This window comes from Burkholderia sp. AU33423 (assembly GCF_002223135.1).
GTDB lineage: Bacteria > Pseudomonadota > Gammaproteobacteria > Burkholderiales > Burkholderiaceae > Burkholderia > Burkholderia lata_D.
Window position 1 is genome coordinate 1 of sequence record NZ_NKFH01000009.1, and the last position, 56,019, is coordinate 56,019.

Genomic DNA, 56,019 nt, shown 5'->3' on the forward strand with positions numbered 1-56,019 from the left:
CAGTATCCACAGTTCGTCGTCAATGATCGGCGCTTCCATCCTTGGGCTTCCGTTGTTCTGGTGCCCAAGGTTAACAGCTCGCCGAGGAAGTAAACAGCCCCCTCACGGGGTTTTTGAACTGACCTCTTAACGCGGTATGCGATCCGCAATATGCTGTGGTCTTTCATTTTTATTCCCCATATGCTGCCATGCCAATTTCTTATTGCCCTGACGCTACCGGGTCTCATGGGTCATTCGACGTAGTCTTGCTCGCTTGATCGACCTGGAGCTGCGTGTTCCCCGTCGCGCTCCGGCCCTCCTTTCCGCAGGTGATTCCGAAGCGGGTTCCGTCCGTTCTTTGCCGAAACCGCCCGGTCGTCACCTCGTCGACTGCCGTGCCAACGCTTACGCAAAGAGCAGGCCATCCCGAACGAAATCCAGGCGCATCAAGCGTTCCAGCGATGCCCGTCCTCCCCGGTCCGAGGCCCGATGCGCGAAATGTTTCAAAATTGATATATCCGCCCGCGCGAGCGTTGCACGCCTGAAGGCCTGTCGCCGCGCTGCACCAAGGGTCCAAATTTTTTCTCGGGACTTTCCCGAACGCGTCAGGCCGCTCGCGCGCCGTGGTATCGGCGGCACGCTAACCCGGTAAAAAACGCGGAATGTTTCAAGCCGGATACATGAAATCCGGCCGCGCCGTTTTCTCATACGTGAAAACGCGGTTTTCACGCGCATCGCTGAACAATTTAAATACCCGACGTCCGTACGCGGTTTGCGTCGCGCGATTTTTTCTCCAACAATGAATTCACCGGACAACGCGATTTCGGCGCGATTCGATCCGTAGGCACGACAACATGAAAACGGCTGTGAAAGACCACGCAGCCTTCACGACAGACGGGGAATCATGTACACAGCCAACCGTGAAATGCGCGGGCGTGCAATACGCCGCATCCAATGGCTGACAGCCGATCGGATCATTCCGTACAGCTGCATCATGCTGATGCTCTTCGCCGCTTTTCTGATCCTGTGGGGCATCGTGACCGACGGCTTCACGTCGTCCGCCACGGTCCGCCCCGGCACCGACTTCTCGGTCTTCTGGACCGCATCGCATCTCGTGTTGCAAGGCCACGCCGCATCGGCCTACGACATTTCATTATTCAAGCAGGCCGAGTTCGCGCACTTCGGTGCGTCTCTGCAGCAACAGCCGCTTCCCTGGCTCTATCCGCCGACGATGTTGCTGTTCATCGCGCCGCTTGCCCTTGTGCCTTTCCTGCCCGCGTATTTCCTCTTTTTGGCGGGCAGTCTTTTATGCTACGCGTTCGCAGTCTCGCGGTTGTCGGGATTGCGCGCGCATCTTCCCCACCCGCGCGCCGCCATGCTCGTCGTGGTCGCGTATTCGGGCGTGTGCATGTCCGTGATGTTCGGCCAGAACAGCGTCCTGACCGCCGGCCTCGCCGCGCTCGCGCTGCATCTGCTGGGCAAGCGCCCGGTCGTTGCCGGCGTGCTGATCGGGTTGCTTGCGATCAAGCCGCAACTCGCCGTCGTGTTCCCGTTCGTGCTGATCGCGGCGCGGGCATGGCGCACGTTCGCGGCGGCCGCGCTGAGCGCGACGCTGTTCGCGGCGGCCGGGATTGCACTGGCCGGCCCTGGCGCGCTGCACGGTTTGAGCCAGGCCATGTCGACGGTACGCGACATGCATTTCATGCTCGCGTCGTACTGGTTCGCGTCGCCGACGCCGTTCGCCGCGTTGCGGCTCGCGGGTGCACCGGTGGCCGCCGCGCTGGTCGCGCAAGCGGCAATCGCACTGATCGCCATCGCCGCGGCGGTCGATGTATGGCGCCGTACGCCCGACATGCGCCTGCGCGGCGCGGTGCTGGCGGTCGCCACGCTGCTGACGACGCCCTATCTGTGGCATTACGAACTGACGTGGCTCGGCATTGCGATCTTCTGCCTGATCGCGCACGGCCTCGACAAAGGCTGGCTGCCCGGTGACCAGGGCATCCTCGTGCTCGCGTGGCTGCTGCCGGTCTTCGAGCTGTTCAACCGGTTGACGAAGCTGCCTCAGATCGGGCCGGTCGTGCTGCTCGCGGTGCTGCTCGTCGTCGTGCGTCGCGCGGCCCTCGCGTCACGGAGCACGCCATGAAAGCGCCTTCGTTCGCCCGCCACGCGCATGCCGCCGCCGATGTGCATCCGGAACTCCCGATCGCGGGCCCGCGCCGCTATCCGCACTGGCTCAATTGCGAACGCGTGCGCCTCTATGCGGCCGCCGTGCTGATGACGGAACTGCTGTTCGTCGTCATCTACTCGATCCGCGTGTTCCTGTCGCACCACGGTGCACCGGAACCGCTGTCGCCGGATTTCTCGCCGATCTGGAGCGCGGCGTGGCTCGCCGCGCACGGGCACGCGGCCGATGCATGGCATTTTCCCGCGCTGTTCGCGGTCCAGAAGCTCGCTGTCCCGGCGATGAATCTCGCGGACGGCACGCTGCCGTGGCTCAATCCGCCCTCCATGCTGCTGCTCATGCTGCCGCTCGGCTGGCTGCCGTACACGCTGGCGCTCGTGCTGTGGCTCGGGCTCACGTATGTGCTGTTCGCGGCAACGATCCGCGCCACCGTGCAGCGCGATGCCGCGTGGCTGTGCGCGCTCGCGTTCCCCGGCGCGTTCGTCACGGTGATCGTCGGACAGACCAGCCTCTTCACCGCGTTGCTCGCCGGTGCCGGCCTGCTCGCGCTGAACCGCCGCCCCGTGTACGCCGGGATCTGTTTCGGTTTGCTGACGATGAAGCCGCAGCTCGCGGTGCTGTTCCCGCTCGCGCTGCTGTGCGCGGGTCAATGGCGCGCACTGGCCGCGTGGGCTGCGACGATCGCGTGCAGCGTCGCGCTCTCGACCCTCGCGTTCGGGTTCGGTCCGTGGCTCACGTTCGCGCATGTGATCGACAACGTCTACGTGATCGTCGGCTCCGGCCAGGCCAAGCTCGTGCGCATGCCGTCGGTGTTCGCGCTCGCCACGATGGCAGGCTGGCCCGCCATCGTCGCGAACGGCCTTCAGCTGCTGTCGATCGCGACCGCGGCCATCGCCGTCATCTATGCATGGCGCGGCGCCTGCTCATACGCGCTGCGCGCCGCAACCCTCGCCTGCGCCTGCCTGCTCGTCAGCCCCTATCTGTACGACTACGATCTGACCTGGTACGGCATCGTGATCGCGTGGTACGCCCGCTATGCGTGGACGCACGGCTGGCGGCGCTTCGATCGCGAATGGCTGATGCTGCTGTGGCTGATGCCGCTCGCGGGCCTCGCGGTCGTGCCGCATCTGTCGTTCCAGTTCATGCCGCTCGTCACGCTGGCGTCGCTCGGGCTGCTCGTCAGCCGGATCGCCCGGGAACGACACGACGTGCCGTCGATGCCGGACGCACGCGACAACTCGACCGAAACCGCCTTCACGCATCAGGCCAGAACGCACCACCGCCCGGCGTACGGAATGCGCCGCACCGGCCGACCGACCATCGGCACGCATCGGTGAAACGACATCACAAGGGGAATCATCATGCGGGAACCACTCTATACGCCGCTCATCTCGCTGGTTGTGCCGTTCTATAACGAAGGCGAGGCCGTTGAGCACTTCTTCGACGTCGTGATTCCGCTGATGACGTCCATCGACGCGATCCGTTTCGAGATCGTCTGCGTGAACGACGGCAGCCGCGACGACACGCTCGACCGGTTGATCCGGATCAGCACCGACGAGCGGCGCGTGCGCGTGATCGATCTCACCCGCAACTTCGGCAAGGAAGCCGCGCTCACGGCCGGCCTCGACGAAGCCCTCGGCGACGCGGTGATCCCGCTCGACGCCGACCTGCAGGATCCGCCGAGCCTGATCCCCGTGATGATCGAGCACTGGCGCGACGGTGCGGAAGTCGTCGCCGCGAAGCGCAGGAACCGCGCGTGCGACTCGTTCGCGAAACGCACATCGGCCGCGATCTACTATCGCGTGCACAACCTGCTGTCGGACGTGAAACTGCCGGAGAACGTCGGCGATTTCCGGCTGATGGACCGCAAGGTCGTGAACGCGCTGCGCAATCTGCCCGAACGGCATCGCTTCATGAAGGGGCTGTTCGCGTGGGTCGGCTACCGCACCGTGATCGTCGAATACCAGCGCGACGCGCGCAGCGCCGGGCACTCGAAGTTCTCCGGCTGGAAGCTGTGGAATTTCGCGCTGGAAGGCATCACCAGCTTCAGCACCGTGCCGCTGCGCAGCTGGACCTACATCGGCGTCGGCATCGCCGCGCTCGCGTTCCTGTACGGCACGTTCATCATCTTTCGCACGCTGCTGTTCGGCAATCCGGTGCTCGGCTACGCGTCGCTGATCTCGGTCACGCTGTTCATCGGCGGGATCGAGCTCATCGGGATCGGTGTCGTCGGCGAGTATGTCGGGCGGATCTACGACGAGTCGAAGCAGCGGCCCGTCTACCTGATCCGCCGCCGCTACCAGGCGCATGGCAAGGTGATCGAACTCCCGGTCGCGCGCGATGCGCGCCGCCAGATCGCCCGCCGGCGCGTGCAGCCGACCCGTGCGCGGGTCGGCGCACGCTGACCCGCACCGACGGCCATGATCGGCCTGCTCCATGCCGAGCGCACGCGGCTCGTGCGCTTCGGCGTGTCCGGGCTCGGCTCGACCGCGATCCACACGCTGGTCGCAACGGCGCTGTTCGCGCGGTTCGATGCGACGCTGGTGACGGCGAACGCGATCGCCTTCCTCTGCGCGACGGCGTTCTCGTATCTCGCGAATACGTTGTGGAGCTTCTCGTCGACGGTGGGCACGCGCAACGCGGTGCGCTTTCTCGCGGTCACGCTGGCCGGCTTCGTCGAAACGATGCTGCTCGCGCGTGCGGCCGAAGCGCTGGACGGGTCCCGCGGGATGAGCATCGTCGCGATCGCGCTGCTGGTTCCGCCGACCACGTTCGCGCTGCACCGGCTGTGGACCTACCGGTAAGCGGTCTTGCCCCGCCCCGCGATTCCCGCACTCAGGTGCGCGGCAGCCCCGGCGGATTGGTCTGCGACCGGTCGACCGCTTCAGCGTCGAGGCTCCAGCGGCCGAGCACCTTCCGGTAGCTGCCGTTCGCGATCAGCGCATTGATCGCGATCGTCAGCGGATCGGCGAGGCCGCTGCCCTTGCGCGTCGTGATCGCGATGTCCGCGGTGCGCGGCCAGCCGCCGCTCACGGTGCCGATCAGCTTCGCATCGCCGCGCAGCGACGCCTGGTACGCGAGCATCGAATTCACGCTGAAGATCGTGTCGACGCGCCCCGACTGCAGCGCGACCCAGCGCTCGGCCGCATCCGCGTAGTACTGGATCTCGACCGGCGCGAGGCCGCGCGCGACGTTCTGCCGGTTCCACTCGAGCAGGATCTTTTCCTGGTTGGTGCCCGAATCGGTCACGACGCGCAGCCCGGCAACATCTTTCGGCTCGCGGATCGCGGCAATCCGGCTGCCGTTCTTCACGTAGAAGCCGAGCTGATCTTTCCGGTAGGTCGAGAAGTCGAATTTCTCCTTGCGCTGCTCGGTCACCGTCACGTTCGAGATCACCGCGTCGACCTTGCCGGACTGCAGCGCGAGCGGCCAGTCGGCCCAGGAAAGCGGCACGATCTTCAGCTTGCGGCCGATGCTGTCCGCGACGAGCTGCGCGAGATCGGGATCGAAGCCGACCACCGTTCGCGCATCGGTCGCATAGGTGCTGAGCGGCGGCAGGTTCGGCGCGATGCCGATCGTCAGTGTGTTCGCCTCGGCAAACCGGAAGCCGGCCGGCAAAGCCTGTTCGACCGCCGGGTTCACGGTGCCGCGCTGCCGGCCGGGCTGCTCGGGGCTCAGGTCGAACGTCGCGGCCTGCGCGGCCACGCTGCCGCCGATCAGGACGGCGGCCAGCACACGAACGACGCGCGCAACGGGAAATGCTGTTCTTCTCATGTCTTCCGGATTCCTTTGTTTATCGATGACGCGTGCGCGGAACTCGGGCGGGGCCGAACGATTTTCACCGTCCGTCGCCGCCTGGCGTTCCCGGCCCGCTCAGGCGGGCGTCGCTTCGAGTTCGGCGGCGGCTGCGCGTTGCGTCACCGGCTGGGCAACCGGCGACGGGCGCGTTGCGTGCGACTCGCCCGCATACAGCGCCTTCGGATCGAACACGCGCGCCTGCAGCGGCGTGAACGCACGGAAGTTCCACAGGCTGCGCGCGACGAACACGCGCTGCACCCAGCGGAATGCCCGGTCGTTCTCGTCGTATTGCGGATCGAAACGGTCGCGCGAATGCAGCGTGAAATGATTGTTGATCAGCACCAGCTTGCCCGGTTGAATCTGCACGCCGAACGACACCTCTCGCACCGCGCGATACAGGTTGGCCAGCGCCTCCTGTGCGCGCGTGTTGACCGCCAGCACCATGTCCGGATAGAACGCGACCGTCACGCGTGGCGCATCGAGCGGCCCCGACAGCACCGCGCTCAGGTCGGTGTTGTCGCGCGGCGTCGGCGCCGCCCCGCGCCACCGGTACGGCACGCGGATGATGTAGTGCTCGCCGTAGAGCTGCGCGATATCGTCCGGCGACAGCAGCTGCAGCGCGCGACGCGCATCGGCGAGCCGCGTGTACGGGCCGCCGCCGGCTTCGCTGCGCACGCCGAGCAGCAGCAACGCGAACGGCGACGTATCGCCTTCCGGCATGTGCGCCTGCGCGGCGTTCTCGATATGGAAATCGAGCTCGACCTCGGAGCCCAGGCCCGTATAGTCGCGCGCGGTCGCCTTGTGCGGCGTGAGGTTGTTCACGAGCTCGCGGCCTTCGTGCGCAATCGAATACGGTTCGCCGGCCAGCGTGCTCAACGCGACCAGGACGTTCTCGCTCAATACACCGGCCTTGAACGAGCGGCCGGTTTCCTCGAACCTCGGGCTGCCCGTCACGTCGTCGTCGATCGGCAGGTTGTCGATCTCGATCGAGCCGTGCGCATCGGCGGTCGGCGCCTTCGCGCGATCGAACGCGTCGACGACCCGGTCGGGAAACGCGGTGTAGGCAAGCTTGCGCACCGCGCTGATGTAGCCCGCGCCGCCAGCCGGATCATAGGCCAGTGCGCCGAGCGTCGTCCGGATGTGACTGGATTCCGCTGCCGTCAAAACGATGCGTTCATCTGCGAGATAGGTCATAGGTCTCTCGTATAAAGATCGGGGGTCGATAAGCGGTATGGCACTACCGCCGCGCGTTGCCGTCCTCGGGGCCCGGCGCTCGACAAGACTAGGAGACCGTCATTGCATTGCGAAATGATATTAATTCGATTGCAAACAAAAATTTTCGATATAAGTTCAGCAACGCGGCAGCGGCGGGCCGCGTCGTTCGCACCGTCGCTTAACACGAATGGTTGTTAAATAATCGCGGCTTATTATTTGTATTCGCTAACGGGTCAATGCTAGTTTTCTGTCGGATTCGACGATGCGCCGGCCGTCGATCGGCAGCCGGCGCCCTTCCTCCGCCCCATGGAAACCCGTTAGATGAACCGATTCCACCTGCTGCGCAGTTCGCTCGGAAACGACGCGCCGTTGGCTGCGTGCCGCCCCACCCGCCACGCGGCGCGGAGGACACGATGAGCGATCGCGCACCGGCACTCGAGCGCACGCTGACCGCCGGTGTGCCGCCGCACCTCACGTCCCTGCGCGCGATCCTCCCGACCGTCGCGGCCGCGAGCCTCGGCTTCGCGATCGTCCAGCTCGACGTGACCGTGGTCAACGTCGCGATTCCGAGCCTCGGCCATTCATTCGGATCGAGCGTCCACGGGCTGCAATGGATCGTCGATGCGTACACGCTGTCGTTCGCCGCGCTGCTGCTGACGTCCGGCACGCTGGCCGACCGCTTCGGCAGCCGCCGGCTGTTCGCGTACGGCCTCGCGCTGTTCCTCCTGGCATCGCTCGGCTGCGCGCTCGCGCCGTCGCTGGCCGCGCTGATCGCCGCGCGCGTCGCGCAGGGCGTGGGCGCCGCGATGATCCTGCCCACGTCGCTCGCACTCATCACGCACGCGTGCGCCAACGATGCCGCCGCCCGTGTGCGGGCCGTCGCGTGGTGGAGCGCGACGGGCGGCGCGATCAGCGCGGCCGGGCCGACGCTCGGCGGCCTGCTGATCGATTCGCTCGGCTGGCGTGCGATCTTCTTCATCAATCTGCCGATCTGTGCGGGCGGCCTGTGGCTCACGCTGCGCCATGTGCGGGATTCGGCCGCCGCGCGCACGCGGCTGTTCGATCCGGCCGGCCAGATCGTCGCGGTGCTCGTGCTCGCGCTGCTGACGGGCGGGATCATCCGGGCCGGCGCGCACGGGGTTGGCGATCCGTATGCGGCTGGTGCGCTGGCCGCGTCGGTCGTGCTCGGCGCGCTGTTCGTCGCGATCGAGCGGCGCGTGGCCGCGCCGATGCTGCAGCTCGCATTCTTCCGGATCGCGCGCGTGCCGGGCGTGCTCGCGATCGGCGCGGTCACGAATGCCGCGTTCTACGGGCTGATCTTCTCGCTGAGCCTCTATTTCCAGAACGCGCGCGGCTTCACCGCGACCGAGTCGGGGCTCGCGCTCGCACCGCTCACGATCATCATGCTCGCCAACATCGCGAGCGCGCGTCTCGCCGTCCGCCATGGATTCCGCGCGACCGTCATCGTCGGCCTCGCCGTGTCGTTCGCGGGCTACGTGTGGCTGTGGCAGACGCTCGGCGCGCACACGCCGTATGCGCTGCTGGCGCCCGGGCTCGCGGCGATGGCGATCGGCGGCGGCATCGCGATTCCCGCGCTGACGTCGACGATGCTCGGCAGCGTCGAGGCCGGCCGCTCGGCCACCGCGTCGGCGATCCTCAATACCGCTCGCCAGGTGGGCGCAGCGGTCGGCGTCGCGGCGCTCGGCGCGCTGGTCGCGGGCCAGGGCGCGGTGATCGTGGCCGGTGCGGCGCGCGGGTTCGCGATCGCGGCCGCGCTCGTCGCCCTGTGCATCGTGCTGGCCGCGCGCTGGCCCGGCGATGCGCCCGATAGCGGCCCGCGGGCCTGAGCCCGTGCCCCCTTCAACCGATCCCACAAGCCCAGCGAGGCATCCATGCCGCATCGTTTCATCGATACCGTCCTGATCGTCGACGGCGCGTCGACAGCCGCCTATCTGGCGCCCGCGTTCCGCGCCTACGGCATCCGTTGCGCGCACGTGATCAGCGACCCCGATCTGCCGGAAATCTACCGGAACCAGTTCGTCCCGTCCGACTATATCCGCCAGGTCCAGCATCGCGGCGACGTCGACGCGACGCTCGCGCAGTTGAGCGACCTGCGGATCGGCGCGGTGCTGCACGGCCTCGACGCGGCGCTCGAACTGGCCGACACGCTCGCCGAACGGCTCGACGTGCCGACGCGCAATCCGCTCGCGACGTCGGCCGCGCGGCGCGACAAGTACGCGATGAACGAGCGCATTCGCCAGGCCGGCCTGCGTGCTCCGGCCCACTTCCACAGCACGTCGGTCGACGCCGCGCTCGAATGGGCGCGCGCGTACGGCACGCTGCCGCTCGTGGTGAAGCCGGCGCGCAGCGCGGGCGTGGCCGGCGTGAAGATCTGCCGGACGCTCGACCAGGTCGAGGCCGCCGCGCGCGACGTGCTGGCCACCCGTTCGCTGTACAACCAGCCGAACGACGACATCGTGATCCAGAGCTATTCGGAGGGGCAGGAATACATCGTCGATTCGGTGTCGTTCGAAGGCCGCCATCGGGTGGTCAGCCTGTGGGAAGTGCACCGCGACCGCACGCATGCGCCGCGGCTCGACAAAATGCTGGTGCTGAATCACGCCGATCCGCGCTATGCACCGCTGCTCGACTACGCGGCCGCGGTGCTCGACGCGCTGGACGTGCGCTTCGGGCCGACTCATCTCGAACTGTTCGATACGGCGGACGGCCCGACGATAGTCGAGCTGAACGCGCGGCTGCACGGCAGCCTCGATCCGCGGCTGACGAGCGCGGTCAGCGGCGAGAATCACGTGTCGGCTGCCGTTGAAGCGGTGCTGCATCCGGAGCGGCTGTTCGGTGACGCCGCCGCGGCGACGGATTTCCGGGGTTACTGCGGGCACGTGCTGCTGCTGTCGTCGCGCAACGGCGTACTGCGGCAGGACTTCACGTGGCAGGCGATCCAGGCGCTGCCGTCGTTCGTCGGGCTCAAGCAATGGGCCAAAGTGGGCGACACGCTGCGCGTGACGACCGACCTGCGGACGGCGCTCGGCACGGTCGGTCTTTACAGCCCGACGTTCGAGCGGCTGCTGGAGGATTGCCGGCGGATTCGCGAGATCGAGGCTGAATTCTTCGCGGACGAACGGGCGGTTGCGCCGGCGTAGCGCGACCGGCGCAGCGCTTGCGGTGCGGTGTGCCGAGGTACGCTCCGCTAACGCCCAAGCAGCGCCCCCGCCTGCCGCCCCAGCACCGCGCGCAATGTATCGAGCTCGGGCAGTTCAGGCGCTTCTTCGGACGTGACAAGATAGGTCGTCATACTGTCGAGATCGTCGAACGCGTGCGCCCGCAGCTCCTTGCGCGCCACGTGCTCGGTCGTGATCCGCTTCGGCAGGATCGCGACGCCCATGCCGGCCGCCACGCAGCCGAGGATCGCGCCGAACGTGCCGAACGACGCCACCGACTCGATCGCGATGCCGCGTGCCTTCAGCCAGTGCTCCGCGACCGCGCGATACGGGCAGCCGTCGTGAAACGCGAGCAGCCGCACCGGGTCGCCGGCCAGCACCTGCCGCCGCGTGGCCGTGGCCGCGCTCACCAGCACCATCTCTTCGGCGAACGCCGGCTCGTAGCGCAACCCGGGCCGGACGACCGCGCGCGCCGTGAGCGCGGCGTCGATCCGGCCGCGCAGCAGCGCCTCGGCCAGATCCGGCTCGCTGCCGATCTGCACCGCGAGGCCGAGCACCGGGTCGCGCGCCTTCAACGCGGCGGCGAGCGCCGGCAGCCGCGTGGCCGCCGTGCTTTCCATCGAGCCGAGCCGAAAGCTGCGCGCGACCGGTGCTTCACGCACCACCTGCGTCGCTTCGTCGACGAGGCGCAGGATGCGATCGCAATACGGGATCAGCCGGCGCCCGGCGTCGTTCAGCACCAGCCGCTTGCCGTGCCGGTCGAACAGCGGTGCGTCGAGCGACGCTTCGAGCTGGCGCAGCCGCGCGGTGACGTTCGACTGCGTGCAGCCGAGCCGTTCGGCCGCGCGCAGCGCGCTGCCTTCCTGGACGACTGCCCGGAAGGTTTCGAGCAGAGGGATGTTCATATCACTTTCTCTTGTTACCGATCGTGTTTATATCATTTTACTTCGCCAAAAATCCGGATTAGCCTTGCGGATACCCGGTGCCCGACGGCCCGCTTCCGAGGAATCCGCATGCCCGTCTCCGCCTGCCCTGGTCGCACGACCGTCCGCCGTCGCCCCGAGGCTCGCCCGTGCGCACGCTGATCGCCGCGCTGGTGCGGCGTGGCCCGACCGTGCTCGCGTGCGGCGTGGGTCTCGGGTTGCTGGTGCCGCCGCTCGCCGACCTCGCGCGGCCGCTGATGCCCGTCACCGTGTTCCTGTTCGTGCTCGGCACGCTGCTGCGCGTCGAGCCCAGCGCGGTGCGCGCGGTCGCGCGGCGGCCGGCCGTGTCGCTGCTGCTGCCCGCCGCGACGATGATCGCGTGCCCGGTCGCGCTCGGCATCGTCGCGCGGCTCGCCGGCATGCCGTATGACTGGGTCGTCGCGCTGGTGATCGCGTACTGCGCGCCGCCGTCGAGCGGCACGTCGACGATCGCGCGGATGCTGTCGCTCGACGCCAGCGTCGCGCTCGTCGCGACCCTCGCGTCGATGGTGTTCGTCCCGCTCACCGCGCCGCTGCTGACGGCCTGGTTCAGCCACGATGCGGCCGTGTCGATTTCGCCTTTGACGCTCGCGTTGCGGCTCGCGCTGCTGATCGGCAGCGCCGAGGGCGTCGCGCTGCTCGTGCGGCGCTTCGCCGGCTCCCGGCTCGACCGCTATGCGACGCCGATCGATGCGACCGTCGTCGCCGCGCTGCTGGTGTTCGCGCTCGGCACGATGGCCGGCATGCAGCAATCGATCATCGACGCGCCGCACCGCGCGTTGACCGCGATCGCACTCGCATTCGCCGTCAACGCGGGCTTCCAGGTGATCGCGTACGGGCTCACGCCCGGCGACGTCCGCACGCGGCTCAATGTCGCGCTGATCGTCGCCAATCGCAACGTCGGCCTCATGTGGGCCGCGCTCGGGCTCGCCGCGACGCCCACCATGGCGCTCGTGTTCACGTGCGCGCAGTTGCCGATCTACACGCTGCCGCGCGTCGTCCAGCATCTGCTGCCGCGCCTCGAAGCACAGCGCCTGCGCCGCCGTGCACGCTAGCCGGCACGCGATGCCGTTCCACTCTTCCGCCTTCGATCAAGGATCCAGCATGAAGCGACTCATCGTGATCGGCGCCCGCGCCACCGGCAGCAGCCTCGCGCTCGTGCGCGGCGCGCTTGCGCGGCAAGCGGCAGTGACCGTGATCACCGCCCCCGGGCACCGTCTCGACGGCGTCTTTCCGGCGGGCGTCGAGACGATCAACCTCGAACCCGATGCCGGACAGCTCGTCGGCTGGCTGCGCGCACGCTATCCGGACGAGATCGACACGCTGCGCGTGACGACCGCGCACGACACCTATGCGCGCACCGCCGCGTGGGTCGCCGACACGCTCGGCCTGCCCGGCCCCGATGCGCACCGCGTCACGCACGCGGTGTCGAAGTCGAACCAGAAGGCGCTGCTCGCCGCGCACGGCATCCCGGCCGCGCAATTCGTCACGGGCACGCTGGCCGCGCCGGCGGCGCTCGCGGCCGCGGCCGACCCGCTGCGTTTCCCGGTGGTCGTCAAGCCGTCGGAAGGCTCGGCGAGCGACGGCGTGCGGCGCTGCGAGGACATCGCCGAGGTCCGTGCGCAACTCGACGCCCTCGCCGCCGGACACGCCGACGCGCAAGCGCTCGCGACCGAGCGCGTCGTGATCGAGGAATTTCTGAGCGGCAGCGAATACTGCGTCGAGTATTTCGACGGCCGGTACGTCGGCGCGCTGCGCAAGCTGAAACGGCATGGGGCAGGCTTTCTCGAGCGCGGCTATACGTCCGAACTCGACCTCGATGCGGGCACGCTGCGCGCACTGATCGACGTCGGGTCGCGCGCCACGGCGGCCGCCGGGCTGACCTGGGGGCCCGTGCACCTGGACTGCATCGTGCACGACGGCGTGCCGCACGTGATCGAACTGAATCCGCGCATCGCGGGCAGCTTCATCTGCGACATCGTGCGCGACGGCTATGGCTTCAACGTGGTCGAAGCGTTGCTCGACAAGCTCGACGGACGCCCGGAGGACATTCCCGCGCTGTTTGAACCGCATGCGTATGCGCGCGCCGAATTCCTGCTCGACAGCGATCCGCGCGCGTGGCGTTTCGCGCAGGCGGGTGAGATTCACGACGGCACGGTCACGATCAGTTACGGACCGCAGGTGCTGCCCGATCGCGAGCGGCGTGCGTTTCTTTATGTGCGGGTTGCGCTGCCGGTCGCGCACGGTGTGGAAGGCGCGCCCGCGCAACCCGGTTCGTCGGCCCACGGGAATCCCGTCGGGCAGCCCGCCGTTTCCGGCTCGCCGTGAAACGATCGACTGAACGCCGTCCCGGGCTCGACCGAAAGCCGTCGTGCCGCGCGGCTTCGGTCAGGCACGGTCACAAACGACGCCCCAACAACTGCCCCGGCCACCCGTCCACGTCGAAGGGTGAAATTCGCTCATAGCCGCACGACTCGTAGAAACGCACCAGCGCGCCGGTCCCGCCGCCATAGCAGTCCACCCGCAGGCGCTCCACCCCGGCCGCCCGGGCGCGCTCGTCCGCGAAGGCCATCAGGCGCCGGCCGACACCCCGCGCCCGTGCGTCGCGCGACGCAACCAGCACGCGCACATAGATTTCCGGCTCGGTCGCCGGCGGCACGTAGGGCATGGACTCGCCGAGGATCAATGCGCCGAGGACGCGGCCGTCCTGATCCTCTGCCACCCACGCATCGGGCAGCGCACAGGCTTCGGTCACCAGTGCAATCCGCCTGGGTTGCGTCGACCAGGGCTCGCGGCCCCATTGTCCGTCGTTGCCGATGGCGACGAACCACGCAATCACGTCGTCGAAGATCCCCAGCACGGCCGGGGCATCGAGTGTGCTGGCACGACGGATCCTCACCTTGTCCACGCCTGTCGACGTCACGTTCAACACTCCTTCGCCTGTCATCGACCGGCGCGCAATGGGATGGCACGCCGGGCTGCCCAAGGACACGCGATGGAAGCCCGGCGATCGAGCCTGCTACGGTACTGAAATTCCACCCGGTTGATCAAGGTGTGTCGGCCCGCGATTCGACATGACGGGTGGTCTTCGTGAAAACCCGGGAGATCAGCGCAAGGCGGGGTGTCGATCGACCTTTGCATGCACGGGCGTGGCCGACCCAGGCCAACGAGCCGCCACGTTGCCTGCGGATCGGCACGGCAAACGTGGTTCGACGCGTAGCAAGGGAGCCGAAAGATCATGCTGCCGCGCGTTGCCCGCGGCGCTCTCCCGATCCGGTACGCCGACGCGCCGCCGGCTCCGCCCCGGATCGCAGCGGATCGATTCCCGCGCGAATGCCCTCCTTCACGACAAAAAAATCTACAATCGACGCGATGCATCGCAGGCATGAAGCGCCAGCCGCCCACTCTCGCTCGCCACCATGAACGCACCCGCCGATTCCTCCCCCTCCGCCCCGTCGGTACTCGGCGTCTATCGCCAACTGGCGGACCCGTCCGCCGGGCAATGGATCGTCAGCCGGTCCGAACGCGCGCACATGTACCGCATCCAGCATCACCGGCCTGACGGCAGCACCTCGGTCGATACGGTCGTCGATGCGGACAACCTCGATGCGAAACTGCACAAGTGGATCCAGGAAGGTTTCGTCCGGCGTGAGGCCGGCGATCGCGCGGCGCCCGCTCATCGCGGCGCATTCATGCAGGCGCTACGAAGCGCGCACGCGTCGCGACCGGCGCCAGCCGGCGACGCGGCGCACGTCGCGCAGGTGGGCGGCGTGCCGATGCCGCGCGGCCCGGGCGGGCCGCTCGTGCCGCCATTGAACCCGGCCTACCTGTTCACCGCGCGCGTGACGAACGTGCTGGAAGACATCGTCGAGAACCGACGCATCCTGCTAATCGGCCACACCGGCACGGGCAAGACGAGCCTCATCGAGCAGGCCGCCGCGCTGGCCGGTCATGGCGTGCTGCGCTCGAACATGAACGGGCAGACGACGGTCGGCGACTTCGTCGGGCTCTGGACCGTCAAGGGCGGCGAGACGATCTGGGTCGACGGCGTGCTGCCGACCGCGATGCGTGAAGGGCTGTGGCTCATCGTCGACGAGATCGACTTCGCGGAACCGGCGATCCTCGCGGTGCTGACCGCCGTGCTCGAACCGGCCGGCCGCTTGTTGCTGAAGGAGAAAGGCAACGAGATCGTCGTCCCGCATCCGTCGTTCCGGCTGTTCGCGACGGCCAATGCGGTGGGTGCGATGGGGCAGTTCCGCCATCTGTACCAGGGCGCCAACGTGATGAACGAGGCGTTTCTCGACCGCTGGCGCGTCTACCGCCTCGACTACCTGCCGCCACCCGACGAGGCGCGCGTGCTGCAGCGCACGTTCGGCGCGGCCATGACCGCGGCGATGGCCGACACGCTCGCGGCGATCGCGGCCGACTGCCGCGCCGCGTTCGTCCGCGAGGATCTGGCCAGCGCGTTCTCGACGCGGCGCCTGATCGACTGGGCCGAGCTGATGCTGCGCACCGGCGATCCCGAATCGGCCGCCGGCCCGACGATCTATGCGAAGGTCAGCGAGGAAGACGCCGACCTGATCCGCAGCATCATTCGCCACTACATCGACATCGAGGCCTGACGCGATGGACCGGGACGACGACGCGCGGTCGCTCCACCTGACCCGGCTGGCCCGCACGCTCGCGCAACAGCACGGCATCGAGGTACGGTTTGCACGCCAAGCGCCGGTCGCGCAGCGCGACCTGCTGGTGCTGCCCGACACGCTGCTCACCGGCGACGTCGACGACGATGCGATCACCGGCCTCGTCGACCTCTACGCGGCGCGCGCCCGCTTCGGTGCGATCGATGACATTGCCGCACTGGCGTCGCCGGCGGTGCGGGCCATTGCGCAGGCGATCGACGACCGGCGCGCGGCCGGCCGCCTCGCTGCGATCTATCCCGGCGCGATGACGTTCCTGCGGCGGATGCGCGCGGCGACGGCCGCCGACACGCTCCGCCGGTGGCCGCAAATGGCATGGCGCGACAGGCTGGTGTGGCGCATCGAACGTGCGCTGTGGGACGAACCGCCGCCTTCCATCGAGCGCGTGCCGTCGCTCGACGCGACGATGACCGCCTCGGGCGATCTCGTCGACGCAGCGCGTGCAGCCACATCGACCGCCGACAGCATCCGCGCCGCGCACCGGATCGTCGAACGCGTGCGCGCGCTGGCGTCGGCCGGTGCGAACAACATGATGTTCACGGCCGATCCGGGCAGCACGATCGACAGCGACCGTATCGCCGCCGAATTCGAACCGGACGGCCAGGGCGCGCCGGACGACGCGCGTGCGCCCGTTTCCGCCGAATCGGGCGCCGGGTCGATCGCCGACACGGAATCGTCCGCCGACGCGCCGACGCCGGGCGATGCGGCGCCCGGCACGATCCGCCTGTCCGCGGACAACCGGCCGCTGCTGTCGGTCCCGCTGACCACCGCGTTCGACACGGTGACGGACTTCACCGGCAAGGGCGAACCGGCGCGCTGGCACCGCCTGCGAAGCGCGGCCCGCGCGCAGACCGAGCCGCTCAAGCTACGACTCGAACGTGCATTGAAAGTGGACGAGCAGACGCGCTGGAAACGCGAACAGGAACGCGGCGAGCTCGACCGGATGTCGCTCGCCCGCCTCGTCACGTCGCCCGGCTATCGCACGCCATTCCGCGTCCGGCGCGCCGCACCCGGGCGCGACGCGGCCGTCGGCCTGCTGATCGATTGCAGCGGGTCGATGGCCGGCAGGAAGATCGAACTCGCCAGGCTGTGCGCGTCAGCGCTGTGCGATGCGCTGACGCAGCTCGGCTTCGCGTGCGAAGTGCTCGGCTACAGCTCCGTCGAGGATGCCGCGATGCGCGCGCACTACCAGCGCTGGATCGACGCCGGCCGTGGCACGTTCGGCTATAACCGGTTCGTCGAACGGCTCGACCTGCGCGTCTACAAGCGGTTCGATTCCGACAATCCGAGCGGCCTCGCGTGCATCGAATGCGGCCACGAGAATCCCGACGGCGAGGCGTTGAGCTGGGCCGCCGAGCGGCTGCTGGCGAAGCGGGCGCGGCGACGAATCCTGATGGTGCTGTCGGACGGCTATCCGGCCACCGGCGACGGCAACCCGGCGATCCTGCGCACCGACCTGCGTGCCCGCGTCGATGCGCTGCGCGAGCGGCGCGTCGAACTCATCGGTGTCGGGATACTCGACGATGCGGTCGAAACCTTTTATCCGGTCAGCAGCGTGGTCGAGCATCTGCACGAGTTGCCGGGCGCGGCGTTCAGCGTATTGAGCGATACACTGCTGGATCGGCGCTAGCCTCGGGCGCGACAGGGTCGAAGCACACCTCGATTCGCCGGCGCGTCACATCAGTCGGTTAGCATCGCCGATGGCCGACTCGAATCGCCACGGTGACGCAGCATCCCGCGTTCCGTTGCATTCGACCGGTCGACCGGTTTCGATGTGCACGCAGCTGGCAGCACGATCCTTGCTCCGCGCCCCCTTTCGATTGTCAACGCGACGGCGGAGTCGGCCGTGTCTTCCTGCCACGGTCGGCCGCCGGCACGAAACTGCACATGCCCAGGAAAAAAACCAGCCTCTGGTTGCGGCACCTCGAACTGCTCTCCGTCGCCGCCGGCACGCGCCCGACGAAGCGCACGAGCAAGCCGCGACCGGCCGCCAAGCGGGCGGTCAAGCCGGTCGCCCGGCCGGCCGTCACCGTGCGTACCGCCCGACGCACGACGGGCACCGCGCATCCCGCCCGCGCACCGGCGGACAAGGTGCCCGGCACGTGGCTCCGCTCGTTTCATTCCGCCGGCCCGAGCGCCGGCCGCTACGTGAACCATCTTGCCTACGCGCTGTATCTCCCCGCCGCGCCGGCGACGACGGCCGGCATGCCGGCGGTCGTCATGCTGCACGGCTGCAAGCAGGGCGCCGAGTCGTTTGCCGCGGGCACGCGCATGTGCCGTCTCGCCGAGCGGTCGGGGTTCGCCGTGCTGTTTCCCGAACAGGCGAAGACCGCGCATGCGCACCGCTGCTGGCACTGGCACGGCGACGCGACGGAGTCGGAAGCCGCGGCCGTCACGTCGCTGGTCGACGCAATCGTGCGACAGCACGGCTTCGACCGCGACCGGATCTACCTGGCCGGCATGTCCGCCGGAGCAGGGCTCGCCGCGGCACTGGCCATCCGGTATCCCGACCGCTTCGCGGCCGTCGGCCTGCACTCCGGCCCGGCCATCGCCCCGCCGTCGTCGACGTTGGCGGCGATGAACCTGATGCGTCGAGGCCTGCGCGACGACCCGATACGCGCGGTCGATGCGTGCGCCGACGTCGCGTCCTATCCCGGCATGCCGGCCCTCGTCATGCACGGCGCACTCGATACGGTCGTGACCGACCGGAACGCGACGCAGCTCGGCATCGCGTTCGCGCGGCTCAACCGGCTCGTCGACGAACACGGCGCGATGCGGGTTGGCGAGCAACGCACCTATGCGCGCGACGATGCCGACTACGTCGACTATCTCAAGGCCGGGCGTCTCGTCGTCCGGGTCTGCATCGTCCGCCGGCTGCCGCATGCATGGAGCGGCGGCGACCCGCGCGAGCCGTTTCATTCCGCCACGGGGCCGGACGCCACCGCGATGCTCTGGCATTTCTTTCGTCGCCAACGCCGCAAGCGGCTGCGATGACGTGCGACGCCGTCATGCGATCACGCCCGTTGCTCGAGCTCCGCCGTGTTCGCGCGATCGCCGGCCCGCCGGATCGGTATCCGGACGCAGAACGTCGTGCCGCGCCCGGGCTCGCTCGTCACGTCGATGGTGCCGCGATGGCGCTTGACGATGCCGTGCGATACCGACAAGCCCAGCCCCGTGCCCTGCCCGACCGGCTTCGTCGTGAAGAACGGATCGAAGATCCGCCGGACGACGTCGGGCGTCATGCCCGTCCCCGTGTCGCTGATCGCGATCGACACCTGCTCGCCATCGCTCGACGTGCGGATCGTGATCACGCCGCGCTCGGGAATCGCGTGCGCCGCGTTCACCAGCAGGTTCATGAAGACCTGGTTCAACTGCGACGGCAGGCATTCGACCTGCGGCACGTCACCGTAATCGCGCACGATGTCGGCCTTGTACTTGAGTTCGTTGTGAACGACGTTGAGTGTGCTTTCCAGCCCCGCGCGGAGATCGACCACGCTCCACTCGTCGCTGGCCGGACGCGAGAAATCGCGCAGGTCCTGCACGATGCGCCGCACGCGCAGCGCGCCGTCGATCGATTCGTCGATCAGCGTCTCGATCTCGCCGCGCACGTAGTCCAGATCCGCCGCGCGGCCCTTCGCCGTCAGCGCGTCGCGCGCGGCCGGGTCGAGCTGCGGCAGCGCGGCTTCGTGCGCCGCGATCACGTCGAGCAGGCTGTGCACCCATGTCTTCAGCGTGTTGAGGTTCGCACTGACGAAGCCGATCGGATTGTTGATCTCGTGCGCAACGCCGGCCGCGAGCTGACCGATCGACGCGAGCTTTTCCGACTGCAGCAGCTGCACGTGGGTTTCCTCGAGCACATGCAGCAGGCGCCGCTGCTCCTCCTTCTCCTGTTCGAGCCGCGTCTGCGCGGCCTTGCGTTCGTCGATCTCGGTCGCCATGTTCTCGCGCGTACGCTGCAGCATCGCCGTCGTCTGCTCGTAGCGGTGCAGCGCGCGTTCCAGTTCGACGGTGCGCATCCGCACGCGCCGCTCGAGCGTATCGGTCATCCCGCGCAGGAAGGTTGTGCGCGCATCGAAGCGGCTCAGCAACAGCGTGACGACCAGGGTCCCCGTCGTAAACAGCGCGACGGTCGTCGCGAGCCACGGCGTGTCGACGCCGTTCGCGGCCCCGCATCGCGCGTCCGGCGCGAAATGCGCGGCCGCCATCGCCGTGTAGTGCATGCCGGTGATGGCGATGCCCATCACGAAGGCCGCACCGACCCGCTGGGCGGTCGCATGGCGCGCCTGCTGCACGCGCAACGCCTGCGCGATCCAGAGCGCGGCAGTCGAAGCGATCACCGCGATGCCGATCGACGCGGCGAACAGCGCGGCATCGTAGCGGATGCCGGGTTCCATGCGCATCGCGGCCATCCCCGCGTAGTGCATGCCGGCGATCCCGGCGCCCATCAATGCGCCGCCCACGAGCAGCCGCCGCCAGCCCAGCCGTGCGCGCGTGACGACAGTCAGCGCGAAGTACGACACGAGCACCGCAATCGCCAGCGACGCGCCCGTATCCGGCCATGCGTAGCCGAGCGGAATCGGCAGCGAAAACGCGAGCATGCCGACGAAATGCATCGACCAGATGCCGGTGCCCATGGCCGCCGCGCCGCCGCCCAGCCACGCACGCTTGAGCTTCGGGTTGTCGAGCAGCGAAATGAAGGCGGCCAGGTCGAGTGTCGTATAGGCGGCCAGCGTCGCGATCGCAAGCGACAGCAGGACGAGCGGGAGATTGTAGGTGCCGTACATGATCGAGCGCCCGGATCGAGGTGAGTACGTTGCCGCGGTGCGCAGTCGTGCACCGCGGCCATCAGGCCGCGCGGCCGGGTTCAGGCCGGCGCCGCGCCCGCATTCGGCCCGCTCTGCGCCGGCTTCGCCGCGGCCTGGCCGGCCAGCACGAGGATGTCGAACGACGTCCCCTCCCGCGTCTCGAAGCGGCGCACGAGCTCGATCTGGTGCGCCGACATCACGCTGCCCTTGGTCATCAGCAGCACGCCGCGATGCGTGCGCAGATCGTCGGCGAGCTGCATCCCTTCGCGCAGCTGCGTGGACTTGATCTCCGCGACGGATGCCGCGATGCCGAGGCTCGCCGGGTCCCGCATCAGTTCGGTCAGGCCATCGACGATCCGCGGGTCGTAACGCACGCCGGCCTGCGAGCGCAACGCGTCGAGCGCCTGCTCGACCGAATGCGGCGCACCGATCTCGCCATGGCGCAGCCCTTCGAAATCGCGCGCGATCGCCAGGATTCGCGAGCCGAGCGGGATCGCGTCGCCCGCCAGGCTGTCCGGCGTGCCGCGTCCGTTGAAGCGCTCGTACTGGTGCAGCACGATCGACGCGACCTTGTGCAGTTGCGCGACCGGTGTCAGCACCATCTGCGCGCGCAGCGGATGCTGCAGGAACAGGCCGTGCTCTTCCGTCGTCATCTTCGCGAGCGGCTTGCGCAGCAATTCGTCCGGCAGCGACAACTTGCCGATGCCATGCAGCAGCCCCGCGAAGTAGACGTCCTGCGCATGCAGCTCGCTCATCCCGGAGCTCAGCGCCAGCCGCCGCGCAATCTCGCCGACCCGCATCGCGTGACCGCTGGCCGACCCGCAACGCATCTCGATCATGCTCGCGCAGACCTGGACCATCGCGGTGAAGCTGCTTTTCAGGTCGCGTTGCGCGGCTTCGAGGAACATCACGGTCTGGCCGAGTTCCTCCGTGCGTGCGCGAACCTGCGTTTCGAGATCCGTGTTGAACCGGCGCAGCGCTTCGTTCTGCGCTTCCGTCAGCGCGGCGAGCCGGGCCGCTTCACGTCGCAAACGCCGTTGCTCCAGCGCCTGTTCGAGGGTCAGCAGCAGGTCGTGATCGTCCCACGGCTTGTTCAGGTAGCGATACACGCCGCCGTCGTTGACGGCCTGCATGACCGATGCGATTTCCGCATAGCCGGTCAGCAGGATGCGCATCGTGTCCGGGTAGAGCGCTCGCGCACGGGCCAGGAACTCCGCGCCGCTCATGCCCGGCATCCGCATGTCTGACACGATCAGATCGACTTCGGTCGACGCCAGTATCTCGAGGGCCGCCTCGCCGCTTTCCGCGGTCAGGATCTCGTAACCGGCGGGCCGGAACACGCGCTTGAGCGCCGACAGCACGCTCGGCTCGTCGTCGACCAGCAGGATCGACGGCACGCCACCCGCATCGGCGGATGTCGCTGCCGCCCCGGTCGTTTCAGGTGATACCGCATTCGGTCCGTTTGTTGCAGATGTCGTCATGATTGGCCTCGGATCATGTATTTGTATTCTCTCTGCATCATCGGCATGCGCCGCGCGTTCCGTATCCGTGAAAACGCTGACGCGCTCGCCCCGACCCCACCGCGAATACGATCTACAGCGTCGCCGAACCCGGTGCACGCACGTAGTAGATGTCCCACTCCGCTTCGTCGGCCTGCACGAAGCCGTGCCGGGCATAGAAGCGGTTCGAATCGCTGCCGCGCAGCGCGCCGACGCGAACGGGCACGCGCCGCGAATCGGCGTCGGCAAAGATGCTGCGCAGCACCGCCGCGCCGATCCCCTTTCCCTGATGCTCGGGCACGATGTACAGATGGTCGAGCAACCAGTGATCTTCCTGCGGCCGGACCACGAAGAAGCCCGCGTTCACGCCATCGACTTCGATCAACCGGCATAGCGCCGGGTCGAACGACGCGAGAAACCGGTCGCGCGCACGCTGGGGATCGAAGCGGCCGATGCGCTCGAGGCTGTCGCGCATCGCGGCGATGCGGATGGCGACCAGCGTCTCGGCGTCGGATCGGGTGGCGAGGGGAAAGGTCAGGTTCATTGGCTGGTTGCGCTCATGCGGAGAAACGCCTGGCGTCTCGGCACAGGCGTCGGTCGATACTCACTCGCGACGCCGACCGGCCGGCGGCACGAACCACGCGCGTCAGGGCGTCTCGATGCCTTCCGCCCGCGTCGCCAGGAATCGCAGGTACTTGCCGTCCTCGTCCTCGAACAGCTCCGGTCCGCCTCCCATGTACGCGCGCATCAGCTCGTCGGCCGCGCGGTCGAGATCGCCCAGTTCGAACTGGCACTGACCGAGCCTCAGGTGCAGGAAAGGGTTGCCGATCGCGTTGGGGAAATGCATCGACTGGGCGAGATTGTCGCGTCCGGCCGCGTAGTCCTCTTTCAGGAAATTCGCGTCGCCGATGGCGGCCATCAACCAGGTGCCGGCTTCCCAATTGGTCTTCGGTTCGGGAAGCAGGTCGAATCCCGCCCAGAATTTCTCGAGCGCGCCTTCGTAGTCGCCGTCTTCCATCAACGCATCGCCCGCGTCGCTCAGCGCGCCGATCCGTTCGTACAGCGTGTGGTCCAGTTCTGCCATGTCGAGTCCCTGTTCCGGAGTTGAAATCGGCCCGGTGCGGCCGGTGGTTGCGATACGATCGCGGTGATTGTTTGCAGTTTTGCCGTGCTGGTCGGTCATCCGGACGGCATTCATCCAGCATACTCGAGCTGTATGACGCGCGTGCCTCGACTTTCGGCGCACCGTCGTCTGCCCGGGTGCATCGCTTGTCGCATTACACTATCTGCCGCAACGCTACGCGTCCCGAACATCCGTATTGCCGGGCCTGCCGCTGACCATGATGTGGGTCGCGCTCACCTGGCGAATTTTCGTTTGATTACCGATCCATGCTCCGCTTCGACAATCTCGGCAAGCGCTACGACCAGCGCGTCATCTTCCAGGGACTCAACTACGCATCCGGCGCCGGATGCATGGCACTGTGCGACGAAACCGGCAGTGGCAAATCGACGTTGCTCGCCATTCTCGCCGGCACCCTCGACGCGGACGAAGGCGAGGTGTGGATCGGCGGCCATTCGCTGCGCACCGCGCCGCACGATGCGAAATCCGCACTGGCGTACGTACCCGACGATTGCCTGGCGTATCCGCTTCAGACCGGCCGCGAGTTTCTCGATCTCGTGGCGGCCGGCAGGAAGACCGTCGTCGACGCCCGCACGCTCGAGCTGGCCGATCGATTCGGGCTCGGCCCGCATCTGGAGAAGCGCTTCGAGCAGATGTCGTTCGGCACCCGCAAGAAACTGTTCCTGACGGCGACGACGCTCGGCGCGCCCGCCGTCGTGATCGCCGACGATCCGGACAGCGGGCTCGATGCCGCGTCGCGTGCGGTGCTGATCGATCTGTTCAAGACGTTGGCTGCGGACCATGCCGTCTTTTTTTCGACTTACGATCCGGCGCTGGCGCGTGCCTGTGACGCAAGGGTCATCAGTTTTGCGGAGCTTGGATTCGCTGGATAGGCGGCATCGTCGCCGACGCGGTCGCGGGGAAGGATCGGGTGTGGCTGTTGGTTGGAGGGAGAACTATGCATCGACGCTCGATCGCCGTCTTTTGCCGCAAGGAAATGCGAAACAGCCCCACCCGCCTCGCACTTCCGTGACCTTCACGATACGCATGTCCGGCGCGCCGGGCCCCGATAACCGACTGTCCGCCACCCCAGCCGGCCATCGTTCGCCCCGCGCACACGCCCGGCCATGCGCCCCGTCAGGCCTTCAACGCCCCGAACACCTCGTCCAGCATCTTCTTCGCGTCGCCGAACAGCATCCGGTTGTTGTCCTTGTAGAACAGCGGATTGTCGACACCCGCATAGCCGGACGCCATGCTGCGCTTCATCACGATCGAGGTCTTCGCCTTCCACACCTCGAGCACCGGCATGCCGGCGATCGGGCTGCCCGGATCTTCCTGCGCCGCCGGGTTCACGATGTCGTTCGCGCCGATCACCATCGACACGTCGGCTTCGGGGAAGTCGGCGTTGATCTCGTCCATCTCCATCACGATGTCGTAAGGCACCTTCGCCTCGGCGAGCAGCACGTTCATGTGCCCCGGCATGCGGCCGGCCACCGGATGGATCGCGAAACGCACGTCCACGCCCTTCTCGCGCAGCGCCTTCGTGAGTTCATGCACGGTGTGCTGGGCTTGCGCCACGGCCATCCCGTACCCCGGCACGATGATCACGCTCTTCGCATCGCGCAGCAGCTCGGCCGTCTCCAGCGCGCTCACCGCCACCACTTCGCCGGCCGGCTGCGCACTGCCTCCGGCCGCCGCGGGCGCGCCGCTGCCAGTGCCGAAGCCGCCCGCAATCACGCTGATGAAGTTGCGGTTCATCGCGCGGCACATGATGTACGACAGGATCGCACCCGACGAGCCCACCAGCGCGCCGATCACGATCAGCAGGTCGTTGCCGAGCATGAAGCCGGTGGCCGCCGCCGCCCAGCCCGAGTAGCTGTTGAGCATCGACACCACGACGGGCATGTCCGCGCCGCCGATCGCCATCACCATGTGCACGCCGAACAGCAGCGACACCACCGTCATCACGATGAGCGGCGTCATGCCGTCCTGGACCGTCTCCGCATGCAGGAACGCACGACCGAACACGATCACCACCACCAGCGCGGCCAGGTTGAGCCAGTGCCGGGCCGGCAGCAGCAGCGGCTTGCCGCCGATCTTGCCGGAGAGCTTGCCGAATGCGATCACCGAGCCCGCGAAGGTCACCGCACCGATCAGGATGCCGACATAAATTTCCACTTCGTGGATCGCGTGCTCGGCGCCCGTGAACTGCACCGACGTATCGATGTAGCTCGCGAAGCCCACCAGGCACGCCGCCAGACCGACCAGGCTGTGCATCAGCGCAACCAGCTCGGGCATCTGGGTCATCTGCACCTTCTTCGCGGCGTAGAGGCCGACGGCTCCGCCGACGACCAGCGCCGCCACGATGTACGGAACGCCCTCAACCGAGACGCGCGGGCCGAGTACCGTGGCGAGCACGGCGATCAGCATGCCGATCATGCCGAGCAGGTTGCCGCGCCGTGCGGTCTCGGGATTGGCCAGCCCGCCGAGGCTGAGGATGAAGAGGATGGCCGCGCCGATATAGGAGACGGTAGTCAGATTGGAAGTCATTGTTGTCGTCTCCTTACTTGCGGAACATCGCCAGCATGCGTCGCGTCACCGCGAAGCCGCCGAACATGTTGACGGCCGTGAGCGTCAGCGCGCCCACCGCCAGGCCCAGGATCAGCCCGGACGGACGGCCCCCCGCCGCCGCGTCGCCCAACGGCGGCGCGACCTGCACCAGCGCGCCGATCGCGATGATCGACGAGATCGCATTGGTGACGCTCATCAGCGGCGTATGCAGCGACGGCGTGACGTTCCAGATCACCATGTAGCCGACGAAGCAGGCCAGCACGAACACCGTGAAGTGCGCCAGGAACGTGGCCGGCGCGAATTGGCCGACCAGCAGGAACGCCAGTGCGCCGACGGCGAACGTGATGGCGAGCGACTTCGCCGACATCGGCGCGCCGCTGCCGTGGCCGTGCCCCTTGGACGCGGTGGCCGCGACCGGCGGCGTGGCGGGCTTCGGTGCGGCGGCCGGCTGCTGGATCGGCGGCGGCGGCCACGTGACGTTGCCTTCCTTGATGACCGTGAGGCCACGGATCGCGTCGTCGTTGAAGTCGACGTTGATCGTGCCGTCCTTGCCCTTGCACAGCTCCTCGACCACGCGCAGCAGGTTGGTCGCATACAGTGTCGACGACTGTCGCGCCAGGCGCGACGCGAGATCCGTGTAGCCGACGATGGTCACGCCATGACGCACCACGGCTTCGCCCGGCACCGTCAGTTCGCAGTTGCCGCCTTGCTCGCCGGCCATGTCGACGATCACGCTGCCCGGCTTCATCGACTGCACCATCTCGGCCGTGATCAGCTTCGGCGCCGGCTTGCCGGGAATCAGCGCGGTGGTGATGATGATGTCCGCCTCCTTGGCCTGCTGCGCGTACATCGCGCGCTGCGCCTGCTGGAAGCCTTCGCTCATCACCTTCGCGTAACCGCCGCCGCCCGAGCCTTCTTCCTCGTAGTCGACCTTGACGAATTCACCGCCGAGCGACTTGACCTGGTCGGCCACTTCCGCGCGTGTGTCGTTGGCGCGCACGATCGCGCCGAGGCCCGCGGCCGTGCCGATCGCCGCGAGGCCGGCGACGCCCGCGCCGGCGACGAACACCTTGGCCGGCGGCACCTTGCCTGCGGCCGTGATCTGTCCGTTGAAGTAGCGGCCGAACGCATGGGCCGCCTCGATGACGGCGCGGTAGCCGCTCACGCCGGCCATCGACGTGAGGGCATCCATCTTCTGCGCGCGCGACAGCGTGCGCGGCAGCGAATCGATCGCCAGCACCGTGGCCCGCTTCGCGGCCAGCTGCTGCATCAGTTCAGGGTTCTGGGCCGGCCAGACGAAGCCGATCAGCGTACCGCCCTCGCGCATCAGCGCGACTTCGTCGCTGCTCGGCGGGCGCACCTTGAGGACGATGTCGCTGCGGCCCCATAGATCGGCGGCCGTCGCCACGACGTCGGCGCCGGCCGTGCGGTAGTCGTCATCGCTGAAGTTCGCGCCGGTGCCGGCACCGCTTTGCACGGCCACCGAGAACCCGAGCTTGATCAGCTTTTCGACCACGTCGGGAACGGTCGCTACGCGCCGCTCCTCGTGGGCCGTCTCCAGAGGGACCCCAATCAGTAATGTCATATCCTGAACTGTCAGTAGTGGCCGTCGCGAGGAATTACGGCCTGCGTTTTCACGTCACCCAACTCAATCCGTGTACGACTTTGCTCCGCGCGCAGCTTGGCACTACTGCGCAGATTTCACAAACGATCGATCCTCTAATCGATTGTCTTGTCAGGGCAACCGTGTTCATGCTCTTGCCTGATTATGCTGACGAATATCCGGCGTATGTTCCGATCGGATAAAACCCATCAAGCATATCCCGTGCCAGAGTCTTTCCAAAATTTATATTTTGAATCGACGCGCATTCAATCCATGAATCCCCTGTCTGGACATAACGGGCCCGGCACACTCCCGCTCACCGGCCAGCACCGCCCTGCACGGCCTGCCAGCGCGTGAATCCGTTTGAAACTCGAATAATCGGTGATCGACACACGAGCACCGGAATCGGTTTCATCGGAAATCTCCTTGCTTGTCGGCACAATGCCATTTGTCGCGCGCCAACGACATAATCCGTGTGGCCGACGCGCTTCAGTGCCGGCGAGTTTAATGGAGAACGCCGACTGACTGCCGGGCCCCATCCGGTGACGATCATTCACGCAGCGCGTCGACGTGGGCACGTATGCGGCGCGCGCCTTCCTCCGGCGTGCAGGTCGATGTGTCGATGCGCAGCGAGTAGGGACGGGAGAGGTTGCCGGTTATCCGGTTGTCTCGTTGCAGCGCTAGATCAGCTCGGCGACGCGTACGATGACGAGCGCGGCCGGAACGAGCACTGCTTGCGCACACAACGTGCCGAGCACGCGCGCGCCCGCGAGCGTCGTGATGGCGCGCCGAAAGCTGTTCTCCGAGATCCGCCCTTCGATGACGTCGTCGGTCATGACGGAAACCTGGGGGTCGATGACGACCGCCAGCACGACGGTCGCGAAACCGTTGATGACGGACGACAGGTTCGCGCACGTCACTCTCAGGTCGGGCTTCAGATAGCCCGCATACAGCGACGCAAACACGCCGACCGTCCAGATCGCCATCGCGGCGACGTTCAGCGCAATGACGCCCCATGACACACCGGCGTTCGCGGTCAGTTGCGTAACGTTCTGGCTGGAAGGCAGTCGTGCGCCGACGCGGAGGGTGTTGATACCCGCACGGCTGCACGCATCCAGCAGCAGGCGGGGAATCGAGCGATTCGCCTGGAAGTGTTCGACGGCGCGACTGAAATAACGCTGGAACGTCGGGATCAGGAACGTCCCGACGATGGTCGCCACGGTGGCGGACAGCAGGAACCATCGGAAGTCGGCCAGCAACCCGCTCCCCATCCGGTGCGCGATGTCCATTTCAACGCGTTTCGCGATGAACGGCCCTTGAAACGAATTGGCCGTTCGGGACACGAGCGCGATGATCCCGAACAACGAAAACGACAACGCGATGCGACGCGTGCGCACGCCGGCGATCCGCACGGCATAAGCCAGCGTCGCGATCACATGGATGACGAAGGTAAGCCCGCAGATGATCCAAAGCTGACTGTCCATGCTGGTGCCGCGTGCGTGACGGGATCACGAGTGTACCCGAGCGCGGCGCATCAGCCTGGCGAGGCTGCCTACGCAGGCGTAACGGTTGGGCGACGAGCGTCAGGCGCTGCCGTGGGGCGCCAGTCCGCGGGCTTCATTCAACATCCATGTCGCGAAGGCCCGCAACGGCCCGTCGGCCAGTTCGATCGGCTCGGGCAGGACGAGGCAGAAGTTTTTCTTGATCGTCTTGCCCTCCGGCCAAGGCGCAACCAGCCGCCCCTGCTCGAGCTCCGCGTCGATGTAAAGGCGCGGCACCAGCGCGACACCCAGGCCGGCCAGCGCCGCTTCGATCAGCATCGAATGAAGGTCATAGCGCGCGCCCACCGCCGAATTGGTCAGCACGATGCCGGCCTCCTGCGCATAGGCCTGCCACGCGTCGGGATTCTGTCTCCGATGAAGACGCGGCAGTGCATCCAGCGACGGGTTCGCCCCGGCGCCGGCGAGCAGCGCCGGACTGCAGACGGGCACCAGCACTTCCTCCAGCAGCGGATGCAGATGCATCCCCGCCCATGCCGGATGCTCGAAATGAATCGCTGCGTCGAAACCGCTTCCGGCCAGCAGGAACGGCTCCATCCGCTCGGCGATATGCACGGTGATGTTCGGATGCCGGTCCTGAAAATGTTTCAGCCGGGGGATCAGCCAGCGCGTGGCGAAGGTTGGAATGGCGGCGATATCGAGGCTCGCGCCTTCGATCGGCTGCCCCATCAGGTACAGGCTGTCCCGTTCGAGCCGATCCAGAATCTCGCGAACCTGTACCGCATAGCGCGCGCCGTTTGGCGCCAGCCGTACCCGATTGCCGATCCGCTCGAACAGGGTGACGCCCAGGAACGCCTCGAGCCGGCCGATCTGACGACTGACGGCCCCCTCGGTCCGTGCCAGCTCCTCGGCGGCTCGGGCAAAGCTGCCGTGTCGGGCCGCGGCTTCAAACGCCTGGAGCGCGGAATTGCTCGGGATCTTGCGGGGCATGGACGTCTCGTTGGTCGGAGTGTGTTCACCCTCAGCTTGAGCAAATGTCACTGAAGGCTGACTTTATTTCGCTTTAAGGAGCGCAATGGCGAGCTTAGCATTACGTTAACGCACTGAACATCACACGCTCCCAGATGGATGTGCATCCTGCCCAAAGGACGATCCCATGATCTACACCGTGGAATGCAGCTTCGCCGACCTCGACAGCGAAGCCGAATGGAACGACTTCTACAGCCTTGAAAAGCTGCCCGCGCTGATCTCGGTAACGGGGTTTCACACGTCGCAGCGGTTCAAGGCGATCACGGGCGGTTGCCCGGTCTATCTGGCGATCCACACGATCGACGGCCTCGATGTCCTGACCGGCGACGAATATCGCCGCAAAGGCGGCGGCAATTTCGCGAAGTGGCAACGACACATCACCGACTGGCACCGGAATCTCTACAGCGATATCGGCTGCGCGCCGGCGGTAAACGACGGTGAACATCTCGCACTGAGCGCCGGCGGCCCTGATTCGCTGATTCGATTGGGCCTCCAACCGCTGGACATGCAGGCCGTTGCGCTCGAGAAGTTTCCGGCGCGCCGTTGGCTCGCCGTCGTGCCACGGAATAGCGCGCGGCTTGTCGAAGCGCTCCCGGAAGGCATCCACCTTTACGCGCCGATGACGGAGCAGTTGACGAGCACACGCGCCCTTTCGATTGCACAGGAGTAGACCGCGATGCCGAACGTCACTTTCTCGATCGATGCGAAGCGGATGCCGGCTGATGACGATCTCGCCGAGTTGTCGCGCGACTGCGTTGAGCTCTGCACGCAGGTGCTTGAGGCTGAACTCAAGAACGTCCACGTCATTTTCCTGGCGGTTCTGCTCGGACATGGGCATCCCGTCTTCGCCGACATCCGGTATCGCGTCGGGACGCCTCGCACGCCGGAGGTCATGAACCGGTTCATGGAAGCGCTGGATCAGGCGATCGTTCGCCGCACTGGCCTCACCGCGCGCATTCGGTGCTTTGGTTACACCGCGTCGAACATTCACGCTCGCCACTAGCCGATTCGGAGCCACACGATGTCCACCCTTACCTTTCCTGTTCAGCAAGTCGGGGATTTCACGATTACCGCCATCAGCGATGGATATCTCACTGCCAGCCTCGACTTCCTGTCGAATATCGATTCGGATGACGCATCAAAAATGCAGCGTGATGCCGGACAGAAAAAGCCGGCGGCCGTTCATATCAATTGCTACGTCGTACGCGGAGCAGGCCGCACCGTTCTCATCGATGGCGGGGCTGGCGGGTTCAAGCAATGGGGTGGCCAACTCCAAACGAACCTGATGCTTGCCGGTATCGAACCCGCTGCGATCGACACCATCCTGCTTACCCATGCGCATCCCGATCATGTCGGTGGGCTGGTGAACGATGCGGGACAGGCCGCATTTCCACATGCGGAGCTGGTCGTGCATCAGCGAGAGATCAAGTTCTGGCAGGACGACGGAAATCTCAGTCGCGCCAGTGAGCGGGCTCGCGGCAACTTTGCGAAGGCGCGTCAGGTGTTCGATGTCTACGACGACCGGCTTCGCATGTTCGAAGATGGACAAGTGCTCGCCGGCATCAGCGCGTTGCCGCTGCCGGGACACACCGATGGGCACACTGGATATGTTCTTGAATCCCGCGATCAGGGCCTGCTTGTGTGGGGGGATGTGGTGCATTTTCCGCATATCCAGATTCAGCGGCCGGACGTATCGATTGCGTTCGACCACGATGCGTCGCTGGCAGCTGCTACACGGTCACGCCTTCTCGACCAGCTCAGCGCGGACGGGCTTCTGATCGCCGGCATGCATCTGGGGGAACTCGGGTTCGCACGCATCGAGCGCACGAGCGGCGGATATGGGTTGCTTTACGAGCACGAAGGCTGAAGCCACACGTGTACAGACGTGCGATGCCGCCATCCAACGCCGAAATGCATGCGTCATCCGTTTGATCCAAGTGGCGTTTTTTGAGGGTTATACGACCTTTGCGCCATCCACTTCGCGTTCCATACTGCACGTGAGGATCGAGCAGGGAAAGGCACAAACGCCATCGCGTCTTGAGCTTTCGGCCCGATCCATCACGACGTAGAAAGGAGCAGAAGATGAGGCTTAAAGACAAGTCGGCGTTAATCACCGGTGGTACCAGTGGCATCGGTCTTGCCACCGCGAAGCGGTTCATTGCGGAAGGCGCCCGCGTCGCGGTGACGGGTCGCGACGAGGCGGTGTTCGAGCGCGTGAAGGCCGAACTCGGCGAGCATGCGCTCGTTCTCAAGGGCGACGTCCGTTCGATCGAGGACATGCGGGCGATTGCCGCCGAGATCGACGAGAAGTTCGGCGGCCTGGATGTCGTGTTCGCGAACGCCGGCTGGGCGTTCCCGTCCGCCGTCAACGATATCGACGACGCGCTGTACCACGAGATCATGGACATCAACGTCAAAGGCGTGGTGTTCACGCTTCAAGCGGTGCTGCCGCAATTGCGAAAGGGCTCGTCGGTCATTCTCAACACCTCGTTCGTCGCGCAGACCGGCAAGCATGGCATCTCGTTGACGGCAGCCGCGAAGGCCGCCGTGCGATCGCTGGCCCGCAGTTGGTCGTACGAGTTTCTCGACCGGAAAATCCGTTTCAACGCGATCGCGCCCGGCGCAATCGACACGCCGCTGCTGACCAAGTGGGGCATGCCGGACGAATGGGTTCGCGACCGCAAGGCCGAGTTCGCCGACGCCATTCCGGTGGGCCGCATGGGCAAGGCCGAGGACATCGCCAACGCCGCACTCTATCTCGCCAGCGACGAATCCTCGTACGTCATCGGCACCGAACTGGTCGTCGACGGCGGCGCCTCGCAGCTTTGAGCCTGCGGCGCCCGATTCCGGCGCCCTGTGTGTCATCGCGGCTCATCCGCCTATCCGACCTCACGTCCGCGACGCTGTGAGTCGCGGCGGCTATTTCATCCGGCCCAGCCTGGTAGCGCTCGCAGCGGGGCCGACGTGCAAGGAGAAATGATCTTGACCGACAGTAGCGAAAACAATACTTCCGGATCGCCACTCACCCGAGCCGGTCGTTCGCGCCGCGACGTGCTCAAGTTCGGCAGCATCGCGACGCTCGGCGCCGTCCTCGGTGGCGGCGCCCTGCTTGGACACGCCACTCCTGCGCTTGCCCAGACCGGCGGCGACGGCGCACTTGCCCCGAATGACCCGCTCAATATCCTGATCGTCAATTACGACGGCGGCACGTTGCTCGACTTCGCCGGCCCCAGCGAGGTCTTCCATCGGCTACCGAATACGAACGTTCGCTACGCGAGCCTCGATGGCGGCAACGTGACGCTCGAATTCGGCGTCGTGTACGGCAAGACCGAGCGGTTGGCCGATATCGACAAGACAGACGTGCTGCTGGTCCCCGGCGGGTCCGACCTGTCGGCGCCGATGCGTCCCGCGTATCAAGCGCAGATCCGGCGCCTGGCAGAAAGCGCCAGGCACGTGACGTCCGTCTGCAACGGATCGCTCGTGCTGGCCGCAACGGGCATTCTCAACGGCAAGCGAAGCGCCTGCCACTGGGCCTTCGTCAACAAGCTGGCCGAATATGGCGCCATTCCCGTGCCCGACCGCTTCGTCGAAGACGACAACGGCCGGTTCATGAGCGGCGGCGGCGTGACGGCGGGCATCGACTTCGCCCTTCGCGTGGCGGCGAAGCTGCGCGGTCAACAGGCCGCCGAATTCACGCAGCTCGTGATCGAATATGATCCCGCGCCGCCGTTCCACTCCGGCCATCCGAAAGATGCGCGGCCGGAAGTGATCGCGATGGTCGAAAAGAAGCTGCCCGGTGCATCCAGGGGGCTCGCACGCGTCCCAGGCGTTCGTTGAAACGCTGTCAGGCAATGTGAGCCAGTTCATCGACAGACTGCGAGGAACACCGCAATCGACATTGCCTGCTTCATCCTTCAATTTTCGTAGTCCTCTCAATTCAGACCATGATCGGAAATCACTCGATGCAACCGACTCGTATTTTCACTGCCGCTCTTGCAGCCTGCGCCACCTTTTTCGCGTTCGCCGCGCCGGCGACCGCCGGTGGTTCGCAACGCCCGCCCGAAGCGGCCATCAAGGCCGAGAATGCGCGATGGGCGGATGCCTTTGCGCGGGGGGATTACGAGGCGATCGGCCACCTCTACACCCGCGACGGCACGCTCTTGCCGCCCGGAGGCAACAAGGTCACGGGAAGCAGCGCGATCGTCGGTTACTTCAACAAGGGCTATGCCGGGTCAAAGCCCGCCACCGTATCGTTCAGCAATGCCGAGTTCTACGGTAACGACCGGGTCGTGACGGAGGTGTCGGATGTGGAGGTCCACGACCACGATGGAAAGCTCAAATTCCGCGGCAAGCAGACGCTCGTCTTTCTGAAAGAGGGCGGCGCGTGGAAGTTGCATCGTGACATGTGGAACGATTACGGCCCGCTGACGCCGGATGGCCATTGAGCGTCTGGCGAAATGCTTGGCGACCTGCCCGGAGCGCCGCTAGTCCGTTAGAAGGACCTCGGCCAGTCAGCGCGCAGATCGGCCGGTTGACGATGGTCGATCAGCGCGCGCCGTTCGATCGGCTCTCGCGTCGAATCGCTTGCGGCGGGTGTCCATGCAGTTTGAGGAAGGCCCGCCGCATCCGTTCCGGGTCGGTGAACCCGACAGCCAGCGCAATCTGTTCGATCGGTTCGCTGCCCCCCTGCAGGCGCAGCCGCGCCGCTTCGACGCGCAAGCGCTCGACCGCCTTCGCAGGTGTTTCTCCGGTTTCCCGACGAAATGCGCGCCCGAACTGTCGCAAACTCAAACTTGCGGCCTCGGCGAGCCGTTCGACAGGCAACGCTTCCGTCAGATGTTCCCGCGCGAAATTCAGCGCGATGCGGATGCGATCCGATTCCGGCTCCATCTGCGACATCGCCGAGAATTGGGACTGACCGCCTGGCCGACGATACGGAACCACCAAAAGCCGGGAGACAGCGCGCGCGACCTCCGCGCCCATATCTCGTTCAATCATGCCGAGCGCCAGGTCGATTCCGGATGCGATGCCCGCCGACGTCCAGATGCGGCCCTCCTCGAGATAGATGCTGTCGCCCTCGACCCTGGTGCGGGGAAAGCGCGACTGCAATTGGGCAGCGTATCGCCAGTGCGTCGTCGCTCTCAAGCCGTCCAGCAAGCCCGTTTCCGCAAGCAGAAACGCCCCCGTACACACGCTTGCCACCCGCGAGGCCCTGGCGCCCAGTTTTCTGGCTGCGGCGATGTTCTCCGGCGTCTGCATCGGATCGATGTCACCGCCCACGAAAATGACGGTGTCGAACGTGCGCCTTCCGATCGGCTTCGTGTCGACCGACAAGCCCGTATTGCCCGGAACCGGGCCGCCGGACGGCGAGATGACGTGGAGATCATAGGGCGCGTGGCCTGCCGCCGTGCCGACCTGGTTGAAAGCCGACAGTGGCCCGCCCAGATCGAGCGCATCGTAGCCACGGCAAACGAAGAACCCGATTCGATGCATGATGACGTCGTTGACTGAAAATCCCGTAAAGTCGCATTTTACGAGGAACCCTCAAATGGCGCCATTCAGCCGTAAATGAGGGAAAAACGTCGTTTACGTCGTGATCGATTGTCCGTATGGCCGCTGAGATCCGACGCAGGAAACGATATATAGCAGCCATTTTTCTACCGATGAGTGGCACGCCTGCCCGTCAGCCTTTTGCCTCAGTCCTTCACCACCGTGGATGAATCGGTGGATATACGGAATCAATCGGGATAGCGCTAAAGAGCATCGTCTTTCAAGACATCGACCACTGAGTGAGCTCGGAGGTCCGGCTGATGCTCTGTTCGTGCGCCTCGCCTTCTCGTTGTCGCGCGGTATGCGCGATGGCGTCGCCGACCGCATCGAGCTCGCACGCGCCGCGCGGCCATTCGTCGACATCGCGAACCTCGCGCGCCGCGCGCGGCTCGATCGGCATGACCCGCAGGTGCTCGCGCGCGCGAACGGACTTCGCTCACTCGCGGTCGGCAGCCGACGCGCGGCGAACTGGCTGGCCGTCGCCGCGGTCCCTGATCGGGATCTTTTGCGCGGTAAGGAACGCGACGACGCGGTGCCGGCGCCACCGCAAGCATCCGAAGGCACAGAGATTGTGACAGACTATCGCGCGATGGGATTCACGCTCGGCCGGCATCCGCGGGCGCTGCAACGCGATCGCCCATGCGAATGCGAACTCGCTAGTAGCCGATAGTGAAGCGCGCTCGCTCGTGAGCAGGTTTCTCCAGCTCGTCGACCAGCGCAACCGCATAGTCCTCGTAGGAGATCCAGCTTTTGCCTTGCTCGTCCACGATGAGGTCATCGCCGCCAAGGCGGAACTTGCCCGTGCGCACGCCCGGATCGATCTGCATCGGCGGACTGAAATAAGTCCAGTTGATACCCGACGCTCTCAACGCCGCAAAAGCCTTGACATGGGAGGTCGCAATTGGAACCGCCTTCTCGGGCCAGTGACCGGATTGCAGTACCGTCACACCTGGCGAAAACCACAGCGAGCCGCATCCGCCTGCCATGAGGAGGCGGGGAACGCCAGCCTTGCGTACAGCGGCAATCGCCCGCTCGATCACGTGGGCCAGTTGATCCGTGTAACTCACGTCGCTGAAGAAACGTGCGTCTTCCTTCGGAGGTCCGAAGGCGCTGACGACTGCATCGGCCTCGACGATGATCTCCGCAATTCGATCGGCGCTGCTCAGATCGTCGCGTACGGTATGGATGCTGTTGGGAAGCTTCTCCGGAGTACGCGCGACTGCGGTGACTTGATGACCCCGACTGATCAGTTCGCTGAGGACCGTGCGGCCAACCTGGCCGGTGGCGGCAAGAACGACGACTTTCATATTCAATGTCCCTTAAGGATTCGCACTTCTGTTGGTTGAACGGCCGGGCGATTCACGACGCCTGTGGTGCCGTGGACCTCGACGTCACTCCGTATGCCCCGCCGTTTCCAGCACGGGGTAATCGACATAACCTGCTGCACCGCCGCCATAGAAAGTTGCACGGTCATAGCGGTTGAGCGGCGCGCCACGCCTGAGGCGCTCAGGCAGGTCCGGATTTGAGATGAACTGCCTGCCGAATGCCACCGCGTCGGCTTGCCCCGAACGGATGGCCTCGTCCGCCGACTCCGCGGTGAATCCGCCGGCGAGGATCAGGGTCTTCGGCCAGAAGGGACGAAGCTGGCTGACTGACTGGGGGGTATCGATCTCCAGTCCGGCGCTCGTACTACGCGCCTCGATCAAACTGACGTAAGCGATACCGAGTTTGCTCAAGCGCGTGAGTACGTGCCCATAAAGCCCGATTGGATCGGAATCGCCCACGTCGTTGAAGGTACCGAACGGTGACAAGCGAACGCCAACGCGATCGGCGCCCCAGATCTCGATCAACGCTTGCGTGATCTCGACGAGCAGCCGGGCCCGGTTCTCAACCGAACCTCCGTAAATATCGGTGCGCTTGTTAGAGCTGTCGTCCAGAAACTGCTGCAACAGGAGGCCGTTCGCGCCGTGAATTTCCACACCGTCGAAACCGGCTGCCATGGCTTCGCGCGCGCCTTCGCGCCAGGCGTCGATGATCCCGGGAATTTCGTCCAGCTCAAGTGCACGCGGTATCTCGTAAGGCACCGACTTCCATTCCGGGGTCAGCGCGGTTAGACCAGAGATCGCGATCGCCGATGGTGCAACAGGAAGTTCGCCGTTCGGTTGGAAGCTCGAATGTGACGCCCGCCCGGTATGCAACAGCTGCAGAAAGATGATGCCTCCCTTGGCATGTACTGCATCGGTCACTTTCCGCCAGCCAGCCACCTGTTCCGTGGAATGAATACCGGGGGTTGCAGGGTAACCCTGTCCATTGGGCGTGACTTGCGTGGCTTCGGCAATGATGAGGCCGCTTTCGGAAGCACGTTGGCCGTAGTACTCGGGGGCGAGCTGATTCGGAACATTTCCGGCGCCGGCGCGCATGCGTGTGAGCGGAGGCATCACGACACGGTGGGCCAGCTCGTAGCGTCCGACTTTAAGCGGCGTGAAGAGTGATAACAGGGACATTAGAAGGTCCTTTGCACGTGGCTGCGGCAACGTGTAGCGAAAACATGACTATCTCTGATAGGCGAATAAGTGGCGCCATCACGGTGCAATTGGGTGAGTTAGCCGTCGCCGAATCAGTTATATGGTTAGTATTGCTAATATAATTGCCGTGAAGTGAATGAGAAAAACCCTACTCATATGGGACATCAAACGTAGCGGCGTAGCCCCTTTGAGAAGCGGTGATAGCCTCCCGGAAACTGAAAGCGAAGGAAGCCCGCACAGTTCCCGACGCCAGACCCGCCGGCGCGATAGGCGCGCCATCGCCTATCGCTGCGTCCGGAAGCTTGCCTTACTGCTGGACTCCCCAACGAACTCCTGTCCGGGAACGTTTGGTTGCCCGGCCTGTGCTCCCGTGCTGACCGGTGTTTCGAGCGGCACAGGCCAGGAGCCGAATCGCGGCCGGATCCTATCCGGCCCCGCGCATTCGGCGACCGCCGGCGCGCTCAACCGGTGCCGACTCGCAGGTCGTGAAGAACTCGACGAGACCAGTCGCAACGGCGGCGGGATTCCTGCCCGGCAAGTCGTGGCCCGCTCGCGGGATCGACACCGTGTCGATTTCTGGAATCCACTGCTGCATTAGATCGGCGCCCTCAAGGAATACCGGCAATGTATCGCTGCCGCGCATTGACAGCACCGGGTGTCGAATATCTTTCAGGCATTCCGTTGTGATATCCCAGCGAAGCATGGCACCGAGTTCGACCTGAAAGTACGTGTCGATATCGGATATCGCGCGATCGAACGCACCTTCAGGCAGTGCGACGTCGGTGAATCGCCGGTAGTCCTGTCCATACGCTCCTGCCAAGACCATGTCCGCCGCCGCAGCTTTGTCTCCTGAGTCGTAGACCTCGCGGACAGTTGTCGTCCATTCCGCGAACTGCTCCCCGGACGGTACCAATGACCCGAGCGGCGGCTCCAGCAATGCCAGCGTCCGCACTCTGCTCGGAGCATCGATCGCCATCTGCAATGCGATGCCTGCGCCAAAGGAATGCCCTGCCACGTGCGCCGACGCAATGCCCAAGTGATCCAATAAGTCGACGCAGTCACCAGACCACCCCTGCATCGTCATGCCCGCCACAGCCCGTGAGCTGCCGGCGTAGCCGCGGCGCCGGTAATGGACGATCTGGAAATTCTCCGCGATTCCAGCCTGCTCGATCACTGGCACGAACCCATCCGACAGAATCGCTCCGTGGATAAATACCACTGGTGCCCCGGACCCGCGGACATCGTATTCGACGTCCGCGCCGTTCAGTTTTACTCGTTCCATTCGCGGCGCTCCAGTCATTTTCCCAGAGCTTGTGCGATGAGAAGGGTGTCGGCGGTCTGCTGCGGGCGCACGACTTTTCCATCTCGAACCGACCAGAAATGAGCGAATCGGGATTGCACCCTTCGGCCCTTCTTCGAAAGGGCGAAATAGTGTCCGAGAACGATCACGTGATCGCCCGACTCGAAGAACTCGTCCCCTTTCGCGTAGAACTCGTCGAAATCGGCCATGAATGGGAAGAAACCATTGACCGTCTCATCAAGTCCGCGATAGACGCCCCCGTTGGGGAATCCTTCAGTGATGTCCCACTCGGCGTCATCCGCCAGGAGCGATTTGAAGGTATTCACGTCTCCCATGGCGCTGTACAACTTCCGGATGAGAGCAATCTGCGACGTATCCGACATACGAACCTTCCTTAGGTTGATGTTGATGGCCCACGCGAGCCTTAGGTTGACCCCAGCCGTTTGCGCTGGCCGGAGCACTCCGACACAAGCAAAATCACAAGCTCGCTAAACGAGCTCCCCCAACGCCGTGACCTCGTACCCTCGCAATTCGCCTTCTCCCGAGCGAATCTTTTCAACCCAGTGCGGATCAGAAATCAACGCACGCCCGACCGCGACCAGATCGAACTCGCCCCGATCCATCCGCTTGATGAGCGCATCCAGCCCCACGCTGGTAGATTTTTCTCCACCAAATGAGCTCATAAATTCGCCGGAAAGCCCAACCGACCCGACGCTGATCGTGGCGGCCCCGGTCAACTTCTTTGCCCAGCCGGCGAAGTTAAGCCCCTCGTCCCCGTCGACTTCGGGAAACTCCGGCTCCCAGAAGCGCCGTTGCGAGCAATGCAGTACATCCGCGCCGGCGGCCACGAGCGGTTCCAGCCACTGCGCCATTTCCTCTGGTGTGCGTGCCAGACGCGCTGAGTAGTCCTGCTGTTTCCACTGGCTCAATCGAATAACGATCGGAAAACCAGGGCCCACTGCCGCTCGGACAGCCGCAATGATTTCCGCCGCAAACCGCGCCCGCTCGCCAATGCCTGGTCCGCCGTATGCGTCCGTCCGAAGGTTGGTGCCCGCCCAGAAAAACTGATCGATCAGATAGCCATGCGCGCCGTGCAGTTCGACCGTGTCGAAACCGAGCCGTTTGGCGTCGCTGGCTGCCCTGGCGAAAGCGGTGATGGTGTCGGCAATGTCGGCATCGCTCATTGCTACGCCGCGCTGGACCTCGGGCGCATCGAAGCCAGAGGGACTTTCCACCGGCACGTTCGGCGTCCATTCGGTCTGAAAACCCTTCACCGCGCCCGTGTGCCACAACTGGGGCCCCATCTTGCCGCCAGCGTCATGCACCGAGTCGATCACACCTTGCCAACCGGCTAACGCCGCTTCGCCATGGAACGAAGGAACATCGGGGTCGTTGCGGGACGCGGGCCGGTCGACTACGGTGCCTTCGGAAATGATCAAGCCGACACCGCCTTCGGCACGGCGCCGGTAGTAAGCGGCATTCGCTGGCCCCGGCACACCGTGCGGGGCGAAGGAGCGGGTCATGGGAGCCATGACGATCCGGTTCGGTAGCGTAAGCGAACCGACCGAGAAGGGCCGAAACAGGATTTCTGGAGATGCGTGCATGAGTTGAGCCGTCCGGTGATGAAACCAGGCCCGATGGTATACTTTGGAAACTTAGTGTCAATAACGCACTTTTCTTCCACTAGGGATATTCGAGGTAACCATGTCCGCTGAGCCTGAACGTTTTCCGGCCGCTTGTCCGACACGCCTTCTGTTCGACCAGATATCCGACAAGTGGTCGATGATGGTCCTCACGGTGCTGGATAGCGGGCCGTTGCGTTTCAACGCGATCAAGCGGCATCTGGAGGGCGTTAGCCAGAAAGCACTGACGCAATGTCTGCGCCGGCTCGAGCGAAACGGACTTGTTTCCCGGACGGTGATACCCGTTTCGCCGGTGGCGGTCGAATACGAGATCACGCCTTTGGGGCGTGCGCTGCAACGGCCCCTCAAGGCGCTCCATGACTGGATGCTCGAACATCTCGGCGAATTCGATACCGCACGCGAAGCGTTCGATGCACGCATGGCGTCGCAGCCGCAAGATTGACGGCAAACGCGCCCAAACCCGTGCTCCGCAGGGTATTGAAAGATTTCCTGCGGCCTATGTTGCCGCTGGCTGAGCGTGCGGGGAAGGTGGCCACGCCGACATGGCGATATCAATCATGCGATCGAGCGCGTCGGCGCTTGCGCCGGCCTGCGGCAAATTCACAATTGAATGCAAGACCCCGAGGTAAAGCCACGCAAGTGCGTCAACGCGCGTGTCGTTCGGCAACTCGCCATTCGTGATCCCATCGCGCAGGACGCCTGCAAGCATCTCGTACTGGAGCTCCGCACTTGCTCGCGCAGCCGCCTTTCCGTCCGCTGTGAGATCCACCATTTCGGCGCAGCTTCGCGATATCAGGCAACCCACTGGACGTTCCCGGTCGGGGAGCGCAGGCAAGTAGGCCCGCAGGATCCCTTCGAGACGCCCCCGCGCCGTATCTGCTTCTACACCGTTCATCCGACTGAGCACTCGCTTTGTGTACGCTGCGAGCGCCTCCCGGAAGAGACCGTCCTTGTCACCAAATCTTTGGTAGAGGCTGGAGCGGGATAGGCCGGTCGCCTCGGTAAGGTCATTAATTGATGCCGCTGCATAGCCGTGGCGCCAAAAGACCTTCATGGCCGCATCGATTACGGCCGCTTCGTCAAATTGCGGCTTTCCGCTCATGGAATCCTCAGGAACAGCTTGACAAGCTGGAACGATAGTTCCAACATTCTTGTACCGTTCATTCCATGATACATCAAGGGACTCGTCATGACCGTCGGTTCACCCGCCATGTCTCAACGACCACGTATCGCAATCGCCGGCGCCACTGGCCGCGTCGGTTCGTCGCTGATCAGCCTTCTTGCCTCAGAGTCGGTCGACGTCGTCGCTTTGACCGTAAGCGCTCTTTGATTGACGCCATTGCACGGCGAGGCTGATTCACCGAGGCTACGTGTCCATGTTCAATGAGCGTGGACAGGTGTGCATGAACGAGCAACGCGGAGGTTTGCAGAGCTGATTGGTGGTCGATCGCAAGCGAGACGGACGGCGTAAGTACGACGAGGATGCGAAGCGCGAATTGATACAGGCGTGTCTGAAGCCCGGGGTGTCGATCGCGCGGACGGCCATGGAGCACGACGTCAATCCAAACCTCGTTCGGACGTGGATTTCCAAGTATCAGCGCGAACAAGCCGCGGGCGAGATAGTCAGCTCCGTGACGGAGCCGTCACGAGAGGCTCGCGTCGAACTGCCGGCGGCTTGCGTGCCTGAGGAATCAGCCTTTATGCAGGTCGTCACCTCCGCGGTTGCTCCCACTCCGACTAAATTGGCTGCGGCATTCTCACTGAATGTGCACCTGCCAAACGGCGTTTCCTTAGAATTGGGCCCGGCGAACTTCGATGAACTGACGGCCGTTGTGCAAATGCTCGGGAGGCTGCCATGTTCCGGTTCGACGAAGGGCTGAAGGTTTATCTGCATCGCGATCCAGTCGACTTCCGCATGGGCATCAACGGACTGTCGATCCTGGTCGAACAGGCGATGCGCCTGAACCCGATGACCTCGGCGCTGTTCGTCTTCGGCAACCGCCGGCGCGATCGAATCAAGATTCTCGGCTGGGGCGGCAACGGCTTCTGGTTGCTGCTCAAGCGACTCGAAGCCGATCGCTTCATCTGGCCGAACGGAGGCGACACAATCACGCTCAGCGCCGAGCAATTGCACTGGCTGCTCGACGGCATCGACCTGGCCGTGATCCAGAAGCATCCCCAGCGATATTACGCGCGGATGAGCTGAACACCGCGCGGGTGACATGGTCTAATCGGCCATGCCGAACAGCCCCGTCATGCCGAGTGTTGAGGAATACCAGGCACTGCTCGCCGAACGCGATGCGCTGCGCGGTGAGCTTCGACTCGTGACGGCCCAGCGCGATCTGGCCGAAGAGAAGCTGCGGGCCTACAAGCACGAACTGTTCGGTGCATCGAGCGAGGCGCGCCATGCCGACCAGCTCGGCCTGTTCAACGAAGCAGAGGCATTGGCGGCGACTGCCGACGCGCCCGCGCGTGAAGACGTGCCCGGCACCTCGGTCGCCGCCCACACGCGCGGCAAGCGCGGGCGCAAACCACTCAATCCGAGCCTGCCGCGCGAGGTCGTGCGGCACGAGTTGCCAGAAGCTGAACGATTCTGCGCGCACGACGGCCACGCCCTCGTCGAGATTGGCGTAGAAACGAGCGAACAGCTCGACGTGATTCCCGAGCAAGTGCGCGTCGTTCAGCACCAGCGGGTCAAGTACGCCTGCCCTTGCTGTGATCTCGGCATTAAGGTCACGCCAGCGCCGACGCGCATCATCCCTCGCGGGCTGCTCACGGAATCCGCGCTGGCGTGGATCATCACTGGCAAGTACCAATACGGCATGCCACTGTATCGCCAGGCCACGCTGCTGCGTCGCTTCGGCGGCGACATCTCGTCGAACACGCTGGCCGCTAGCGTGGTGCGAGTGGGGCTTGCTACGCAGCCGGTGATCAACCTGATGCGTGACGCGCTGCTCGAATCCGACCTGATCTACGGCGACGAGACAACGTTCCAGGTGCTGAAGGAACCGGGACGAAGGCCGCAGGCAAAGAGCTACCTGTGGGCGCAGGTCAACGGCTCAGGGCCGCCCGTGCGGATGTTCTCGTACTCGCCGGGACGTGGTGCCCAACATGCGCAGAAGCTCTATGCCGGCGTGCAGCCCGGCACTGTGCTGATGACGGACGGGTACGAACTCTATAACGGCATCGCCCACGATCACCAGCTCGTGCATCTCGGATGCTGGGCGCATGTACGCCGCGGCTTCATCAAGGCCGAGGAGTCGGTGCCGAAAGCGGCACGCTCATCGGATCTGCTGGCGACGCGCTTCGTTAAGCTGATCGGCAAGCTGTTCACGGCCGAGGCGCGAAGCGCGAAGTGGACGCCTGAACGCCGGCAGCGATTGCGTACCCGATACAGCGCCCGAGCGCTCTCCCTCGTCGAATGCATGATGGTCGAGCATCTGCCCGCCGTCGTGCCGTCGAGTCTGCTCGGCAAGGCGCTGCAATACATGAGCGGGCAATGGCCCAAGCTGGTCCGCTACATCGAGAACGGCAACTGGCCACTCTCGAACAACCTGTGTGAAAACGCGATCAGACCGTTCGTCGTCGGCCGCAAAGGCTGGCTGTTCTCCGACACTGTCGCCGGCGCGCAGGCCAGCGCCAATCTGTACTCCCTCGTCGAGACGTGCAAGGCGAACGGCATCGAACCGTATCGCTACCTCGTCTGGCTGTTCACGAAGCTGCCTCTCGCTGCAACCGCCGACGACTACGCGGCCCTCATGCCATGGAGCATGCCTGCCACTCCCAACCTCTGATGGGTGTCGTTAAAAGACCGCATACCTTTGACCCGCACACCCGATGCACTTGATTTGCCACCGGGAATGAACGCAGCCGGAGTGGACTTCAGTGAACCGCGTACGCTCGTCGATGCGCTTCGAGGTACGGAGCGCCTGTTCGTCTCACATGGCACATCATTGCAGCAGGTGGCAAACGAAGTCGCGCTGATTGATGCCGCTGTCGCTTCGGGGGTTCGTCACATCGTCAAGCTCTCGTCCTTTGGGCCTCCGACCCGCTTGAACCCGATGGCGTGGCATATGCAAATCGAGGAGCATCTGGCCAGACAAGCCGTGGCCTCGACAACACTGCGACCATCCACATTTATGGACGTTCTCAAACGGTCTGCTGCTGCTATCGCTTCAGATTCGTGGGCTGGTGCTGCCGGTAATGGACGGGTCAATTTCATCGATACGCGCGACGTTGCGAGAGTGGCACGCATTGCTTTGCTTGAGCACGTCGAACCCGAGTCCCAGCGGGTTTATCACCTCACGGGTCCGCGTGCCATGACGATGCATGAAATTGCGGACGAACTTTCACAGCTGCTAGGTCGTAATGTCATTTACGGGGAGCGGACACTCGAGCAGCAGCGAGAGGTTCTACTGGCGGAAGGGCTGCCCGCATACGTCGCGGATTTGCTTGTAGGTCTAGACCAGGCGTTCCGCGACTCCGCAATGAGTGAAACAACCACGACTGTCCAGGAGGTGACGGGGAAAGCTCCTTTGCCCCTGACCCAGTGGCTTGCCGAAAACATCTCCATTTTCAAGAAGTAGATTTGCCTCACACGTGCTCTGTCTGAATGTCAATTGGCGACAGGGGCACGGCGAAAGTGTCGGGGGTTCACTCGACGCTAGAGGCTGACTTCTGCTACGGCACTATCGTGCCTGCAAGTATAGATATAGCGTCTGGTGCAGCCACCGCCGAACATCACTCGGAGTTAAATAATGTCTCTCATGAAGGCTCTCATTCTTGGTGTAAGCATCACCTTCGCTGCGGCAATCGTTCATGCGGACGAACCCACGCAAATCGAAAAGAACAAGGCGACCGTCGTCACCTTCTATAACGAGGCGCTGAACGACAAAGACGCGGAAGCGGCGATCGCCTTGATGGGTCCAACCTACACGCAGCACAATGCCCATATCCCGGATGGCAAGGAAGGATTCCGTCAATTCATGGCTGCTTTTAAGCAAAGGTACCCACAGTCACATAGCCGCATCGTGCGCGTATTCGCCGACGGTGATTATGTGATCTTGCACGTCCATTTAGTAAGAGAGCCAGGTACGCGAGGAGAGGCCGTAATGGACATTTTCCGTTTGGATCAAGGCAAGATCGTAGAACACTGGGACGTTCTGCAGCCCATTCCTGAAAATATTCCTCACTCGAACACTATGTTCTGATCCAGAAGAATAAACATTCAGATCTGTTCAGTCCGGCAGTTACGCCGATGGATTCTCGGCCTGGCGCGCTTCCACGACGACATCCGACCGCCTGGCATCCGGATGAGTGATCGGTACGGAGAGGACCACAACGTATTGCGCGGCAAGCGTGTCAGGCAAGTGCTCGTAGTCTCGCACAAGCCGCTGAAAGCGGTTCAGCCAGCAACAGCCGCGCGGTAGATACACCAGGTAGCGCACGGCCAGTGGCTATCGACCACGTGAAAGGTCGGGGTACGCACCGCGACGCTCTCTCTATGCCATAGGACAAATCGGTAGAACGGCAGTAAGTGCTATATATCGTGACTTCTTCAGCAGCACCCTCATCTTCCCTGCTAAGGAGTCGAGTCATGCTCTACGCTGCGCGTGACACCAACCCGTTCCATCAGCCACTTTCCCCCCTGGGCTGCCTCAAACATGCACGGTACAGAATTGAAGGTGACCTCGCTGTCGTATTCGTTTCTCGACGCAGTGCTGGCTTTGCTCTATTCGGCGTTCGAGCAAGACCCTACGCTTGGCTGGTGCCTGTTCGCCGACAGTCCGGGATTCGACGAGCGGCGAGCAAACTATCTCGGGTGCTACCTGAAGTATCACTACGATGCTCGCATGCCGGCCTTGGGCGCCTGGCGCAATGGCGACCTGGTGGCGGTCAGCTATTTTGCGCCAGCCTCCTGCCGCGAATCGCCCCGCATGCTTGCAGCGCTGGGGCGCGACATCGCGATCGGTTGCGGCGCGCCGTCGTTGAGCAGAATCGATCTGCTTCGCGAGACTGCGCCCGCAAATTCTCCGGACACCGATTGCAGCCGGATTGAATTCATCGGTGTAGCCCCGGGCCGGCAAGGCGAAGGAATCGGATCGGCGCTTCTGCGTGCGACGTTGTCACATCTTCGAGACATCGACCCGTCGGGGAAAATGTCGTTGGAAACGGGAGAACCGCGCAACATCCCGTTCTATGAACGTCACGGGTTTTCGGTCAAGGCGCGCATGGAATATGCCGGACTGACGCAGTACAGGTTGGAGACCGTCTAGCCACCGACATCTGCCGGGCCACGATGGTCGTCAGGCCCACCCTACTCCGTATTCACCTTCCGCCACTGCATCGGCGACATCTCGTACCGTCCTCGAAACGCCCGACTGAACGCTGCTTCCGACGAATACCCAACCCGACCAGCGATATCCGAAATCGGCGCGCGGCTGTACCGCAACAACTCCGCCGCCCGATCGAGGCGCCAGGTCGTGAGGTAGCTCAACGGCGCCTGCCCCACGACACGCTGGAACCGGTCCGCAAAAGCCGACCGCGACAGATTCGACAACTCGGCGAGATCACTCACGCTCCACGCACGCCCCGGGTCGGCATGAATGGCCGACATCGCCGGATTGATCCGGCTGTCGATCGCACCGGACAGCCACCCGTGCCCCGCCGAGCCCTCTGTCGCCCAGGTGCGCAGCAACTGGACGAAGATGACATCCAGCAATCGGGAGATCATCGCGGCGGCGCCCGCACGCGGACTCAACGCCTCGTCGAGGATGAAATGGCAGCTCAGCTCCAGCCATTCGAACGGCCGCTCCCGCAACCCTTTCAGCACCAGCACCGGCGGCAGCACGGACAGCAACCGTTGCGACAGCACGCCGTCGAATCCGAAGTCGCCGCACAGCCAGGTGGTGTCGCCGCTCCCGATCGTCAGGCGCTCGCGATCGTAGTACTGTGGCGCGAGATCCGTGACGAGACTCGCGGAGCGGCCCGGCCGGTCGGAGATGACATGGCCGTGGCCATGCATCAGCATGACCAGGTCTCCCTGCGATGCGTGATAGCGCTCGTCGAGCCCCTCCACTTCGATCGCCACGCTGCCGCTACGGATGATGTGCAGACGATACTTGCCGGCAGGAAAGCGCAATCCGAAAGGCGCCGATGCCGCGCACGTGAAGACCGTATTGCCGCGGATGCGGATCAGCTCCAGCACGTCGGAAAAGGCATCCCGCTTGAAGGCGAACGGATCTGCGTCATCGTCCAGCGCCGTCGGCGTTTGAGCAAAGAATTCCGGCTTTTTGGCCATGTCGCGTATTCGGATGGTCTTTATGATGGACACATCATTCACGCTGAACGACGCCGGTGTCAAAGACTATTCTCAACGTGCGTGGCACACGGCAATCGCGTAGTACCTTTTGTTTCGATGCTGGCAAGCATGGGGCAAACGGATCCGGAAACACCGAGTTCTCACGGGCGTGATGATCGTCATTTAGCAATCACAGGAGCTGGGATATGATTCCGGAAACGCGTACCGACACGGTTGTACTGATTCATGGCCTGTGGATGACGCCGTTGTCGTGGGAACACTGGGTCACGCGCTACGAGCAGCGCGGCATGCGCGTCATCACGCCGGGGTATCCGGGCGTCCAGCCGGGCACGGCCGGCGTCGAGGCCCTCCGTCGCGATCCGTCGCCGCTGGTGAATCTCGGCGTGCGCGAGATCTTCGATCACCTGGCCCGGACCATCGCGGCGCTCGACACCAAGCCGATCATCATGGGGCATTCGTTCGGCGGCGCGTTCGTCCAGCTTCTTCTCGACGCGGGTTACGGCTCGGCCGGTGTCTCGATCGACGGCGCCGCGGTGAAGGGCGTATGGGCACTGCCGTTCAGCGAGATCAAGGCGACGTTCCCGGTCCTGCGCAATCCGGCCAACCTGCATCGCGCTGTGCCCATTACCGAGAAAGAGTTTCACTACGCATTCACGAACAACCTGAGCCTCGAGGAATCGAAGCGGGTTTACGACCGCTACGCGGTACCCGTGTCGGGGCGCATCCTGTTTCAAGGCGGGTTCGCGAACGTCAACCCGAATGCCCCGACGCGCTACAACTTCGCGAACGGTGATCGCGCGCCGCTGCTCTTTATCGCCGGCGGCAACGACAACATCCTGCCGCCGGCCGTGCAGCGCGAGAATTTCGAAAGGAATGCGAAGGGATCGCGAGCCGTTTCGGCGTACAAACTGTTCGACGGCCGCAGCCACTACACCTGTGGCGAGAAAGGCTGGGAGGAGGTCGCCGATTTCGCGCTCGACTGGGCGCTGGCGCCTGCGGCGGGAGATCTCGGCAAGGGTTGAGTTGCCGGCCAATGGCCCATAAACGGCTATGGCCGTGAATCCGCCTACTCTCGTGCAACAACGGTCTTGGCCAGCTCCGCATCGATGGCGGCGACCAGCGTCGGGTCGTCCGCGGTCGTATCGGGGGAAAAACGCGCGACCACTTCGCCCGTGCGGCTCACGAGAAACTTCTCGAAGTTCCACAGCACCTCGGGCGCCGGGTTCGGTTGAATGCCGTAGCCTTCGAGGCGCGCACGGAACGGGCCGTCGCCGGTCGCCTGCGGCTGCGCCTGGGTGAGCGAGCGATAGAGCGGATGCTTGTCGTCGCCGATCACGGAGATTTTCGAGAACAACGGAAACTTCACGCCGAAAGTGCCGGTGCAGAACGACTGGATCTCCGCATCGGTGCCCGGCTCCTGGCCCTTGAAGTTGTTGGCGGGGAACGCCAGCACTTCGAGACCTTCGGCGCGCTTGCCTTCATAGAGCGCCTCCAGACCTTCGTATTGCGGCGTCAGCCCGCATTTGGACGCCACGTTCACCACCAGCAGCACCTTGCCTTCGTAGGAACGCAGGGTTGTTTGCGCGCCGTCGATGGCGTTGACAGGAATATCGTAAATCGTGCTCATGTCTGCATCCTTCAATTGATCAAATTGATTGGCGAACCGCCGGAATCGCGGTGTATCGCGTTCACTGGAAAATCTTGCACGTCGGTCAGCGAAGGCGCGTTATCGACGCTCGTGATCTGCGCGTAGCGGAGCCCTATCCTACTGGATCGGTCAACTGCTTGCTTGCAGGCGCGGGCCGCAGGGTCAAACAGACGGCCTCGAAAGACACGAGACTTCGATACCCCGGCTGAGCGCTTGCATAAGCACCGCCTTGTTGCCGAGGTATGCCATGTGCGGATGCGGTGCCTGGCGATATCCGAACCTTGGTCAGAATTCGGAACGCTCTACCACCACCTCACTGATTTGAAGCACGGGTTGTATATCCGTGTATTTGGCGATGTCGGCCATGATCTCCTGCGCGTGCGGGTCGCGGGCCGCCTCGAAAGCTTCGACAGACGTGCAGACAAAGTCGCACTTGGCCACGTAGACAGGATCAGTGCCCGGAGCGCCGCCTGCGACGCCCTTGTCCACCGTGTAGTACAGACATGCCGCACCGAGCCGCTGTTTCACCATTGGCATATGCTTCTCGCGGTAGTAAGCATGATCGAATCGCGCGCCTGCCGCGTACGGGTACATGACACTGACTTTGATCATCGGGTTCTCCTGTTGCTGCACGGTAATCGAGGCGCCAACGCGCGCGAGACGACATCGAGGTCGCCAATTTATGGCGTGGCGAAGGCTTTTTGCAGAATCGGCGTACCGCTTCTTCTGATTGTAAGCACGGGCGAACCCGTCTTGCCAGTTTGGTGGCGCTGTGTGTCCAACGATGCGGGAGCCGTTCGGCGATGTCGGATGCTTTGAGGGGCGGCAGTCAGGTGAGGACGCCTTGCAGATAGCTGCCGATCGTCATCACCGACAACCGACCGAATGGGGAAGTTCGAGTCGTCCCGTTTGGACCGCTGATACACTCGGGCGGCCACGGCAACTTTTCGCGGTCACATGGACACGCGCCTCCCCGGAGCGCCAGTACCCGCCCCTCCAATGATGCAGCAATACCTGCAGCTATTCTGATTAGGCTCGGCGCGCAAACCCAAGCCGCGACCTGCGCTTACCCTTTCAAGGATCGCCCGTTACCGACCCGCAGCGGACAATTCCACCGCCCAACTTCGGTCACTCCGACACCAAGAAATTTTGCTGCATCCGGAGAGGCAAGCCATTTGACTGTTGATCTACCTAAAGACTCAACTCGAGTGCTTCATTATTTTTGGCGGCCAGGAAAAGGAAGTCACGGACTGCTTCCAACTGCGAGATAAGGGTCGCTCGACGCGTCTCCAGAACATAGACGTCCCCTTGTGGGGTCCATCTGTAGACGAAGCTAATAGTCTCGTCTTTCCGCTCCACAAGTTCGCAAATTTGATGTGCCAGCTCACATGCGATTTGGTTAAGTATCGCGGGCTCGGCCACTTCCTCTTCGAACTGATCGAACATTGTCCCGAGCAAGGTGTTTGCCCTTTGCCAGAATTTTGAAACGAACAACCATTCCGAAGCGATCCCATCCAGGACAAAAACAGGCTCCTCAATACAACCAGCGACAAAGAAGCGGGAACTCCTGGCGTTCATAGCAACGTTCGAATGGACTATCGATGTCCAATTGTCGGTGATCTGGGCTGCAGCGTCGAGCGACTGCTCGTGGCCGCACTGCGCCCCACGACCAGGCACGCCACTCGCGCACGGCCCACGCCCTCATGCAACAGGCATAACCGACCCACAACGGTCATGCATCGTTCCGGACAGGGGCATTCACTCAAGCAATTGATACGGCCTGACCACGCGAAGCCGCACCGCTACAAATCGGACGAGTAGCTTACTCATAGATCTTGCCTGCCATCAAAATGTCAGCGGCGCGGCGCCAAGGATTTTCCGACGGTATGTAATATTTCAATCCCTTCGTGGACGCATTTGCCCATGCGCACGAGGCCTCCAGGAATGAGCCGATGGAACCATTTTCCCAGCCCAATGCACCACTGGAATAGGGTGATGAAGGCGTGGTTGCTTCGATTTCTGCTTCAGTGAACCAGTCAGTCGCGAGATGCGCCAGAAATTCCACGAAGGAGCGCTCATCGGAAACTTGCTCCAGTGCGTCTCTTAGCTTCGTCGCCATTTCGGTTTTCAACTTGTGTTGTTTGTGTTCCATGCTGCGCCTTTTCTCGACACTTTGAGCAGAGATTGTCACTGATCCGGCGCATAACGTCGAACGTCTCAAAGTGGCCGTCGGCGGCCCTATCCAGGCAGGCCAGGGCACCGTCGATCGCTGATGTTTCCAAGTTGATCGCAGAAGTCCATGGACACCGGACGCAATTGGAGACGGCTCAGCGCAGAAGCGCCGGACTAGACCACGCAGACACCATCTCGTCGTCTGACGTCAGAAGCAGACGAAAATCAGCCCCCGATCTGGCGCTGCATGAGAAAGAACCTCATGTCGTCGCGCCCCTGCATTGAAATCGGTTTCGGATCGCGATTAAAGCCGAGCATTTCATAAAATGGGTATGCTGATTCGCGCGCCGTACACCAGAGCAATAATCCATGCTGTTCGCGGGCATAACGAATGGACAGATTGACCAGAAGACGTCCGAATCCCAGGCCACGCACCGATGGATGGACGGCCATGCCGCGAAGGCGCCACGCTTCAGCGTTCAAAACACCGGCTTGTCCTTCTTGACACACGGACGCCACAGCCACAATACCGTCGTTATCCCGAACGGCAAAATGCATCGTCGTCGGGGCGAAGTCTCCGGGTAGAGCGCTCCCCTCCTCATCTCCGGCCATCAAGATTGCGGCCCTGAGGGGATAGGTTTCTTCCGCACGAACGGCGCAGATGGTAAAGCGCACATCTTGTGAAGTCATCTAATTATCAGCTCGCTTCATGACGCAGATTTTCTTCCGGTTCGCGTTCGGCATACCCACTCGCAAAATTATCAGTTGCCGAACGTTACCAGTAAGGGTAATTTCCTATCCGTTATCTCTTTTTCAATCATACGCTAACTGCGATCACAGATGACGTCAAAAGTCTCGACAGATGCAGAGCTTGCCTACGACGAGATCCGATCGAGGATCTTCGACGGCCGCCTTGCGCCTGGACAGAAAGTATCCCATCGAGGCCTGTCGGACGAACTCGGCTTCGGCCAAATGCCCGTGCGCAGCGCATTGCATTTGCTCGAATCCGAAGGGCTGGTCGTCGTGATCGAAAAGAGTGGGACCTATGTCGCCTCGCCGACAACGAGTGATCTCCGCGAAATTTTTGAAATGCGGCTGGCCCTCGAGAGTACAGCGGCATTTCTTGCAGCCAGGTCGGGCGTAACGGCAGACCTTCGCGACGCAGCAGAGAAAATGCAGGACTTGATTGACCGGGACGTCGCGGACATCATGCTCGAGCAACGTGTCGGCTGGGTCTTTCATCAAGCGTTATTTGCTGCAGCAAGAAACGTGCGAATCTCATCGGCGTATGGTCTATTGCGAGCCCAGACATTAGCGCTAAACGAACTCCCGCGTAGCGACGACGAAACCGTTCGGCGCGGCACGATCGAGCACCTGAAAATCTTTCACGCAATCGAAGCGAACGACGGCGAGCTTGCGCGTCAGCATATGTGGAATCACATCGTTGACGGTACGCCCGCACGGATAAAACTACTAAAGGCGCGGCATGAAAACGAAAAATAAAGGACTTTCCCTCCCGATGCAAATGCTTGGCGGGCTCGTCCTGGGCGTCGCTTGCGGCGTGTTTGCTCCTGGCTTTGCCGGGAAATTGGGCTTTCTCAGCGCGATGTTCGGCCACGCGATCAAGATGGTCGTCATGCCGTTGATCTTCCTGTCGGTCACGGTCGGTGTCTTTCGTGCGGGCCGACTGCGCGAACGGCTTGGCAAGGTCGCACTATCCAGTATCGTCTTCTTCGTCTTGATGACCGGCCTGGCTGCGTCGCTCGGCCTGCTGCTCAACTTTGCATTTCGACCGGGTCTTGGTGCGAGCCTCATTCACTCCGGATCGATGCCCACCGCGCTCGCGTCCAGCATCGACTGGACGAAATTTCTCGTTGATTTAATCCCCGCGAACATCGTCGCTGCGCTCGCTGCAGGGAATTCTCTCCCGGTACTCGTTTTCGGCGTCATTTTCGGTGCGGCCTTGTCGGCTGCCCCGGAACGTGCCGAGCCCGCGATCGCCGTTTTCGAGGCGCTTCTGTCGGGGCTGTTCAAGATGACCCAGTGGGTGATCGCATGGTCGCCGCTCGCGATCTTCGCCGCGATCGCGCAGCTGTTGTCGGCCAAGGGCTTCACCGGCGTGCACTCGCTCGTCGAGCTTCTGGGCGTGGCCTATCTCGGCATGGCGGTGCTGGCGGTGGTACTCACCCTCGTCATTCGCGTCGCCGGCCAGTCGCCTCTCGCCGTTCTCAGGAAGGTGAAGGAACCGCTGATTCTTGGTTTCACGACGCGGTCGTCCGAAATTACCTACCCGTTGCACCTGAAGAAGCTGGTCGAATTCGGCGTTCCCCACGGCGTGGCGTCCACGATCTTGCCGCTCGCCTATATTTTCAATCGCGACGGCGCGGTCCTTTACACGGCCCTTGCGGTCGGCTATCTGGCCGACGCATATCATCTCGCCTGGTCCTGGCCGCTGGTGATCACGATTTTGATTTTGACGATCATCACCATCGACGGCGCAGCCAATGTGCCCTCCGGAGCGATCGTAGCCATCACCATCGTGCTGACGTCGATCGGATTGCCGGCCGATGCGGTGCTGCTGCTGTTGGGCGTCGACGCCTTTTTCGACATGGGGAGAACCGCCCTCAACGTCTACGGGAGCACGGCGGCGGCGGCTGTTGCAGTGAGACTTTCCGGTTCGGAGGACAGTATCGCCGCCGACACCGTGACGCGTCAGGCGAGCGTGTGAGTGCCTTGGAAGCGACGGGCGCAGGGCGCTTCGCTGTTGCGCCCGCCCATTGCAAGGCCCCGGGGCACATCCACTCGAGTATCCGGGTACGGCGAAGAGAACAGGATTGGATGAACGTTCGTTTCCATTGATCTTCAGTTAGCAGAACAACGGATCTTTTGCAGGAGAAACAGTATGGTTGGTTCAGAGTCTGCAGATTATTTCATGCTGCGCCTAGGCACGCCGCATCCGACATGGGCGTTGACTGATGACAGCAACATGATTGCCATTGGCAATTGTGACGGCGTGGTGAGTGCCCTGTTCGAGCTGGATCGCAACCAAATCGCACGGATTAGAGGATTGGGCCAATCGGTGGAGAGAATCAAGTGTATGTGCGACCGCGCTGGCCGGGAGCTGCACTTTTATCTCCATGGCAGACAGGTGTCTCGCGGCGTGTGGGCCGGGGTCGCGTCGGCCGATCCCGACTATCTGCCGACCGCCGCGATGATCGCCACATGGACAGTTCCGAAGAAGCCCTGCGATGCCTTCAATTTTCCGAACGTGAGTGCGCGTCTGGTCGCATCCGTTAGCCCAGCCTAAACTGCGATCACAGATTATTGCGCAAGGTCGAGCCGGAGAAGCCCCGACTTTCGGGGCCGATCGTTTGAGATGCTCGCCTGGCTGCACGCGCACGCCGTTCAGTGTCTTTGGTTCTGGCACACTCAACCTCGGATCGCCAGGACCACTTTGCTGGCCAGTTCACCGGCCAGCGCTTTTCGTTCATGGGTATGCAGTCATCACGCGACGCCCTTTCATCGCGCCGCTCAATCACGAGACTACGCGGAAGCCCGCAAAAAGCATCCCGCCAACACTGCAGCAGTACCTGCGCCGCACGCGACAAGACGTAACGCGTAACGCTCGCCAAGCCCCACGCCCGTCCGCTCCAGGACCGAAAACTCCGCTCTCCTCAATCGCCCGTAAGCGAGTCTCCAGCACCGTCTCGACGGCGTGA

At 64.1% G+C, this 56,019-nt stretch carries 54 protein-coding genes and 1 pseudogene; 30 read left to right on the forward strand and 25 right to left on the reverse strand.

Going from position 1 to position 56,019, the window contains the following annotated elements:
* The first annotated feature begins 883 nt into the window (after positions 1–883).
* From CFB50_RS33230 to CFB50_RS33245, 4 genes are read left to right on the forward strand one after another with little or no spacing between them, the layout of a single operon-like run.
* Entirely contained in the window at positions 884–2,122 is a 1,239-nt protein-coding gene (locus tag CFB50_RS33230; protein ID WP_089448727.1) for a glycosyltransferase family 87 protein, read from the forward strand.
* Complete coding sequence (locus CFB50_RS33235) at positions 2,119–3,498, forward strand: glycosyltransferase family 87 protein (RefSeq protein ID WP_089448728.1); 1,380 nt, start codon at positions 2,119–2,121, stop codon at positions 3,496–3,498. Before CFB50_RS33230 ends, CFB50_RS33235 begins: the two co-directional genes overlap by 4 nt.
* A gap of 24 nt (positions 3,499–3,522) precedes the next feature.
* Complete coding sequence (locus CFB50_RS33240) at positions 3,523–4,566, forward strand: glycosyltransferase family 2 protein (RefSeq protein ID WP_089448729.1); 1,044 nt, start codon at positions 3,523–3,525, stop codon at positions 4,564–4,566.
* A 15-nt stretch (positions 4,567–4,581) separates the two neighbouring features.
* Positions 4,582–4,965, forward strand: a complete 384-nt coding sequence (locus tag CFB50_RS33245; RefSeq protein WP_089448730.1) for a GtrA family protein — start codon at positions 4,582–4,584, stop codon at positions 4,963–4,965.
* 31 nt (positions 4,966–4,996) lie between these two features.
* On the opposite strand, the gene CFB50_RS33250 is transcribed toward CFB50_RS33245, so the two are convergent.
* Together CFB50_RS33250 and CFB50_RS33255 are read right to left on the reverse strand one after the other, a co-directional pair.
* Positions 4,997–5,935, reverse strand: coding sequence for an ABC transporter substrate-binding protein (locus tag CFB50_RS33250; protein ID WP_089448731.1), 939 nt, complete (start codon positions 5,933–5,935; stop codon positions 4,997–4,999).
* Between the two features lie 99 nt (positions 5,936–6,034).
* A complete protein-coding gene (locus CFB50_RS33255; protein ID WP_089448732.1) occupies positions 6,035–7,153 on the reverse strand; it encodes a TauD/TfdA family dioxygenase in 1,119 nt (372 codons plus the stop codon).
* A gap of 434 nt (positions 7,154–7,587) precedes the next feature.
* On the opposite strand from CFB50_RS33255, the gene CFB50_RS33260 reads away from it, so the two are divergent.
* Together CFB50_RS33260 and CFB50_RS33265 are read left to right on the forward strand one after the other, a co-directional pair.
* Positions 7,588–9,021 (forward strand): MFS transporter, encoded by a 1,434-nt coding sequence (locus CFB50_RS33260; RefSeq protein ID WP_089448733.1) that lies wholly within the window; start codon positions 7,588–7,590, stop codon positions 9,019–9,021.
* 45 nt (positions 9,022–9,066) lie between these two features.
* Positions 9,067–10,335 carry an ATP-grasp domain-containing protein gene (locus tag CFB50_RS33265; protein ID WP_089448734.1) on the forward strand — a complete coding sequence of 423 codons (1,269 nt, stop codon included), beginning with the start codon at positions 9,067–9,069 and terminating at the stop codon, positions 10,333–10,335.
* Positions 10,336–10,382: 47 nt separating this feature from the next.
* On the opposite strand, the gene CFB50_RS33270 is transcribed toward CFB50_RS33265, so the two are convergent.
* On the reverse strand, positions 10,383–11,258 hold the full coding sequence (locus CFB50_RS33270; RefSeq protein WP_089448735.1) for a LysR family transcriptional regulator: 876 nt from the start codon (positions 11,256–11,258) through the stop codon (positions 10,383–10,385).
* Positions 11,259–11,425: 167 nt separating this feature from the next.
* Here CFB50_RS33270 and CFB50_RS33275 point away from each other — a divergent pair, with 167 nt between their 5' ends.
* The gene (locus CFB50_RS33275) at positions 11,426–12,370 is read left to right on the forward strand and encodes a hypothetical protein (RefSeq protein WP_089448736.1); all 945 of its coding nucleotides are present in this window, start codon (positions 11,426–11,428) and stop codon (positions 12,368–12,370) included.
* A 49-nt stretch (positions 12,371–12,419) separates the two neighbouring features.
* The gene (locus CFB50_RS33280; RefSeq protein WP_089448737.1) at positions 12,420–13,643 is read left to right on the forward strand and encodes an ATP-grasp domain-containing protein; all 1,224 of its coding nucleotides are present in this window, start codon (positions 12,420–12,422) and stop codon (positions 13,641–13,643) included.
* Between the two features lie 70 nt (positions 13,644–13,713).
* Here the strand turns inward: CFB50_RS33280 and CFB50_RS33285 are convergent, their stop codons facing one another.
* On the reverse strand, positions 13,714–14,238 hold the full coding sequence (locus tag CFB50_RS33285; RefSeq protein WP_089448738.1) for a GNAT family N-acetyltransferase: 525 nt from the start codon (positions 14,236–14,238) through the stop codon (positions 13,714–13,716).
* A 496-nt stretch (positions 14,239–14,734) separates the two neighbouring features.
* On the opposite strand from CFB50_RS33285, the gene CFB50_RS33290 reads away from it, so the two are divergent.
* From CFB50_RS33290 to CFB50_RS33300, 3 genes are all read left to right on the forward strand, one after another.
* On the forward strand, positions 14,735–15,937 hold the full coding sequence (locus tag CFB50_RS33290; protein ID WP_089448739.1) for an ATP-binding protein: 1,203 nt from the start codon (positions 14,735–14,737) through the stop codon (positions 15,935–15,937).
* Positions 15,938–15,941: 4 nt separating this feature from the next.
* Positions 15,942–17,645 carry a cobaltochelatase CobT-related protein gene (locus CFB50_RS33295; RefSeq protein ID WP_089448740.1) on the forward strand — a complete coding sequence of 568 codons (1,704 nt, stop codon included), beginning with the start codon at positions 15,942–15,944 and terminating at the stop codon, positions 17,643–17,645.
* A gap of 257 nt (positions 17,646–17,902) precedes the next feature.
* The gene (locus CFB50_RS33300; RefSeq protein WP_089448741.1) at positions 17,903–19,009 is read left to right on the forward strand and encodes an extracellular catalytic domain type 1 short-chain-length polyhydroxyalkanoate depolymerase; all 1,107 of its coding nucleotides are present in this window, start codon (positions 17,903–17,905) and stop codon (positions 19,007–19,009) included.
* Between the two features lie 20 nt (positions 19,010–19,029).
* Here CFB50_RS33300 and CFB50_RS33305 read toward each other — a convergent pair whose 3' ends face one another.
* The 4 genes from CFB50_RS33305 to CFB50_RS33320 all read right to left on the reverse strand — a co-directional run bounded on the left by CFB50_RS33305 (position 19,030) and on the right by CFB50_RS33320 (position 23,502).
* On the reverse strand, positions 19,030–20,799 hold the full coding sequence (locus CFB50_RS33305) for a histidine kinase (RefSeq protein ID WP_089448742.1): 1,770 nt from the start codon (positions 20,797–20,799) through the stop codon (positions 19,030–19,032).
* Between the two features lie 80 nt (positions 20,800–20,879).
* Positions 20,880–22,301, reverse strand: a complete 1,422-nt coding sequence (locus CFB50_RS33310) for an HD domain-containing phosphohydrolase (protein WP_089448743.1) — start codon at positions 22,299–22,301, stop codon at positions 20,880–20,882.
* A gap of 112 nt (positions 22,302–22,413) precedes the next feature.
* Complete coding sequence (locus CFB50_RS33315; protein WP_089448744.1) at positions 22,414–22,863, reverse strand: GNAT family N-acetyltransferase; 450 nt, start codon at positions 22,861–22,863, stop codon at positions 22,414–22,416.
* Positions 22,864–22,965: 102 nt separating this feature from the next.
* Positions 22,966–23,502, reverse strand: a complete 537-nt coding sequence (locus CFB50_RS33320) for a tetratricopeptide repeat protein (RefSeq protein WP_231937812.1) — start codon at positions 23,500–23,502, stop codon at positions 22,966–22,968.
* 206 nt (positions 23,503–23,708) lie between these two features.
* On the opposite strand from CFB50_RS33320, the gene CFB50_RS33325 reads away from it, so the two are divergent.
* A complete protein-coding gene (locus CFB50_RS33325; protein ID WP_089448745.1) occupies positions 23,709–24,332 on the forward strand; it encodes an ABC transporter ATP-binding protein in 624 nt (207 codons plus the stop codon).
* A 244-nt stretch (positions 24,333–24,576) separates the two neighbouring features.
* On the opposite strand, the gene pntB is transcribed toward CFB50_RS33325, so the two are convergent.
* The 4 genes from pntB to CFB50_RS33345 form a co-directional block, all read right to left on the reverse strand.
* Complete coding sequence (pntB, locus tag CFB50_RS33330; protein ID WP_089448746.1) at positions 24,577–25,989, reverse strand: Re/Si-specific NAD(P)(+) transhydrogenase subunit beta; 1,413 nt, start codon at positions 25,987–25,989, stop codon at positions 24,577–24,579.
* 13 nt (positions 25,990–26,002) lie between these two features.
* Positions 26,003–27,595 carry a Re/Si-specific NAD(P)(+) transhydrogenase subunit alpha gene (locus CFB50_RS33335; RefSeq protein ID WP_089448747.1) on the reverse strand — a complete coding sequence of 531 codons (1,593 nt, stop codon included), beginning with the start codon at positions 27,593–27,595 and terminating at the stop codon, positions 26,003–26,005.
* Between the two features lie 698 nt (positions 27,596–28,293).
* Complete coding sequence (locus CFB50_RS33340; RefSeq protein ID WP_089448748.1) at positions 28,294–29,097, reverse strand: lipid II flippase Amj family protein; 804 nt, start codon at positions 29,095–29,097, stop codon at positions 28,294–28,296.
* 99 nt (positions 29,098–29,196) lie between these two features.
* The gene (locus tag CFB50_RS33345; protein ID WP_089448749.1) at positions 29,197–30,102 is read right to left on the reverse strand and encodes a LysR substrate-binding domain-containing protein; all 906 of its coding nucleotides are present in this window, start codon (positions 30,100–30,102) and stop codon (positions 29,197–29,199) included.
* Between the two features lie 166 nt (positions 30,103–30,268).
* Between CFB50_RS33345 and CFB50_RS33350 the strand changes: the two genes are divergently transcribed.
* The 6 genes from CFB50_RS33350 to CFB50_RS33375 all read left to right on the forward strand — a co-directional run bounded on the left by CFB50_RS33350 (position 30,269) and on the right by CFB50_RS33375 (position 34,586).
* Complete coding sequence (locus CFB50_RS33350; protein WP_089448750.1) at positions 30,269–30,811, forward strand: sugar ABC transporter; 543 nt, start codon at positions 30,269–30,271, stop codon at positions 30,809–30,811.
* A gap of 6 nt (positions 30,812–30,817) precedes the next feature.
* Entirely contained in the window at positions 30,818–31,144 is a 327-nt protein-coding gene (locus CFB50_RS33355) for a hypothetical protein (RefSeq protein ID WP_089448751.1), read from the forward strand.
* Positions 31,145–31,162: 18 nt separating this feature from the next.
* Entirely contained in the window at positions 31,163–32,008 is an 846-nt protein-coding gene (locus CFB50_RS33360; RefSeq protein WP_089448752.1) for an MBL fold metallo-hydrolase, read from the forward strand.
* A 215-nt stretch (positions 32,009–32,223) separates the two neighbouring features.
* On the forward strand, positions 32,224–32,970 hold the full coding sequence (locus tag CFB50_RS33365) for a glucose 1-dehydrogenase (RefSeq protein WP_089448753.1): 747 nt from the start codon (positions 32,224–32,226) through the stop codon (positions 32,968–32,970).
* Positions 32,971–33,123: 153 nt separating this feature from the next.
* Positions 33,124–33,978 carry a DJ-1/PfpI family protein gene (locus CFB50_RS33370; RefSeq protein WP_089449042.1) on the forward strand — a complete coding sequence of 285 codons (855 nt, stop codon included), beginning with the start codon at positions 33,124–33,126 and terminating at the stop codon, positions 33,976–33,978.
* A 125-nt stretch (positions 33,979–34,103) separates the two neighbouring features.
* On the forward strand, positions 34,104–34,586 hold the full coding sequence (locus tag CFB50_RS33375; RefSeq protein WP_089448754.1) for a YybH family protein: 483 nt from the start codon (positions 34,104–34,106) through the stop codon (positions 34,584–34,586).
* A gap of 100 nt (positions 34,587–34,686) precedes the next feature.
* Here CFB50_RS33375 and CFB50_RS33380 read toward each other — a convergent pair whose 3' ends face one another.
* A complete protein-coding gene (locus CFB50_RS33380) occupies positions 34,687–35,634 on the reverse strand; it encodes a GlxA family transcriptional regulator (RefSeq protein WP_089448755.1) in 948 nt (315 codons plus the stop codon).
* Between the two features lie 325 nt (positions 35,635–35,959).
* On the opposite strand from CFB50_RS33380, the pseudogene CFB50_RS33385 reads away from it, so the two are divergent.
* Positions 35,960–36,328, forward strand: a pseudogene (locus CFB50_RS33385) (helix-hairpin-helix domain-containing protein); the annotation flags it as partial.
* Between the two features lie 19 nt (positions 36,329–36,347).
* Here CFB50_RS33385 and CFB50_RS33390 read toward each other — a convergent pair.
* From CFB50_RS33390 to CFB50_RS33410, 5 genes are all read right to left on the reverse strand, one after another.
* Positions 36,348–36,998 carry an NAD(P)-dependent oxidoreductase gene (locus tag CFB50_RS33390; protein ID WP_089448756.1) on the reverse strand — a complete coding sequence of 217 codons (651 nt, stop codon included), beginning with the start codon at positions 36,996–36,998 and terminating at the stop codon, positions 36,348–36,350.
* 84 nt (positions 36,999–37,082) lie between these two features.
* Complete coding sequence (locus CFB50_RS33395; RefSeq protein WP_089448757.1) at positions 37,083–38,195, reverse strand: alkene reductase; 1,113 nt, start codon at positions 38,193–38,195, stop codon at positions 37,083–37,085.
* A gap of 445 nt (positions 38,196–38,640) precedes the next feature.
* Positions 38,641–39,498 carry an alpha/beta fold hydrolase gene (locus CFB50_RS33400; RefSeq protein WP_179254264.1) on the reverse strand — a complete coding sequence of 286 codons (858 nt, stop codon included), beginning with the start codon at positions 39,496–39,498 and terminating at the stop codon, positions 38,641–38,643.
* A gap of 14 nt (positions 39,499–39,512) precedes the next feature.
* The gene (locus CFB50_RS33405) at positions 39,513–39,899 is read right to left on the reverse strand and encodes a nuclear transport factor 2 family protein (RefSeq protein ID WP_089448759.1); all 387 of its coding nucleotides are present in this window, start codon (positions 39,897–39,899) and stop codon (positions 39,513–39,515) included.
* A 105-nt stretch (positions 39,900–40,004) separates the two neighbouring features.
* Positions 40,005–41,120 (reverse strand): NADH:flavin oxidoreductase, encoded by a 1,116-nt coding sequence (locus CFB50_RS33410; RefSeq protein WP_089448760.1) that lies wholly within the window; start codon positions 41,118–41,120, stop codon positions 40,005–40,007.
* Between the two features lie 100 nt (positions 41,121–41,220).
* Between CFB50_RS33410 and CFB50_RS33415 the strand changes: the two genes are divergently transcribed.
* On the forward strand, positions 41,221–41,601 hold the full coding sequence (locus CFB50_RS33415) for a winged helix-turn-helix transcriptional regulator (RefSeq protein ID WP_089448761.1): 381 nt from the start codon (positions 41,221–41,223) through the stop codon (positions 41,599–41,601).
* Positions 41,602–41,655: 54 nt separating this feature from the next.
* On the opposite strand, the gene CFB50_RS33420 is transcribed toward CFB50_RS33415, so the two are convergent.
* Positions 41,656–42,261 carry a TetR/AcrR family transcriptional regulator gene (locus CFB50_RS33420; RefSeq protein ID WP_089448762.1) on the reverse strand — a complete coding sequence of 202 codons (606 nt, stop codon included), beginning with the start codon at positions 42,259–42,261 and terminating at the stop codon, positions 41,656–41,658.
* Between the two features lie 337 nt (positions 42,262–42,598).
* Here CFB50_RS33420 and tnpA point away from each other — a divergent pair, with 337 nt between their 5' ends.
* From tnpA to CFB50_RS33450, 6 genes are all read left to right on the forward strand, one after another.
* Positions 42,599–43,039, forward strand: coding sequence for an IS66-like element accessory protein TnpA (gene tnpA, locus CFB50_RS33425; protein WP_306427292.1), 441 nt, complete (start codon positions 42,599–42,601; stop codon positions 43,037–43,039).
* Positions 43,015–43,365, forward strand: coding sequence for an IS66 family insertion sequence element accessory protein TnpB (gene tnpB, locus CFB50_RS33430; RefSeq protein ID WP_027810102.1), 351 nt, complete (start codon positions 43,015–43,017; stop codon positions 43,363–43,365). The genes tnpA and tnpB overlap by 25 nt, the downstream gene beginning before the upstream one ends.
* Positions 43,366–43,396: 31 nt before the next feature.
* Positions 43,397–44,953: an IS66 family transposase gene (gene tnpC / locus CFB50_RS33435; protein WP_089444703.1), complete on the forward strand. Its 1,557-nt coding sequence runs from the start codon at positions 43,397–43,399 to the stop codon at positions 44,951–44,953.
* Between the two features lie 27 nt (positions 44,954–44,980).
* Positions 44,981–45,745, forward strand: coding sequence for an NmrA family NAD(P)-binding protein (locus CFB50_RS33440; protein WP_256979383.1), 765 nt, complete (start codon positions 44,981–44,983; stop codon positions 45,743–45,745).
* Positions 45,746–45,925: 180 nt separating this feature from the next.
* Positions 45,926–46,369, forward strand: coding sequence for a nuclear transport factor 2 family protein (locus CFB50_RS33445; protein ID WP_373452993.1), 444 nt, complete (start codon positions 45,926–45,928; stop codon positions 46,367–46,369).
* 474 nt (positions 46,370–46,843) lie between these two features.
* Entirely contained in the window at positions 46,844–47,434 is a 591-nt protein-coding gene (locus CFB50_RS33450) for a GNAT family N-acetyltransferase (protein WP_179254265.1), read from the forward strand.
* Between the two features lie 41 nt (positions 47,435–47,475).
* Here the strand turns inward: CFB50_RS33450 and CFB50_RS33455 are convergent, their stop codons facing one another.
* Positions 47,476–48,459, reverse strand: a complete 984-nt coding sequence (locus tag CFB50_RS33455; RefSeq protein ID WP_089448766.1) for an AraC family transcriptional regulator — start codon at positions 48,457–48,459, stop codon at positions 47,476–47,478.
* A gap of 206 nt (positions 48,460–48,665) precedes the next feature.
* On the opposite strand from CFB50_RS33455, the gene CFB50_RS33460 reads away from it, so the two are divergent.
* The gene (locus CFB50_RS33460) at positions 48,666–49,502 is read left to right on the forward strand and encodes an alpha/beta hydrolase (RefSeq protein ID WP_089448767.1); all 837 of its coding nucleotides are present in this window, start codon (positions 48,666–48,668) and stop codon (positions 49,500–49,502) included.
* Between the two features lie 44 nt (positions 49,503–49,546).
* On the opposite strand, the gene CFB50_RS33465 is transcribed toward CFB50_RS33460, so the two are convergent.
* The 5 genes from CFB50_RS33465 to CFB50_RS33490 form a co-directional block, all read right to left on the reverse strand.
* The gene (locus CFB50_RS33465) at positions 49,547–50,107 is read right to left on the reverse strand and encodes a glutathione peroxidase (protein ID WP_089448768.1); all 561 of its coding nucleotides are present in this window, start codon (positions 50,105–50,107) and stop codon (positions 49,547–49,549) included.
* A gap of 306 nt (positions 50,108–50,413) precedes the next feature.
* Complete coding sequence (locus tag CFB50_RS33470; RefSeq protein ID WP_089448769.1) at positions 50,414–50,740, reverse strand: EthD family reductase; 327 nt, start codon at positions 50,738–50,740, stop codon at positions 50,414–50,416.
* Between the two features lie 579 nt (positions 50,741–51,319).
* Positions 51,320–51,706: a hypothetical protein gene (locus tag CFB50_RS33480; protein ID WP_089448770.1), complete on the reverse strand. Its 387-nt coding sequence runs from the start codon at positions 51,704–51,706 to the stop codon at positions 51,320–51,322.
* A gap of 244 nt (positions 51,707–51,950) precedes the next feature.
* Positions 51,951–52,280, reverse strand: coding sequence for a DUF7660 family protein (locus CFB50_RS33485; RefSeq protein WP_089448771.1), 330 nt, complete (start codon positions 52,278–52,280; stop codon positions 51,951–51,953).
* Positions 52,281–52,525: 245 nt separating this feature from the next.
* A complete protein-coding gene (locus CFB50_RS33490) occupies positions 52,526–52,990 on the reverse strand; it encodes a GNAT family N-acetyltransferase (RefSeq protein ID WP_089448772.1) in 465 nt (154 codons plus the stop codon).
* Between the two features lie 150 nt (positions 52,991–53,140).
* Here CFB50_RS33490 and CFB50_RS33495 point away from each other — a divergent pair, with 150 nt between their 5' ends.
* From CFB50_RS33495 to CFB50_RS33505, 3 genes are all read left to right on the forward strand, one after another.
* Complete coding sequence (locus CFB50_RS33495; RefSeq protein ID WP_089448773.1) at positions 53,141–53,803, forward strand: GntR family transcriptional regulator; 663 nt, start codon at positions 53,141–53,143, stop codon at positions 53,801–53,803.
* A complete protein-coding gene (locus CFB50_RS33500) occupies positions 53,787–55,028 on the forward strand; it encodes a dicarboxylate/amino acid:cation symporter (RefSeq protein WP_166890336.1) in 1,242 nt (413 codons plus the stop codon). Before CFB50_RS33495 ends, CFB50_RS33500 begins: the two co-directional genes overlap by 17 nt.
* A gap of 174 nt (positions 55,029–55,202) precedes the next feature.
* Positions 55,203–55,607 carry a hypothetical protein gene (locus CFB50_RS33505; RefSeq protein ID WP_069249649.1) on the forward strand — a complete coding sequence of 135 codons (405 nt, stop codon included), beginning with the start codon at positions 55,203–55,205 and terminating at the stop codon, positions 55,605–55,607.
* Positions 55,608–56,019: the final 412 nt, after the last annotated feature.

What these genes read in the sequence shown, in the direction of transcription:
- CFB50_RS33230 (WP_089448727.1), top strand. Translation starts at nt 884, where the DNA reads ATGTACACAGCCAACCGTGAAATGCGCGGGCGTGCAATACGCCGCATC.
- CFB50_RS33235 (WP_089448728.1), top strand. Translation starts at nt 2,119, where the DNA reads ATGAAAGCGCCTTCGTTCGCCCGCCACGCGCATGCCGCCGCCGATGTG.
- CFB50_RS33240 (WP_089448729.1), top strand. Translation starts at nt 3,523, where the DNA reads ATGCGGGAACCACTCTATACGCCGCTCATCTCGCTGGTTGTGCCGTTC.
- CFB50_RS33245 (WP_089448730.1), top strand. Translation starts at nt 4,582, where the DNA reads ATGATCGGCCTGCTCCATGCCGAGCGCACGCGGCTCGTGCGCTTCGGC.
- CFB50_RS33250 (WP_089448731.1), bottom strand. Translation starts at nt 5,935, where the DNA reads ATGAGAAGAACAGCATTTCCCGTTGCGCGCGTCGTTCGTGTGCTGGCC.
- CFB50_RS33255 (WP_089448732.1), bottom strand. Translation starts at nt 7,153, where the DNA reads ATGACCTATCTCGCAGATGAACGCATCGTTTTGACGGCAGCGGAATCC.
- CFB50_RS33260 (WP_089448733.1), top strand. Translation starts at nt 7,588, where the DNA reads ATGAGCGATCGCGCACCGGCACTCGAGCGCACGCTGACCGCCGGTGTG.
- CFB50_RS33265 (WP_089448734.1), top strand. Translation starts at nt 9,067, where the DNA reads ATGCCGCATCGTTTCATCGATACCGTCCTGATCGTCGACGGCGCGTCG.
- CFB50_RS33270 (WP_089448735.1), bottom strand. Translation starts at nt 11,258, where the DNA reads ATGAACATCCCTCTGCTCGAAACCTTCCGGGCAGTCGTCCAGGAAGGC.
- CFB50_RS33280 (WP_089448737.1), top strand. Translation starts at nt 12,420, where the DNA reads ATGAAGCGACTCATCGTGATCGGCGCCCGCGCCACCGGCAGCAGCCTC.
- CFB50_RS33290 (WP_089448739.1), top strand. Translation starts at nt 14,735, where the DNA reads ATGAACGCACCCGCCGATTCCTCCCCCTCCGCCCCGTCGGTACTCGGC.
- CFB50_RS33295 (WP_089448740.1), top strand. Translation starts at nt 15,942, where the DNA reads ATGGACCGGGACGACGACGCGCGGTCGCTCCACCTGACCCGGCTGGCC.
- CFB50_RS33300 (WP_089448741.1), top strand. Translation starts at nt 17,903, where the DNA reads ATGCCCAGGAAAAAAACCAGCCTCTGGTTGCGGCACCTCGAACTGCTC.
- CFB50_RS33305 (WP_089448742.1), bottom strand. Translation starts at nt 20,799, where the DNA reads ATGTACGGCACCTACAATCTCCCGCTCGTCCTGCTGTCGCTTGCGATC.
- CFB50_RS33310 (WP_089448743.1), bottom strand. Translation starts at nt 22,301, where the DNA reads ATGACGACATCTGCAACAAACGGACCGAATGCGGTATCACCTGAAACG.
- CFB50_RS33315 (WP_089448744.1), bottom strand. Translation starts at nt 22,863, where the DNA reads ATGAACCTGACCTTTCCCCTCGCCACCCGATCCGACGCCGAGACGCTG.
- CFB50_RS33320 (WP_231937812.1), bottom strand. Translation starts at nt 23,502, where the DNA reads ATGACCGACCAGCACGGCAAAACTGCAAACAATCACCGCGATCGTATC.
- CFB50_RS33325 (WP_089448745.1), top strand. Translation starts at nt 23,709, where the DNA reads ATGCTCCGCTTCGACAATCTCGGCAAGCGCTACGACCAGCGCGTCATC.
- pntB (WP_089448746.1), bottom strand. Translation starts at nt 25,989, where the DNA reads ATGACTTCCAATCTGACTACCGTCTCCTATATCGGCGCGGCCATCCTC.
- CFB50_RS33335 (WP_089448747.1), bottom strand. Translation starts at nt 27,595, where the DNA reads ATGACATTACTGATTGGGGTCCCTCTGGAGACGGCCCACGAGGAGCGG.
- CFB50_RS33340 (WP_089448748.1), bottom strand. Translation starts at nt 29,097, where the DNA reads ATGGACAGTCAGCTTTGGATCATCTGCGGGCTTACCTTCGTCATCCAT.
- CFB50_RS33345 (WP_089448749.1), bottom strand. Translation starts at nt 30,102, where the DNA reads ATGCCCCGCAAGATCCCGAGCAATTCCGCGCTCCAGGCGTTTGAAGCC.
- CFB50_RS33350 (WP_089448750.1), top strand. Translation starts at nt 30,269, where the DNA reads ATGATCTACACCGTGGAATGCAGCTTCGCCGACCTCGACAGCGAAGCC.
- CFB50_RS33355 (WP_089448751.1), top strand. Translation starts at nt 30,818, where the DNA reads ATGCCGAACGTCACTTTCTCGATCGATGCGAAGCGGATGCCGGCTGAT.
- CFB50_RS33360 (WP_089448752.1), top strand. Translation starts at nt 31,163, where the DNA reads ATGTCCACCCTTACCTTTCCTGTTCAGCAAGTCGGGGATTTCACGATT.
- CFB50_RS33365 (WP_089448753.1), top strand. Translation starts at nt 32,224, where the DNA reads ATGAGGCTTAAAGACAAGTCGGCGTTAATCACCGGTGGTACCAGTGGC.
- CFB50_RS33375 (WP_089448754.1), top strand. Translation starts at nt 34,104, where the DNA reads ATGCAACCGACTCGTATTTTCACTGCCGCTCTTGCAGCCTGCGCCACC.
- CFB50_RS33380 (WP_089448755.1), bottom strand. Translation starts at nt 35,634, where the DNA reads ATGCATCGAATCGGGTTCTTCGTTTGCCGTGGCTACGATGCGCTCGAT.
- CFB50_RS33390 (WP_089448756.1), bottom strand. Translation starts at nt 36,998, where the DNA reads ATGAAAGTCGTCGTTCTTGCCGCCACCGGCCAGGTTGGCCGCACGGTC.
- CFB50_RS33395 (WP_089448757.1), bottom strand. Translation starts at nt 38,195, where the DNA reads ATGTCCCTGTTATCACTCTTCACGCCGCTTAAAGTCGGACGCTACGAG.
- CFB50_RS33400 (WP_179254264.1), bottom strand. Translation starts at nt 39,498, where the DNA reads ATGGAACGAGTAAAACTGAACGGCGCGGACGTCGAATACGATGTCCGC.
- CFB50_RS33405 (WP_089448759.1), bottom strand. Translation starts at nt 39,899, where the DNA reads ATGTCGGATACGTCGCAGATTGCTCTCATCCGGAAGTTGTACAGCGCC.
- CFB50_RS33410 (WP_089448760.1), bottom strand. Translation starts at nt 41,120, where the DNA reads ATGCACGCATCTCCAGAAATCCTGTTTCGGCCCTTCTCGGTCGGTTCG.
- CFB50_RS33415 (WP_089448761.1), top strand. Translation starts at nt 41,221, where the DNA reads ATGTCCGCTGAGCCTGAACGTTTTCCGGCCGCTTGTCCGACACGCCTT.
- CFB50_RS33420 (WP_089448762.1), bottom strand. Translation starts at nt 42,261, where the DNA reads ATGAGCGGAAAGCCGCAATTTGACGAAGCGGCCGTAATCGATGCGGCC.
- tnpB (WP_027810102.1), top strand. Translation starts at nt 43,015, where the DNA reads ATGTTCCGGTTCGACGAAGGGCTGAAGGTTTATCTGCATCGCGATCCA.
- tnpC (WP_089444703.1), top strand. Translation starts at nt 43,397, where the DNA reads ATGCCGAACAGCCCCGTCATGCCGAGTGTTGAGGAATACCAGGCACTG.
- CFB50_RS33445 (WP_373452993.1), top strand. Translation starts at nt 45,926, where the DNA reads ATGAAGGCTCTCATTCTTGGTGTAAGCATCACCTTCGCTGCGGCAATC.
- CFB50_RS33455 (WP_089448766.1), bottom strand. Translation starts at nt 48,459, where the DNA reads ATGGCCAAAAAGCCGGAATTCTTTGCTCAAACGCCGACGGCGCTGGAC.
- CFB50_RS33460 (WP_089448767.1), top strand. Translation starts at nt 48,666, where the DNA reads ATGATTCCGGAAACGCGTACCGACACGGTTGTACTGATTCATGGCCTG.
- CFB50_RS33465 (WP_089448768.1), bottom strand. Translation starts at nt 50,107, where the DNA reads ATGAGCACGATTTACGATATTCCTGTCAACGCCATCGACGGCGCGCAA.
- CFB50_RS33470 (WP_089448769.1), bottom strand. Translation starts at nt 50,740, where the DNA reads ATGATCAAAGTCAGTGTCATGTACCCGTACGCGGCAGGCGCGCGATTC.
- CFB50_RS33480 (WP_089448770.1), bottom strand. Translation starts at nt 51,706, where the DNA reads ATGAACGCCAGGAGTTCCCGCTTCTTTGTCGCTGGTTGTATTGAGGAG.
- CFB50_RS33485 (WP_089448771.1), bottom strand. Translation starts at nt 52,280, where the DNA reads ATGGAACACAAACAACACAAGTTGAAAACCGAAATGGCGACGAAGCTA.
- CFB50_RS33490 (WP_089448772.1), bottom strand. Translation starts at nt 52,990, where the DNA reads ATGACTTCACAAGATGTGCGCTTTACCATCTGCGCCGTTCGTGCGGAA.
- CFB50_RS33495 (WP_089448773.1), top strand. Translation starts at nt 53,141, where the DNA reads ATGACGTCAAAAGTCTCGACAGATGCAGAGCTTGCCTACGACGAGATC.
- CFB50_RS33500 (WP_166890336.1), top strand. Translation starts at nt 53,787, where the DNA reads ATGAAAACGAAAAATAAAGGACTTTCCCTCCCGATGCAAATGCTTGGC.
- CFB50_RS33505 (WP_069249649.1), top strand. Translation starts at nt 55,203, where the DNA reads ATGGTTGGTTCAGAGTCTGCAGATTATTTCATGCTGCGCCTAGGCACG.